The following is a 52,959-nucleotide window of genomic DNA, read 5'->3' as shown; positions in this document are numbered from 1 at the left end:
CGTCGTCGGCACCTCGCTCGGCGTGCTCATGGCGTGGAAGCGCGGCACCTGGCTGGACGGGGTGCTGCCGGCCGCGACCTTCCTGCACGCGGTGCCGTACTTCTGGGTCGCGCTCGTGCTGGTCTTCGTCTTCGGCTCGACGCTGCAGTGGTTCCCCGGCTCGCGCGCCTACGGGCTTGAGGTGACGCCCGGCTTCACCGGCGACTTCCTGGCCAGCGTGGCCTATCACGCGACACTGCCGGCGGTCACGATCGTCGTGGCCTCGATGGCCGACCGCATCCTGGGCATGCGCAACGTCATGGTCACCACGCTCGGCGAGGACTACGTCGTGATGGCCGAGGCCAAGGGCCTGACCAGCCGCCGCGTCATGTGGGCCTACGCCGCGCGCAACGCGATCCTGCCCAACATCACCAGCTTCGCCCTCTCGCTCGGCTTCGTGGTGGGCGGATCCGTCCTGACGGAGATCGTCTTCTCCTATCCGGGCATCGGCTCCATGCTGCTCAAGGGCGTCGAGAACGAGGACTTCCCGCTCATGCAGGGCATCTTCCTGGTGATCTCGCTGGCCGTACTGGTCGCGAACCTCCTGGCCGACCTGGCCTACGTCCTCCTCGACCCAAGGACGCGCCAATGAAGATCCGCATAGGCGCCGGCATCCTCGCCTTCTTCGCGCTGATGGCGCTCGTGGGGCCGCTGCTGATCTCGGCCGACCCGGCCGCGACCAGCGACGCGGGTCTGCAGGGTCCTTCGGGCGCGCACTGGCTCGGGACGACCCAGACCGGCCAGGACATCCTCACGCAGATCGTGTACGGCTCGCGCGTCTCGCTCGGCGTCGGCGTGCTGTCGGCGGTCATCGCCACCGTCTTCGCCATCGCCGTGGGCCTGGTCGGCGGCTACTTCGGCGGCGCCGTCGACGAGGTGCTGTCGGTGCTGACCAACATCTTCCTCGTGCTCCCGGCGCTGCCGCTGATCATCGTGCTCGCCGGGTACCTGCCCCAGCGCGGGGTCACCTCGGTCGCGGTGGTGATCGCCGTGACCGGATGGGCCTGGGGCGCGCGGGTCCTGCGCGCCCAGACCCTGTCGGTACGGCGGCGCGACTTCGTCGAGGCGGCACGGGCCGGCGGCGAGGGCCCGATCCGGGTCATCTTCTTCGAGATCCTGCCGGTGCTGCTGCCGGTGATCGCCACGAGCTTCCTGGCGACGGTCGTGGGCGCGATCCTGGCCGAGGCCGGGCTGTCGTTCCTCGGCCTGGCGGACCTGTCCACGGTCAGCTGGGGCAGCATGCTCTACTTCGCGCAGAACGGGCAGGCGCTGCTCATCGGGGCGTGGTGGTGGTTCGTGCCGCCGGGGCTCTGCATCGCGCTCATCGGCACGGGGCTCGCGCTGGTCAACTTCGGCCTGGACGAGATAGCCAACCCCCGGCTGCGTACGATCAAGGTTCGGAAGGCACGCGCATGAACGTCCTGGAGATCCGCGACCTGGGCGTCGACTACCAGTCGAACAGCGGCGCCGTGCACGCCGTCGACGGCGTCTCGCTCGACCTGCGGCGGGGCGAGATCCTCGGGCTGGCGGGGGAGAGCGGCAGCGGCAAGTCCACGCTCGCCCACGCGATCAGCCGCCTGCTGCGCCCGCCCGCGGCGATCACCGGCGGCACGGTGACCTACCACCGCGCGGACGGCAGCGTCGTGGACGTGCTGGGCCTGCGCGGTGAGGCACTGCGTGCCTTCCGCTGGGCGGAGCTGGCCGTCGTCTTCCAGTCGGCCATGAACTCGCTCAACCCGGTCAGCACCGTGGGCGCGCAGATCGAGGACGTGCTCCGCATCCACCGACCCACCATGACCCGAAAAATGCGCATAGAACGGTCGGTGGAGCTGCTCCAGCGGGTCGGGATCAGCGCCGACCGGCGGCGCGGCTACCCGCACGAGCTGTCCGGCGGCATGCGCCAGCGCGCCGCGATCGCCATCGCGCTCGCGCTCAACCCCGAGATCGTCATCATGGACGAGCCGACCACCGCCCTCGACGTGGTGGTGCAGCGCGACATCCTCCACGAGATCAGCGCCCTGCGGGAGGAGTACGGCTTCGCCGTCGTCTTCATCACCCACGACCTGTCGCTGCTCATGGAGATCTCCGACCGGATCGCCATCATGTACGCCGGCCGGGTCGTCGAGACCGGCACCGCCCGCGCCCTGCACGACACGCCCCGCCACCCGTACACGCTGGGCCTGCTGAGCTCCTTCCCCCGCCTGCACGGTCCGCGCGAGGAACTGCTCGGCATCCCCGGCACCCCGCCCGACCTGCGGGCGCTGCCGCCCGGCTGCGCCTTCCACCCGCGCTGCCGCCACGCCCTGCCGGACTGCGGGGAGATCACCCCGTCCCTGCGCGACGGGGTCTCCTGCCTGCTCAACGAGGGAAGGGGGGTCCGATGAGCGAGATCGTGCTCGAAGGCCGCAACCTCACCAAGCACTTCAAGGCCGCCCGCGGCCGCGGCACCGTGCACGCCGTGGACGACGTCTCAATCGCCCTCCGATCCGGTACGGCCACCGCGCTCGTCGGCGAGAGCGGCTGCGGCAAGAGCACCGTGGCCCGCCTGCTGGCCCAGGTGTACCCGCCGACGTCGGGCGAGGTGCTGCTGCACGGGCGGAAGGTGACCGGCTTCCGCGAGTACCGGCGGCAGGTGCAGCTCATCTTCCAGGACCCCTTCGCCTCCCTCAATCCCTTCCACCGGGTCCGCTACCACCTGGCCAGGCCGCTGCGCCTGCACGGCCACGCGCGCTCGGCGGCACACGAGAAGGAGCTCGTCGCCGAACTGCTGGAACGGGTCAGCCTGACACCGGTCGAGCAGTTCATGGACAAGCTGCCGCACGAACTGTCCGGCGGCCAGCGCCAGCGCGTCGCCATCGCCCGCGCGCTGGCCGTGCGGCCGATGGCGCTGATCGCCGACGAGCCGGTGTCCATGCTGGACGTCTCGATCAGGCTCGGGGTGCTGCGGCTGCTGGAGACGCTGGCGGCCGACAGCGGGCTGGCACTGCTGTACATCACGCACGACATCGCCAGCGCGAGGTACTTCGCCGAGGACATCACCGTCATGTACGCGGGCCGGCTGATCGAGAGCGGCCCCGGCGAAGCCCTGACCCAGTCGCCCCGCCACCCCTACACCCAGCTCCTCCTCGACTCCGCCCCCGACCCCGCCCGCCACTCGGCGCCCGTCCCGAAGCTCGCCGCGCGCGGGGAGCCGCCGAGCCTCATCGCGCCGCCGGACGGGTGCCGCTTCCATCCGCGGTGCCCGGTGGCGCTGCCGGTGTGCGCGAGCGAGGTGCCCGGCCGTACGGTGCTGGGCGAGGAGCGGTGGACGCACTGCTGGCAGGCTGAAGCTCGGCCCACCAGCGTTCCCGGTGGCTAGAGCGGAGCATGCGGGCGTGCAGCCGGTGCAGCACGGTGACGTTGTGGGTGTTGACCTCCAGCTCCCCGGCCCCGGCCAGGTGCCGCAACGGACGGCCGTGACAGACCGAGCAGCCGCACACGCCCTCGGGCAGCCGCTCCACCGGCACGTACTCCAGCAGCTCCGGCACCAGCGCACTCCTGGCCCCGCCCTTCCGCCAGCCGCCGCAGGCCTGATGCGGCTCGGGGTACAGATGCCGCAACACCTCCCGGACCCCCACGGCCGCCCACGGCGCGCCGTGAGCCAGCGCGCCCAGCGCCGCGACGCCCGCCGACAACAACGGCAATCCCGGGGTCCGCGCGGGCGGAGGGACCGTGTCCTCGACGACCAGGGCGACGGGCAGGCCGTAGGCGGCGATGGCGGCGGTGAGGGCGGGCAGGCCGGGGCCCAGCCAGTCGGCGTGGACGGGCAGAACCGCCACGACCTCGCCCCACTGGCTCGCCTGGTCCAGGATGGTGTGCAGCGCCTCGGTGTCGCCCCGCCCGATGTAGCCGGAGTCGGTCAGCGGTACCGTCACCCGGGCCTCGACCTGGTCGGCGATCCAGTGCGCCGACAGGCCCGCCGTACCCCTGACCCGTCCCGAGCCCGCGTACCTGCGGCGGTCGGCGAGGACCGGAGCCGTGTAGCCGCGCCTGCGCACCATTCGCACCGCCTCGTGCGCCGCCTGCCCGGTGAAGACCAGCCCCGAATGTGGCCGGCCGCCGAGGATCAGGGCGTCGTACACGTCCCGGGTGGAGAGCTGGATGAGCAGGTGGTCGCGGAGGTCCATGGACGGCTCCTCAAGGGCTATAACACCCCATACCCCCAGTTAAGTCTCGCGATAGCGGGCGGTCAGGTCGTCCAGGGTGGCGACGATGCGTTCGCGGAGCTCTGCCGGGGTGCGGACCTCGACGTCGGCGCCCAGGCGCAGAAACTCGCTCAGCGCGTGCTCCACCGACTCGATCGGCAGCGTCACCTCGGTCCTGCCGTCGGGCAGCGGCCGTGCGCTCGCCTCCGCCGCGCCCACCACGCCCGGCGTCATCATCTCCCGCAACCGGTCCATGCCGCGTGGCGTCAGCCGGGCCACGGCCTCGCCCCGGCGCAGGCGGGCCTGGAACTCGGTCAGATACTCCTGCCAGTGCGCGGCCAGGTCGAAACCGTCCGGGCGGGTGAACGCCTCCTCGCGGACGACCAGGTCGAGGATCTGCCACACCCGGTAGGTGCGTACGTGCTCGCCGCCGCGGGCGACCAGATACCAGCGGCCCGCCTTCACCACCAGCCCGTACGGCTCCAGCCGCCTGGTCACCTCGCCCTTCCAGCTCTTGTACCGCACGTCGAGCACCCGCTCCCGCCACACCGCGTCGGCCACGGCGGGCAGGAACGGCAGCGGGTCGCGCTCCCGGTACCAGGCGGGCGCGTCGAGGTGGAAGCGCTCGCGGACCCGCCCGGCCCGGTCGCGCAGTTCGACCGGCAGCGCCGCCATGAGCTTGAGCTGGGCCGCCGTGACCACCGCGCCCAGCCCCAGCTCGGCGGCCGGACCCGGCAGCCCGGCGAGGAAAAGCGACTCGGCCTCGTCGCTGGTCAGGCCGGTCAGCCGGGTGCGGTAGCCGTCGAGCAGCTGGTAGCCGCCGTTGGTTCCGGCGTCGCCGTACAGGGGGACTCCGGCGGTGTGGAGGGACTCCACGTCGCGATAGATCGTGCGGACCGAGACCTCCAGGCGCTCGGCCAGCTCCCGCGCGGTCATGCGGCCGCGCGTCTGCAGCAGCAGGAGGATCGACACCAGGCGGGAAGCGCGCATGCCACTGACAATAGATGTCAGTGAGCCGGTCGTAGCGTCCGGGCCATGAACGGATTCGAGTTCTTCACCGGCACCTGGAACATCCACAACAAGCGGCTCGCCAAGTGGCTGGCGGGCAGCGACGAGTGGGAGGAGTTCCCCGGCCGGTCGGTCGCGAGCAGCCACTTCGCCGGTGGCGCGCACTTCGACGAGGTGGAGTTCCCCACGAAGGGGTTCAGCGGGCTGACGATCCGGCTGTTCGACGTGGACGAGCAGCGCTGGACCATCCACTGGGCGAGCACCCGTACCGGCCGCTTCGACCCGCCCATGAGCGGTACCTGGCAGGGGGACCGGGGCGAGTTCTACGGCGACGACCAGCACCAGGGCACCCCGGTGCGCGCCCGCTTCATCTGGACCCGGATCAGCGAGGCCGAGGCGAGGTGGGAGCAGGCGTTCTCGGTGGACGGGGAGAAGACCTGGGAGACCAACTGGATCATGGAGCTGACCCGGGCGGACTAGAGGCCGCTGCTCCTGACCCAGAAGATGACGACGACCGCCACCACGGCCACCAGCAGCAGCAGACCGCCGACCACGATCACCCACCACCAGCCCGACTTCGGGGTCGCGGTCTCGTACTGCTCGACGTCGGGAAGCATGTCGGGCGTGTACGGCAGGCGCACCGTGCCCTCGCCGAGCCCGTCCTGACCCTGGTCCCGGGCCTGCTGCGGCGGAACCCCTTGCGGCGGCCAGGTCTGCGGGCCGGACTGCTGGGGCGGAACCCCCTGAGGCGGCCAGGTCTGATGCTGGCCGGGCGGCTGCTGCGGGCCGGGCTGGTGGGGCGGCTGCCCCGGCATCCCGGGGTGCTGCTGTGGTGGCCAGGTCTGATGCTGGCCGGGCGGCTGCCGCGGAGGTTGTTGCGGGCCGGTCTGCGGGCCGGTCTGCGGGTACTGCGGGCCGGGTTGGTGGTGCGGGCCGTTCGGGGGCGGGGGTTGCTGGGGGCCGGAGTATCGCTGGGGCCATGTCGGGTTCGGGCCGGGCTGTTGCGGGGGCCAGACCTGTTGCGGGGGCGGCGGTGGCCCCTGGTTGTGGGGATCTGACTGGTCCGGGGGCTGCTGGCCGGAGTGGGGCCAGCGATGGCGTACCGTCTCCTCGGGATCGGGATACTGCGGGCCCTGCTGCGGTGGAGTCATGATTCCCCCGGAAATCGCACCGATGATTTCCAGACATTGTCACATCTGTGCGGGGTGGCTCGTCTGGATGTCATGACGCGAATTCTGGTTACGGGCGCCGGTGGCCGTCTCGGCACGGCCGTACTCGGGAGGCTGGGCGGCGAGGCGGAGCTGCGGGCGGTCAGCCGGAGCGCCCGGACGGGTGACAAGGTCGAGTGGGTGGTCGCGGACCTCACCACGGGCCAGGGCATCGCGGCGGCCGTCGACGGGGTGGACGTGATCCTGCACCTGGCCGCGGCGCCCTACAAGGGCCGCTACACCCGCCGGGTCGAACTGGACGGCACCACCGCGCTGCTCGCCGCCGCCAGGCAGGCGGGTGTCGGGCACCTCGTCTACATCTCGATCGTCGGCGTGGACCGGGTGCCGTGGGGCTACTTCAGGACCAAGCTGGCCGCCGAGAACCTCGTCAGGACCGGCGGGGTGCCGTGGACGATCCTGCGGGTGACACAGTTCTACGAGTTCGTGGACCAGGCGCTGACGGGAATGGCCCGCCTCGGGCTCCTGGCCGCCGAGCCGGGCAGCGGCGTCCAGCCGGTCGACGTGCGTGACGTGGCGGGAGAACTGGCCGCGCGGGTCGCGGCCGGGCCGGCGCAGACCATTCTCGAGTACGGCGGGCCCGAGGTTCTCGACTTCGCCGAGGCGGTCAAGACCTGGCGGCGAGCCAGGAAGCACCGGCCGATCCTGCGCATGCGGCTGCCGGGCGGGTTCGGCCGCGCCGTCCGGGCCGGCCACCTGACCACGACCGCCCGGCCCAGCGGGACGATCACCTGGTCGGAGTACCTGTCCGGTTAGTTCTGCCGGCCGGGGTCGGACCACGGCTGGGCGCCGGCGGGCGGAGGGGGCGGCTGCTCGCCGGGCGCGGCCCCCGGCTGCGGGGCGGGCGCGCCACCGGGCTGCGGGGCTGTGCCGGGCTGGGGGAAGCCGGGTTGCGGGACGGCGCCGGGCTGGGGGAAGCCGGGTTGCGGGGCGGCGCCGGGCTGGCCGTAGCCCTGGGGCTGGCCGTATCCCTGCTGGCCGTACCCGGGCTGGGGGTAGGGGGAGGGCTGGTTCCACGCGGCCGCCTGCGGTTGCGGGCGGGGCCCGCGGTGGGCGACCACGCCCGCCACCAGCAGGCCGAAGCCCGCCAATGTCAGCGCCATGTTCACCAGCCCGAGAAGCCCGAAGATCGTGGACGCCGTTGAGAATCCGAGGTCCCGGGCGATCGTCGGGGCGAAGACGGACGTCACGACCGTCGGCAGCACGCCGATCATCAGCACGATGCAGCCGAACATGCCCAGCAACGCGCCCTTGCCATGCCGTTGCCTGGCCAGTCCCGTGATCACCGCCCCCGCTCCGAAGGCGATGAACATCACGACATGGATCAAGAGGTTGATCATGCTCACTTCCGCGCCCCATATCTATCGGTTAGGAGATCTTCTCGACCTTATGGGGATTTTCGGGCTTCCTCCACCGCGCGAATGATCGACTCCGCGTCCAGCGCACCCTGGTGGCGGACCCCGTTGAAGAACAGCGTGGGCGTGCTCCGCACCCCGCCGTCCCGCCCCGACCGCTCGTCTCCGGCGAGCCGCCGGGAGTGCCGCGGCACGTCCTGCCACGGCTCCACACCCAGCTCGGCGGCATAGTGCCCGAGATCCTCGTCGGTCAGGAACCGCTGGTTGGCGTACAGGATGTCGTGCATCTCCCAGAACCGGCCCTCGTCGGCCGCCGCCTCCGCGACCAGGGCCGCCGCGACCGCGCGCGGGTGCATGTTCCGCAGCGGGAAGTGCCGGAACACCAGCCGCACGTCCGGATCCCGCTCCATCAGCTCCTGCAGCACTCCGTGCAGCCGCCCGCAGAAGGGGCATTCGAAGTCGCCGTACTCCACGATCGTGACCGTCGCGTCCGCGGGCCCGCGCACGTGGTCACCCGGCCCCACCGGTACGGCCAGCAGCACCGGAAGCTCCTCCTCCGGCTCCGCGTCGGGCGGTGCGCACACGCCGCCCCGGTCCCAGGCGAGCTTGAAGGCGATCCAGCCCGCCAGCGCCGACAGCAGCGAGCCCGCCAGGATGCCGATCTTGGCCTGGGCGGCGATCGCCGCGTCCTCGAAGGCCAGGTCCACGATGAACAGCGCCACCGTGAACCCGATCCCCGACACCGCGGCGCCGCCCAGCAACTGGCCCCACACAAGGTTGCCTGGCAACACGCCCCAGTTGAAGCGCAGCGGGATCCAGGTGCCGATCGAGATGCCGGCGAACTTGCCGAGCACCAGGCCCAGCGCGATGCCGAGGGACACCGGCGAGGTGAGCGCCTGCCGCAGCGTCTCCCCGTCCAGCCGGACACCTGCGTTGGCCAGCGCGAACACCGGCACGATCACGTAACTGCTCCACGGGTGCAGCCGCAGCTGGAGCCGTTCGTTCACCGACACCGCCCGCTGCACCGACCTGGCCGCCTCGCGGGCCGCGCCGGCCGACGGCTCGCTGGTGAGCTGCTGCACCGCCTCGCCCGCGCGCAGCAGCTTGTGGTCGCTCGGCGCGTACACGAACACCAGCACCCCGAGCGCGATCCCGACCAGCGTCGGGTGCACGCCACTCTCCAGCGTCGCCACCCACAGCGCGAACCCCAGCAGGATGTACGCCGGCGCCCGCCAGATCTTCAGCCACCGGAGCGTCACGATCGCGGCCAGCAGGAGCGCGGCGGCGATCAGCGCCGGCACCGACAGGGAGGCCGTGTAGAAGATCGCGATGATCATCATGGCCAGGACGTCGTCCACGATGGCCAGCGTCAGCAGGAACGCCCGCAGCGGCTCCGGGCACCGGGCGCCGACCACGGCCAGCAGGCCCAGCACGAACGCGGTGTCGGTGGCGATCGGCACGCCCCACCCGCCCGCGGCCGGGCCGCCGGCGTTGAAGGCCAGGTAGACGGCGGCGGGGACGATCATCCCGCCCAGGGCGGCGAACGCGGGGACGGCGACCAGGCGCCGGTCGCGCAACTGGCCGAGCCGTACCTCGTAGGAGATCTCCAGGCCGATGACGAAGAAGAAGATCGTCATGAGCCCGTCGTTGACCCAGTGCCGCAGGTCGAGCGAGAACTCGGTGGACCCGAAGGCGAGCCCGGCCTCGGTGTGCCAGAAGGTCTCGTAGCTGTCGCCCCAGGGGGAGTTGGCCCACAGCAGCGCCGCCAGCGTGGCCGCCAGCAGCACGACGGTGCTTCCCGCCTCGGTCTTCAGAAACGCGCGCATCATCCCGGATCCCCCCGGGATGATCTTAAACCCCCAGCTCACGGCCTTCCCGGGCGGCCCGGGAAGGCCGTGGAGGCCGGACTACAGACCGCGCAGGAACGCCAGCGACGGCATGAAGAAGTACTCGCCGCCGCGCATCGTCACCGTCTGGGCGACCTGCGGCTGCGGCAAGGACTGCTCCGGCCGCCCCCACACCTTCGGGAAGGTGACCTTGATGTCGCGGCCGCCCTGCCCGATCACCGGGTCGTGGCCGGTGCCCGGGTTCTGGAAGTCCGGGTTGTTGGCCCACGACTGCTGCGTGAACTCGAACTGCTCGACCAGGCTGGAGTTGAACGCCATGAACAGCAGGCCCACGTCACCGCTGGGCCTGGTCTCCGGCGGCGCCTCGTCCCAGGGCTGGTCGGTGCGCTCGCCGTACGTCTGGCCGCGGCGCGCCATCAGCACGTTGCGGCCGAACGAGCGCGGGTTCGTCTTGCGGACGTGCCCGCTGAACGGGCACTTGGAGCCGTCGGCGTCCGCGTCGAAGGTGAAGTCGTTCGTCACCGGGCCGCCGGCGGCCTTGGGCTTGCTGGTCACCGGCGTCCCGTCCTTGAACCGGCCCACCAGCATCGCGCCGGCCCGCGGCCGGTCGGCGCCGGTGAGACCCAGGCCGTCGGCCAGGTCCCGCTCGATGTCCTTGAACGCGCGGACGTTCTGCTCCAGCTTCCTGAAGACGAAGTAGCTGCCGAAGTGCCGGGCCGGGTTCGGCGCGAACGGGTCGGCCACCAGGATGTTGCTGAGCGGGAACGCCGGGTTCCAGTGCTCCTTCGGCTCCTGGTCGATCTCGTCCTTCAGGAACAGCGGCTGGCTGCGCCCGTCCACGTACCCGAAGTGCTCGATTCCGTCACCGGCCGGGTTGCGCATGCCCTGGCCGGTCTCCTCGCCGAGCAGCCGTGCGCTCTGCGGCAGTTCGCCGAGGATCTCCTCACGCAGCCGCTCGACCGGCTCCGGCTTGGCGTCCCCGATCAGGATGACCGCGTGGATCTCCCGCTGGTAGGTGTTCTCCCACTGCTCCACGGGCGGGTCGTCGACCAGGGCGATCCGCCGCTTCATGCCGTCGCGGAAGACCTTGTCGCCGAACCGGCGTACGTCCTCGACGGAGTGCCCGAGGTCGCGGTAGCCCGCCTTGCTGATCCCGATCCCCACGTACGCGCTGCCCGGCCGCCGTTCCCGGCTGAAGGTCCGGATTTCCTCAAGGTGCTTGCGCGCGGACTTCATGTGGGTGGTGGCGACATGGCGCAGGAATCGCTTGCCTTCTGCCACGTCGTTGAAGCGCACGAACAACACGGTCAGGTACTCGCGCACGTGCGCCCGCAGGATGTTCGGCTGCAGGTTGTCGAGCATCGCCTTGGTGTCGGCGTTGAGCGAGGCCGAATCCCAGGCCAGAGGTTGTGCGTTGTTCAGGTCGACAGGCATTGCCCATCCTTTCCCCGTCGTGATGAAGGGGCCCCCAATTAACGCGTCAGCCAGGACATTGCACCCACAGTGCGGCAGTCTGTGCGCCAGTCCAATTCCCCTCGTTCACTAACGCGCCCCACTTAATACGACTCCCGAGTCCCTCAAGAAGTTGCGGAAAAGCCAAATTTCCCGAAAAAGATTCCGGCCGCCCCGTTGAATTGGTCGAAACAGGACGGCCGGCGGGGCGGTTCGTGTTTACGGGGTGACGGTGAGTTTCGTGCGGGCGGTGTCGCCGTTCTTGCAATAAGCGATCACCGGGAAGGTGCCGGTCCTGGCCGCCTTGAGAGCCGGGGCCCAGGCGGTCGTGGGCGCGGTGGCGTTGGCGCGCACGGGGGTGAACGCCTTGGACGCGACGGCCCTGACACCGGATCCGCCGCAGACCGCCGTCACCGTCACCTGGGCGCCCACCTTGACCGTGGCGGGAGAGACGCCGACACCGGCGTTGACGGCCGACAGGGAGATGCCGCCGCCGGGCGTGGGCGTGGGCGTCGGGGTGGGCTTCGGCGTGGCGGTGGGGGTGCCGCTCGGGGTGGGCGCCGGGTTGTCGTTGCCGCCGCCGAAGACGACGTCGGAGCAGGAGTAGAATGCCTCGGGGCTGTCGCTGCGCTGCCAGACGGCATAGATCAGGTGGCGGCCCTTCTTCGCCGGGAGCTGGGCGTCCATGACGTACGCGCCGCCGGACAGCGCCGGGTCCTTCTGCGTGTGGAACGGCTTCGCCTCCAGGTCGCTCCACTTCAGCGGCTGGGCGGGGTTGTAGCCGTCCTTGGTCAGGTACAGCTCGAAGCTGCCCCGGTGGGGCGCCGTGGCGCGGAACTTGAACGAGTACTTGGCGCCGCCGGTCATCGTGGTCGCCGGCCAGTCGGCGCGCGCCTGGTCGAAGCCACGATACTTGTCGCGGCCCGCGCTGCACAGCTTGCCGTCGGGGATGAGCTCGCGGTGGCGGCCGGCGGCGGCGGCGAGATTGACCTCGTTCCAGTCGTAGAGCGGCTGCGTGCCGCCGAGCTGGACGGCCTTCTTGCAGGCGTCGGTCCTGGGGCTCTCGGGGCCCTCCGCGTAGCAGACCATGGCCCTGCTGGGCGGGTTGTTCATGGTGCCGTGCGCGCCGGCCGTACCGGGGAAAAGGGAGAGCACGAGCAGGGTGGGGGCGGCCAGGGAGGTGGCGGCGATCGCCGTGCGGTTGATCTGCATGCAGCCCACCATGGACCACGCGATAGGCCGAAATTTATCGCTTATGCCGTCGTTAAGGTCGGCTTAGGCCCGATTTAGCGGTGTCCAAAGCGAGCATACGCCAGGAGTCGTGCGTCCTCTGTGCAGACGAATTCACGCCTGCTCAACGGATCTTCGAGGGGTCAGTCGTCGTCGGGTTCGGGCCCAACGAAGGACCCCCCGCTCCCACCGCGGTGTCGGCATCTTTGGACGCGGACGGCGCGGACCCGATCCGGCTGCGCTCCTGCTTCCTCGACGATGACGGGCTCATCACCGTCACGGCGACCGCGTACGCGCTGCGCGAGGCGGCCGGCGTCCTGCCCGAGCACGAGCGGCGACCGCCGTCGATCCGATCGAGGAGATCCTGGCCGCGATGGGGGAAGCCGATCGGATGCACACCGCGGACCTCCTGGAGGCGCTCGGCCCGGGGTGGACTTCTGGCCGGGTCGCCCAGGTGCTCAAGCCGTACGGCGTCACTCCGGGCCAGGAAGTGATCGGCGGCGTCAACCGGAATGGCTACCGGCGAGCCGACCTCGAAGCGCTCTTCGCCTCTGCCTGAACCGGGTCTACCTGGGCTCTACCGCCTCGGGAGGGTCTACGCCGCCTCTACCACCGCTGGCCTGCGCGGTAGGGGCGGCAGACCCTCCCGGGCGCATCCCTCTTTCGCATCCCCACAGCCGGCCCTGCCCGGCAGAACGGGAAGGAAACGCCATACTGCTCGCCCTGCTCATTCTGTTCATGATCTGGTTGTGGTGGGACCGGCCGGAAGCCGTCCGGCTGGAACCGGCGCGCGTACGGCGAGTGCCGGCAGTGCCGCGGCAGAGGCGACCTGCCCCGATAGCGGGGGGCATCAGAGTGGCCCCGTCTCCTGCGGCCCTCCTGAGCGGAGGGGAGACGGGGCCCACCCTGCCCCACACCCGCACCTGGCCCTCCAGCCAGCGGTGTGAGGTAACCCGGCCGCACGGCGAGTACGTGGGAAGCCGGGGGTTGATCACCCGCCCCCTGCACGGGTGCGGTCCGGCAGAGGGCGGGTCGTCTACGGGTTCTTCTTCGGGGTGTCGCGGCTGCTGAGGATCTCGCCTGCCACGATCGGGTACTGCTGAATCAGGTCGCGGAGTATCTCGTGCTGCTCCTCTGGAGAGCGAAGGCTGAGCCACGTCTTGCCGTGGAGCTCGTGTGCGAAGGCGCGCTGCCAGTTATCGGTCGTCCACGCCCTGGCCAGGCCTTCCCAGCTGCCTCCGTAGCTGGCGAGGATGTTGCGGGTCGCGGTCTTGAGCTCTTCCTGGTCTTCCGTGTTCGTGCGCTTGGCGAGGGCCTCCTCGTAGGCGGCCTTGATCTGGGCGGCGGTGACGTCGCCGTGCATGAGTTCCCAGTTCGCCATGTCCTCGGAATCCGTCATGCCGCGCGCTCCTCGTGTAGGACCGTCTCGGCTCGGCGGCTCCAGTAGGCGGTGCAGGCGTCGAGCTTCAAGCGGCTGCTCGCGGTGAAGGTGAACGTCCACGACCGGCCCGCGGAATCCGGCTGGCCGGTGTCCCAGAACGTTAGGTGGTAACCCTGCGGGGGACGGCGCAACCGGGCGCGCTCGACCTCGGCCGAGGTGAGCCGGCCGTGCCAGATGGCGCAGTACTCGGCGCCGATCTGAAAGCCGGTCATGCCGCCCGCCCGAGGATATGGGCCACGCGCAAGATGGCGGCCTTGATGTGCGCCTGCTCTCCGTTGACACCGGTCGCCTGGTCGCCGGAGGTCTTGTGCTGGAGGTGGATGACGCCATCGACAGTCCGGGCGTCGCAGGTGGGGATGCGGAGGGCCATAACTCGACGATGACGTCCAAGTCGGGACGCAGGCCAGGAGTTTGCTTCGGTTTGCTTCAAACCAGACGTTCGAGTGCATCGCTGATCAACTGGCGTGCCGATTCGCCGTAGACCGCCGAGCGCTGGAGCACGGCGAACGCCTTACCGTACATGGTCACCTCCTGCGGCTCGGTGACCGTCAGTTCCGCCGAGTACGTCTCCAGCATCACCATGCGGTCATCCAGCATCAGAAACATGTTGCCCGGCCAGATCCCGTACGCGGCGCCGCGAGGGATGATGCCGAGGCTGAGCCTGGGAAGCGACATGACGGCCAGGAGTCGGTCGAGCTGGCCTCGCATCACGCTCGCCCCGCCGATGTTGGTGTACAACGCCTGCTCGCCGAGGATCACGTTGAAGCGGCGATCACCGCGGTAGAGGTACTGCTGCCGCTCCAGCCGGGCGGCCACGCCGGCATCAACGTCATCCGGAACGCCGCCAACGAAGTGGACGACCTGGCGCAAGATCACCTCGGCATACTCGGCTGTCTGCAGAGTGCCCCAGATCATGTCCGGGTTGTAGACGCGGAAGACGTGCGTCTTCTCGTAGATGTCCAGCGAGCGGCGTTGGCGTAGACGGGTGCCGGCCTGGAGCGCGCGGCGCCACTCCATCCACAGCGTCTCGATATTCTGCACAGCCGCGACGAGATCGGCGACGTGCTGCTCGGCGCGCGTATGCAGGCACCAGGCCTGGACGTCAGCGACGGTCGCGTTCTGCTTACCGTGCTCGATCTTGCTGACCTTGGACAACTGCCAGTCGGCCAGGGCAGCGAGCGCCCGCCCGGTGAGCCCGGCTTCCTTGCGGAGCTCACGCAGGCGGACGCCGAGCGCCTCTCGGGCCCGCTGGGCTTCGATCGACACTGGTCAGATCAACTTGAACTCGCGGTGAGGGGTGGCGAGGGGCCAGAGCCGATCGCGCAACGCCACGCACGCGGCAGCGATCTCAGGAACGGTGACGAGTTCTGAGCCAAGCACGCGGCCATCATCGTCGAACGCGCCGACCGCGAGCAAATGATCGTCGAACAGCCACCAGTCCCGGCCGTCGAGCGGCCACACGACGCCATCAGGCAATGCGCGGCGCGGCAGCCAGCGGATGTCTTCGCCAGCTGCCAAGGTCGGCTCCGTGGCGATCTCGTGCTCCCACCGGATGTAAGCCGATACGGGCTCGGATATCACCCGCACGCGCCGGACCGTTCGTCCGGCCGCCGTGACGCGGCGGATTCGTTCCAGCCAAGGCTCGAACCAGGCGAGATCGTCCGGCTCCCCACGCTGCCACCGCGTGATTGGGTCCGTCTCGCTGGGCACGCCGTACTCGTCGCGAAGTTCCAGGTGGAAAGCGTCGCGCGTGAAATTGTCGAACAGGGCGTCGCGCTGCTCAGGCGTGATCATCTGCCTCTTCTCGGAGCCTGGCCGCGATCGTCGCCTTGGTGATCTCGACGCAGCTTTCGTGAGCGGGGATGCGCATCTGGGCGAGCACCTCCACGTCGGTGACGGGCTTGCCCTCGACGATGCACGTCTCGTCGCCTCCGACGGTGAAGGGCCCCCCGATGTGCGGCGTAACTCCGTACAAGCCGGCCTTATCGAAGTGCTCGAACAGATTGAAAGGGATCGTGACCTGCGCTTCCTGTCCGGGGACTTTCCATCCCTGAACGATCAGGGAGTCCTGGTCCGTGGCGTAGAGGGTAGGGGAGTCGCCACCCGCGGACGCCTTGTCCTTGCCGAGGAATCGTAGGTGCATCGGAGCCCTCCAACCGTTGTTTGCCGAAGTTTTCTAGCAATAGCGATCGTGGGTCGGGCCGGGCCATGCGTCAAGGTGTCAGAGTCCTTCCGGTACCGGTACGCGAGTTGGCCACATCCGGCCATACCAGTCACGAATACAACGCCAACCTCAGCACTCCGAGGTGCGTCACCACGTGACTCTCCCCGCGTCCCAGGAGCGCCCTCATGACCCAGCCCTATGGCCAGCCATACCAAGCCCCCGGTCCTCAGGCCGCATACCCGACAGGCCCTCCACAGCCCTTCCAGCCGCCTCCGATGAACGGCTACGGCTATCCGCTCCCGCAGCCTCCCAAGAAGAGTCGTGCCCCGTTGTACGCGCTCCTCTTCGTGGTGGTACTCGTTATTGGCGTGGTAGGCACGGTGAGCGTCATCGCCATGAACCGTGCTGCCAAGAACGCGGCTTACGAGGAGACCACCCGCAACGGCACGATCGGCACAGCGGTACGGGATGGCGACCTCTCCTTCACCGTCACCACGGTCGAACGCAAGGACCGCGTTGGCGACACCTACATCGGCAAGGACGCGCAAGGCGAGTTCCTAATCGTGCACCTGCGAGTCCTCAACCTTGGCAAGCGGTCCGGGTCCTTCGCGGCGTCATCACAGAAGCTCGTGGTCGGTGGCCGGGAGTACAGGCCGTCCACCTCGGCAGCCATCTACCTCAAGGACTCCGGAGCGAAGCTCCTGTTCGAGCGGATCGGCGCCGGCCACTTCGTCGAAGGCGTCCTCGTCTTCGACGTGCCCAAGAGTGCGACGGATCTGACGCTTGAACTGCGCGACTCGGCGATCAACAAGGGCGCCAAGGTGACGCTGTCATGACGAATGAGCCCCTCGCCCCTCCCGAAGGAGGAGCGAGGGGCTACGCCGCTCGACGACCTATCGCTGTGACGCGGGCAGATCGCTGGCCCTGCGCCGCTCCCAGTACGGCAAGTGCAAGGCGGGCGAGCGCAAAGTGTACGTACTCACCAAGCACGCCATCCCGGTCGTGCCGCCCGTCCCCGCGGCTGTCGTGCATGTCTTGACCGCGGTACCGCGGTCAAGACATGCACGAGGGCTACGGACGCGGCCCGAGCGTCTTGACGTCTCACTTGAGCGGATCGTTGTCCTGCCTGCCGTCGCCGATCTTCAGGTGCGCGAGCTTGCGCACGATCGCCTCCAGCGGGTCCGGGTTCGGCTTGGCGGGCTTGGGTTTGGAGGGAAGGGCAGGGTGGGCGGGGCGGCCGTATCCGTAGATACGGTCTCTGCCGCGTTGCACGGTCTTGCGGTAGACGCCGTCGCGGTTGTAGTACCGGCCGTCCAACGAGCCTGAGGTGATGCCGCCAACGGTGACGATCGAGGATCGGGTCACTTCCACGACAAGTTCTACGTGGGTGCCGCCGTGAGGCCCGTAGTAGACGAAATCGCCGACCTTGGGCGTGCTGTGGAAGCGGCTCCGGGCCTTGAACCGCAGCACCCCAGCCTCGCGTCCGGCGGTGCGCGGTCCTGCCTCGGAGTTGTCCGACTGGGCCAGGCACCAGGACAGGAAGGAATGGCACCATGGGTAGCCGTACCCGTCGTGCGGGTAGCCGGAGATCTTGCCCAGCCAGCGGTTGAACTTGGTCTGGTTCGTTCCGGACTCGCGGTAGCCGATCTCCGCCTTGGCGCTGCGGATCATCGCCGACACACCGGGCATAGTCAGCCTCCTCGGATGAGGGCGATGAGGGTGAGCACCAGCGAGGCGAGCGCGTTGAGGGCGGCCAGCGAGGGGAGCGGCCAGCGTCCGCGCTCCAGCGCGCGAATGCGTGCTTGGTGGTCGGCTACCTCGGAGACGACACCGTCGACCTTGCGGTCGGTCTGGAGGCGCTGGTCGTAGATCTATCTGGACGGGGCCGAGGCCGAAGGGGTCGAGCTGCGTCACAGAGCGCTCCGAAGGGGGACTGGCGGAGGAGCGGGCGTAGGCTTTGGGGTGTCGCGGGCAAAGGCGAATGGGAAAGATCGTTACCAGCGTTGACGCTGACGCCCTGGACGGGGATGAGCCGGTTCGAGTCCGGTAGCCTGCGGCATCTACAACGGGGGCGGTCGTCCGCGGGCCCTTACCCACGCACCGCTGGACGAGGAGAGTGAGCTGGCCTGTGATCGCCGTTCGAGTCGTGCTGGCAGTGCTGATCTGCGTGGTCGTGTGCGCGGTGTGTGGTCTCGCGGCTGGCGGGGTGGCGTTCCTGGTCACGTGGGAGCCGGAGTCCGCGGTCAAGGTCGCGGTGCGCGGCGCGCTGGTTGCTGCGGCGGCCGTGGCTTTGGCGGCGGGCCGGGAGCTGTGGGCCGCCCGGCGGAAGCGTCAGGTAGGTGCGACTGACGTCTAAGCACCCGCCGAGCGGCCTCCTCAGACGGCCATCAGCCCGCTGTTACGCAGGGCTGTCTGGATCTCGAAGACCTTCGCCCGGGTCGTTACGAGGTCGGTACGGACTCGCTGCCCCCACGTGGGCGAGTAGCTGCCGGGCGCGGAGACGTCGGTTTCCAGAGAGTCCTGGTTCGCGACGGCAGCCGCCTGGGGGACGACGGTGATGGGGGGCTGATGATGCCGCCGGAGTCGACGACGTGGGGGTCGCCATCAGAGGCCACGAACAGGTGCAGGCCGACGGCGGGCGGGTCGGGGGCGGACATCGGTGGCAGGATCCATCCCTTGGACGCGGTGGTGAGCGCCTCCCTGCGACTCACCCGATGCCGGGCGTACAACCCGGCGCCGAGACCCACTACCGTGACCTGCGGTTTTCCGCGCCCCATTGAATAGAGATCTGGTTAAGGTCGGCTTAGGGGCTTTTTCAAGGCGCGAGTTCTGAGCCATACCTGAATCTGCGCGCCGCCCAGCGACGAGTGGTCCAGGCGCAGCGTGCCGCCGGTCGACTCGGCCAGGCGGCGGGCGATGTCCAGGCCCAGCCCGGTCGAACCGGCGCCGCTCGCGCCGCGCTCGATCGCGGTCTCCGGGTCCCTGATGCCGGGTCCCGCGTCGGCGATGAGGATGCCGACCGTGTCCTTGCCCTCGTGCAGGGTCACGCTGAACGCGGTGCCCTCACCGGTGTGCCGGAAGACGTTGCCCAGCAGGGCGTCCACGACGGCGCCGAGCTCGGCCGCCGGCACCGGGACGCGGACCGGCAGCGTGGCGCCGATGAGCTGCCACGGCCGCTGCTGGTCCTCCGCCAGCGCCGACCAGAACGTCAGCCGCTCCCGCAGGACCTCGGCCGCGTCGCAGAACGTGGCGGTGCGCTGCGGCCGGCGCGCCGCCGCGATGATCGCGTCCACCTCGACCTCCAGCCGGGTCAGCGCCTGCCTGCTCGCCTCGGCCTGCGGCCCGAGGTGGTCGAGGCTGAGGCGCAGGCCCGCCAGCGGGGTACGCAACCGGTGGGACAGGTCGGCGGCCATCTCCCGCTCGGCCGCCAGCAGCTGGGCGACCCGGTTGGCCATCGAGTTGAACGCCGTGGCCGCGGCCACCAGCTCCGGCGGGCCGTCGGGGTGGATGCGCTCGGCCAGGTCGCCCTCGCCGAGCGCGGTGGCCGCGCCGCCCAGCCGCCGGGCCGCGCGTACGACGCGGGCGCCCAGCCGGTCGCCGACCAGCACCGAGCCGAGCACCAGCACCACGGCCACCCCGGTCAGTACCGCCCAGGAGGAGAAGACGCCCCGGTTGAGGTCGGCGGCGGGCACGAACACCTCGATGACCGCGCTCCTGGTGCCGTCGAGGGCGACCGGGCGCAGCAGCACGTACCCGGAGGGCAGCGCGATCGTGCCGGCCTTGGTCTGCGAGGCGGCCTTGGCCACCTCGGCGGCGGGCGCGCGGGTGCTGCCGGAGGCCGGGCCGCCGCTGACGTGGATGGCCAGGTGGCCGCGGCGGCCGGCCACGGTGCGGGCCATGGCCAGGTCGAGGTCGCCGGTCCTGGTGGTCAGCGCCAGCACCGGCACCAGCGAGGAGGCCTGCCGTTCCGCGTCGGCGACCGCCCTGCTCTGCGCGGTCTCCTTGACGATCAGGGCGAGCGGCACGAGGAAGGCGAGCGCCACCATCGAGGTGACCGCCACCATGAGGACGGCCAGCGTCCGCCTCATCGCGGGGCGGAGAGCATCACGCCCACGCCGCGGACGGTGTGCAGGTACCGGGGCTTGGAGGCGCTCTCGCCGAGCTTGCGCCGCAACCAGGACAGATGCACGTCGATCGTCTGGTCGTCGCCGTAGGACTGCTGCCACACCTCGGTCAGCAGTTCCTTGCGGCCCACGACCCGGTCGGCGCGGGCGGCCAGGTAGGCGAGCAGATCGAACTCGCGGCGGGTGAGCGACAGCGGGAGGCCGTCCAGCGCCGCCTCGCGCCGGTTGACGTCGATGACCAGCCCGCCGACGCGCAGCACCTGCGGCGGCGGCGCGGACCTGGCCCGGCGCAGCACGGCCTCCAGCCGCGCGCCCAGATGGTCACCGGAGAACGGCTTGACCAGGTAGTCGTCGGCGCCGGCCTCCAGGAGCCTGACGATCTCCGCCTCGTCGTCGCGCGCGGTGGCCACGATCACGGGGACGTCGGAGATGCCGCGCACCATCCGCAGCGCCTCGGAGCCGTCGAGGTCGGGCAGCCCGAGATCCAGGATGACGGCGTCCGGCGGCCGCTGGGAGATCTCCCTGAGCGCGTCGAGCGCGCATCCGGCACTGCGCACGGCGTGGTTGCGCCGGTCGAGCTCGCGGATCATCGCCGACCGGACGAAGTCATCGTCTTCGACTACGAGTACCGTCGCCATGGCGCCTAACCGTACATAATGCAACCCATGCGGCGAACCCTTCGATATGTTGCCATGTGGTGCGGTGCGACCGCTGTGGCCATATCGGTCTCGTGGTTCGGTGTGCGGGGCGTGTTACGCGAGGAGTTCGTGGACGACGTGCGGGTCCAGCCGATGGCGGCGAACACGCTCGCCGACGGCAACGACGCGCTCCGGCCGGGGGACAGCCCGGCGCCTTCGGCGAGCAGCGCTCCTGAGACGACGCCGACGCCCACGCCCCGCCGTACCGTGAAGAAGACGCCCAAGCCACGCGGGGACGTCAGGGTGGTCACGGTGAAGGGCGGCGAGGTGGCCTTCACGATCGGCGCGGCCGGGTGCGGCCTCGTCTCGGCGACGCCCAACAGCGGATACACCGCCAAGGTGAGCAAGAACGACGGCTGGATCCGGGTAGACCTCGTGCAGGCCGAGCATGGCTCGGCGGTGTTCTGCATCGGGGCGGAGCGGCGTACCGACACCTGGGAGTACTGATGAGCAGGCAGTGGAGCCGGTCGAGCGGCACCCGGGAGGCGCTGCTGGGCACGGCCAGGAAGGTCTTCATGGCCAAGGGGTACGGCGAGGCCACCGTGGCCGACATCGTCGAGGACTCCGGGATCAGCGTGGGCAGCCTGTACCACCACTTCGGCGGCAAGCCGGGGCTGTTCCTGGCGCTGTGGGAGCAGTTCATGCGCAACCAGGAGGAACGCACCGCCAAGGCGGCCAAGGCGGTCGGCGGCACCACGGAACGTTTCCTCGCCGGCGCCCGCGCCTACCTGGAGGGCTCGTGGGAGCAGCGTGACGTGGCCCGGCTGTTCCTGGAGAGCGACGGACCGGCGGAGTTCACGACGCTGCGCAGGCAGCGTGGCTGGGACTGGATCGGCGGCAACAAGAAACTGCTCGGCCTCGCCGACAACCGGCAGAGCCACATGCTGGTCGTGCTGCTGACGACCGTGATGGGCGAGTCGGGGCGGGAGGTGGCGGCCTGCGAGTCGGAGGAGGAGGCGCGGGTGACCATCGACGCGGTGATCGCGGTGGTCCGGCGGATGCTGTCTACGGCCCCGGATGTAGCACCGGCATCATCCGAGGGATGATTCGCCCCGCGGGCCCGAGTGGCAGCGTGGGAGTCATGGGGAAGGCGCTGGGTGTGTTGGCCGTGATACTCGCGGCCGTTCTGTACGGCTTCGCGGCCCTGCACAGCGGGGTCTGGTTCGAGCAGAGGATCGTGCCCGCCGTGGTGGTCGAGACCATCTGCGGCACGGGCCTGCTGATCGGCGGCTACGGCGCGATCAGGCACCGGAGATGGGACTGGCTGGTCTACGCCTACTCCGCCGCGCTCGGAGGCGTGCTGCTGGGCGTGCTGGCCATGGCCCTCGGTCCCGGCGACGGCACCCCGCTGACCACCTGGTACCACCGGGTCATGGCGCTCGTCCTGGTCCTGGGCCTGGGCGGCGCGCTCTACGTCTCCAGGACGCGCAGGTAGCCGGCCGCCTCGGAGATGTGCTCCTCGGAGAACACCCTGATGTCGTGCAGCGCGAACAGCGCCGCCGTGACGCCGTGGCCCGGGGTGCGCCGGCCGCGGAAGGTGCCGTCGTAGATGGACAGCGATCCGCACGACGGGCTGCCCTCCTTGAGGACGGCCAGCCGTACCCCGAAGTGCTGGGCGAAGGCGAGCGCGGCCTGCGCGCCCGCGAGGAACTGCGCGGTCACGTCGTCGCCCTCGGTGGTCAGCACGCGCGCCGCGCCCGACAGCACCGCCTCGCCGCCGGCGCCGCCCTCGATCTCGGCGGCCGGACGCGGCGTGGGCAGCCCGCCCTCGACCTCGGGGCAGAAGACGACCAGCCGGCCCTCTTCGCGCCAGGCGGCCAGGTGCGCGTCGGTGCTGGTCTTGGCGCCGCCGTCGTAGCGCACCTTCCTGCCCATGAGGCACGCGCTGACCAGGATCCTCTCCACGCGGTCGATCCTATGCGGCCTGTCGCCGGGGGCGGCGGGGTGCGGCGGTAGCCTTTTGCGCGATGAACACCATCGTCGCGACCGTCGTCATCGCCCTCTCGGTCCTGCTCATGCTGGCGAGCCTGATCAGCGCGATCCGCAACCGGGCCATGGGCATGGTCCTGCTCGTCGGCTTCTGCCTGCTTGAGGTGGCCGTGCTGGTGCAGGCCGGGTTCGTGATCGCCGCGGTCGCCGGCGGCGAGGGGGAGCACGTCTCCAAGGGCACCCTCTACGGCTACCTCGGCGGCGCCGCCCTGATCCCGCCCGCCGGGGTGTTCCTGGCGCTGGCCGAGCGCAGCCGGTGGGGCTCGGGGATCCTGGCCGTGGCCGGGTTCGCGATCGCGGTGATGACCGCGCGGCTGCAGCAGATCTGGCAGGGGCAGTGAGCACGCCGCTCGGCACCGGCCCCGGGCGGGTGCTGATCGCCGTCTACGGGCTGTTCGCGCTGGCCGCGGGCGCGCGGGCGGCGGTCCAGATCATCGGGCGCTTCTCCGAGGCACCGCTGGCGTACTCGCTGTCGGCGTTCGCGGCCGCGGTCTACATCCTGCTCACGGTGGCGTTGTGGCGGGGCGCGCGGCGGCTGGCTCTGGTGTCGCTGCTGATCGAGCTCGTGGGCGTCCTGGTCGTGGGTACGGCCAGCCTGCTCGACCCGGCGGCGTTCCCGCACGACACCGTGTGGTCGGCCTATGGGCGCGGATACCTGTTCATCCCGCTCGTCCTTCCTCTGATCGGGCTCTTCTGGCTGCGCCGCCGCCCGGTGTGATCTGCGTAACGGTCAGGAATAAAGAGGTGTTTTGGGCCTGTTAGGCTGCGTGTTGATTCGTCCCATGATTGGAGGACTCTCCCCGCATGAGTGTGGCAGCCCAAGAGACCAGAGGTAGAACCGCTCCCCTCGCCTGGCTGCTCGTGCTGGGAATCGTCCTCGCGGCGCTGAATCTGCGCACCGCCGTCACCAGCGTGGGACCGCTGCTCGACCAGCTGGCGGGAAGCCTCGGCATGACGAGCGTGGGCACGGGGTTGCTCACGACCCTGCCCGTGCTCGCCTTCGCGACCGTGGGCGCCGTCACCCCGGCCATGGCCAGGAAGCTCGGTGAGCACCGCCTGCTCCTCGCCGCGCTCGTCACGCTGGGCCTCGGCCTGCTCGTGCGCAGCCTGGTCGACTCCGCACCCGTCTTCCTGCTGACCAGCGCCGTGGCGCTGTCCGGCGGCGCGGTCGGCAACGTGCTGATCCCGACACTGATCAAGCGCCACTTCCCGGCCAAGACCGGCATCATGACCACCGTCTACACCACCTCCCTGGCCGCCGGCACCATGCTGGCCGCCGCGGCCACCGTTCCGATCGAGCGGGCCGCGGGTGGCGACTGGCACGTGGCGCTGGGCGTCTGGGCGGCGCTGGCCGCCATCGCCGTCGTCCCGTGGCTGGCGCTGCTGCGCAGCGAGCCGGAAAGGACCGCGGGCACCGCGGACGCCGGGCCGAAGCGCCTGCTCAGGAGCAGGCTGGCGTGGATGGTCGCCATCTATTTCGGCACGCAGTCGATGATCGCGTACATCATGTTCGGCTGGCTCGCCACGATCCTCACCGACAGCGGCTACTCGACCTCGCAGGCCGGCGTGATCCTCGGCATCTTCACCGCCCTGAACATCCCGGTCTCCATGCTCGTGCCCGCCGTCGCCTCCCGCTTCCGCGACCAGCGGCCCGTCGTGGTCGGCCTGGTCGTCGCCTACGTCATTGGGTTCGCCGGGCTCTGGTTCGCGCCGCCCTCGACCGCGCTGGTCTGGGTGGTCTTCGTGGCCGTCGGCATGGGCTCCTTCCCGCTGGCCCTGATGATGCTGGCCCTGCGTACCCGCACGCCGGAGGCGACCGCCGCGCTGTCGGCGTTCGGCCAGAGCGCCGGGTACCTCATCGCCGGCGCCGGTCCGCTCGTCGTCGGAGTGCTGCACCAGGCGACCGGCGGGTGGGCGCTGCCGTACGCGCTGATCTTCGGGGTGCTGGTCGTGCAGCTCTTCACGGGCCTGTACGCCGGGCGCAACCGCTACCTGGAGGACGAACGGCTGCCCAAGGCGGTCGCGCGGAGCCTGCCTGAGACAATCAAGATGTGAAATCCACGCTCGTCACCTTCCCCGACGGCCAGGTCAGCGGCCGTTCAGAGATCGTCGGGACCGTGCCGGCGGGGGACCGGCACGGCCTCGTCGTCGCCGAGACGCCCTTCCATCCGCTCGACCACACCTGGCCCGACCAGCCCGCCGACCGCGGCCTGATCGGCGGCCTGCCGGTCGCCGACTGCGTGACCGCCGCGCGCTCTCCCTCCGGTGAGGTCTTCGCGGCCGCCGGCATTCCGGTACGGCGGAGCGAGGACGGATGGCAGTGGCTGGTCGTCCACGTCACCGACACGCCCCTGCCCGTCGGCGCGCAGGTGGAGCTAGAGGTGGACGCCGGGTACCGGGCGGCGCTGTCGGCCGGGCACACGGCGTGTCATCTGGCGGCGCTCGCGCTCAACGCGGCCGTAGCCGGCCTGTGGCGCAAGGCTCCCCGGCTGGACGCGCTGGGCAATCCCGACTTCGACCAGAGCGCGATCACGTCCTCGCGGATCTCCTCGTACGCGAGCGTCGATGATTACCGGCTGGGCAAGTCGTTGCGGAAGAAGGGGTTCGCCGCTGACGCGCTGGAACCCGCCGCCGTCGCCGCGTTCGTGAACGAGCGGCTCAAGGAGTGGGTGGCGGCCGATGTGCCGGTCTGGGTGGACGTGCCGGGGCCTGGGCTGACGGCTCGGCGTACCTGGCACTGCGCGCTGCCCGAAGGGGAGGCCTCGATCCCGTGCGGCGGCACGCACGTGCGGCGGACCTCGGAGCTCGGAGACGTCACGGTGGCGCTGGAACTGGGGGAGCAGTCGCTCACCATGAAAACTCGCGTCAGCATTAGCTGACAGATCCTCCTTTGTCAGCTTATGCTGACAGACATGAACGTCACCGAGCTGGCTCAGGCCGCCGCCGACCGCGACCCCGGAACCGGCCTGCAGGCCGTCGCGGCGCTGCGGACCCTGCTGGAAGAGCTCGAAGCCGTGCACGTCACCAATGCCAGGGCGCAGGGCTGGTCATGGGAGCAGGTCGCCGACGCGCTGGGCGTGCGGCGGCAGACTGCCCATCGCAAGCACGCGCGGCGGATCGGGAGGTAACCATGTTCTCGAGATTTACCGACACTGCTCGTCACGCCTTTGTCACCGCTGGAGTGCTCGCGCTGGAGGCGGGGCATGGGCGGCTGGGCACCGACATGTTGTTGCTGGCGCTGGCTGAGACCCGGCCGTTCGAGCTGGAGTCGTTCACCGCAACGGCCGCTTCTCTGCGGGAGCGGCTGGACCTGCGGGACACGCGGGCGTTGCTGGCGGGGCTGGGGATCTCTCTCGACGAGGTACGCGGGCGGACGCTGGCCGGGGTGGGGGAGTGGCGGCTGACCCGCCACCGGCTGCGGCCCCTGCATGTCGCGCTCTACGGGCCTCGCGGGGAGATCGCGTTGACCGGAGGAGCCCGGAAGGTGGTCGAGGTGGCGTTGTGGCGGCCTGGGGCCGTCACTGGGGAGAGTTTGTTGTGGGGGTTGCTGGCGGATGGGCACAACGGGGCGGCTCGGCATCTGCAGGGGGCGGGGGTGAACGTGCGGGCGTTGGCGACGGAGGTAGGCATGCCCACCCGGTCCTAACCCCTCCCACCACCGCGTGACCTGCCCACCGCGTGACCTGCCTACCGCCGCCCCTTCACAGCCCGACCCCAGTCGCTCGCTTTACACCCCTTAGCCCGACTCCGCCGTGACTCGTCCGCCTCTTCATGGCTTCGCCCGGTTCCGCCTTGGCTTATCCGCCTCGTCACGCATTGCTCGGCCCGGCCCTGACTCGTCCGCCTCTTCACGGCGCCTGGCCGCGCCTGACCCGCATGGGGCCGCCACCTCCTTTGTGGCCCCACGCGGTCACCGATCGGTCTTCGCCGACTCACCCCGACCACCACCGCACAGGCCCTTGGTGAGACCCGGGGCGGTGCGGCCCTTTGTGAGGCTGGGGGCGCGGGCCCTTCGTGAGGCCGGGGGCGCGGCCCTTGGAGTGGTCGGGACGGTGCGGTTGCCTCGCGAGGTCGTGGCGTCTGTCTGGTGCGTCAGGTGAGCCGCTGGAGCTTGTCCGGGTTGGCCATCAGGTAGATCGTCTCGATCCGCCCATCCACGACCAGCAGCGACAACACCGTGACCACGCGACCCCCCACGACCAGCACCACGGCCGGAGCGGCATTGACCTCCTCGATCCGGAGCTCCACCGCCGTATCCCCCGGCATCCCGATGGAAGCCATGAACTTCGCGATGCCGTCCGGGCTGGTGATCGACATGAGGAAGCGCGTGACGTTCTCCACGCCGAGCAGCGCACGCAGCGGCGCCCGAGCCTTCCCGCCGCCGTCGCTGACCATCGTCACGTCCTGCGACAACATGGCGATCAGATCGTCGAGATCACCGTTCATGGAGGCGTTGATGAACCGCTCGGTCATCTCCCGCCGCTCACCCCGATCCGTGGCGAACCGAGGCCGCTTCTCCTGGACATGTTCACGAGCCCGGCGAGCCAACTGCCGAGTCGCCGGCTCAGCCCGTCCGATGATCTCGGCGATCTCCGCGAACGGCATGTCGAAGGCCTCCCGCAACACGAACACGGCCCGCTCAAGCGGAGACAACGTCTCCAGCACGACCAGCATGGCCAGCTCAACGGATTCGGCCAGCTCAACATGCTCAGCCACATCCGGCGCAGTGCTGATCGGCTCAGGCAGCCAAGGCCCCACATAGGCCTCCCGCCGAGACTTGGCCCACCGCAACCGATCGATCGCCAGCCGCGAGGTAACCCGGATCAAATAGGCCTTGGGATCCTCCACAGCCGCCTGATCCACCCCGGACCAGCGCAACCACGCCTCCTGCACGACATCTTCGGCATCGGCCATGGTGCCAAGGATCCGGTAGGCGACCCCGGTCAGCAGATGGCGGTACTCCTCGAACATAGAAGGTAGACGTATCACACGGGGTTTGGCGTGACATGAGCCCCTCCAAGTTCCGATACACTTGTGCCGTACCGCAAGGGGCTATAGCGCAGCTGGTAGCGCACCTCCATGGCATGGAGGGGGTCTGGGGTTCGAGTCCCCATAGCTCCACAGGCAAGGTCTTTCACATTGGCGCGCTTCGCGCGGCGGTGGCCAGCAGCGGCGGTGTCAGTGATGACATCGCCGCTCTTGCGTTCTCCGGCGCTGGTGGCGTGTGCGTCGAGGTAGAGCCGGTGGAAGAACTCTTGGTTGAGAAGATGGCGGGTGGTGCCGTGCAGGTCGCGTGGGTCTGCAGCCATTATGCCTTGGCTATTGGTCGCATTTATGTGACCGAATAGGTGAGTCTGTAATGGCAGCCGTTGCCTTCGAAAATCGCTTGCATCACTCCCAAGCCTTTCTGGGATTCTCGGGCTGTGTGCGTTCCGAGGCTATCGTCCGGATCAATGGGTTCGGTATCTTCGTCGACCAATTCGATGCTCATGGAGTCGTGGTCAAAAGAGAAGGTCCTGGTGATGGGAACCATCTGATGTGGTCCAATCGGGGCTGCGCCCGAGTCCGGCCATGCGCGCCAGCCGTTTATCTTGATGTAAACTTCGTCTTCGCCGCTGTCCTCCGTGCGTGTGCACGCGAGTTGGATCAGATTAAGCTGGGTCATGACCGAGATCCCTTCTTGAGATGCTTGTTTCGGATCAGCTGAACGACGGTTCGGCACGCTTGCGATATAAGGGTCCAGGTAATGGTGTAGGAACGCGCGTCCCGGACCGCTCGCCCACGCGACCAGTGGTTCGATCTCTCTGGCGAAGTGCCCGACATGCATTATGATCATGCTCTGCGAGACATGACTATCGGACGGACTCGAGTAAGAAGTAATCGCCGCTTGGCCATCGCAGCCATGTGCAGGCACTCCTTTGACCAGAAGAAGGATCGACGCCGACGGCTTTATGGCGAATTCAGACCATGGTGCCGTCGGGCTTTCCACCCTCAGTCCGAGTGATCCAAGCGCGCGAACTGCCGAGCACTGACCTTGTGTAGAGACGAAGGTCCTTTGGAGTGCAAGGCCTGGGCGCCACCTCCGTGGCCAGGCCACCGACCCGCTCGGTTATCCGCAGTCGACGTGCGATCGCCGTGTTCTTCTCGCCTTGCGCGGACATCCCGGCCGCTTCGGGCCATGTCCGTTCCCGGCAATGCTGTTCCTGGGGGCTGAAGCCACGGTCCGCGCGTATCGCCGACAAAACTCATTTACGTTGGATAGAGCTCTCTAGGTGGGCGATTCAGGGGTTGGGCAACTGGAGCCCGCTCCTGGTCAGCGGTGATCCGCTTCGCTCCGCGCGTGCTTCCAGGCGGGCCGTGGCCCCACCCCTGTAGGTCCTCGCTGGTCGCGTGGCGCGCGGAGTTCACCGGATTTCGCTTCTTGGCTGCACGCGGGAGGTACGGCTCCGCCGTACTGCCCAGGCGGGTTGTCTGCTCGCTTCGCGTCCGGCTGCAGATGGCCGGACGCGAAGCCGGGGAGACCTCAGGAGATGGTGAGCGTGCCGTTCGGGTTGCGGGCGCACCCTACGACCGCGCGGGGCGCCGCGGCCGAGGCGCCGGTCAGGCACTGGCCGAGGACGGCGTGGCCGGCGGCGTTGGGGTGCCACGACTCCTGGCAGGTCTGGAAGTGGGTGACGCACGTGTTCGCCGCCCGCTGGATGCCGATCTTGTCCCAGCCGGACAGGCTGGTGATGAACGTGCCGGACGGTCCGTCCTGTACCCGGACCGGGGTCGCGAGCGCGCTCGCCGGGCTGTCGGGGTTCTCGCAGAGCCTGGCTCCGTCAAAAGCCCGCTGGACGTCCAGTACGCGCAGGTCGGCCGCCGGGCGTTCGGCTGCCAGCGTGCTGTGCGCGTTCCTGACCAGGGAGCCGAGGTTCTGGGAGAACACGTGCCCGGGGGCGAGGCTCGCGCGGTGGATCGGGCATCCGGCGGCGTACCGCTCGGCGCCGAGGGCGCGGAACTTGTCGCGGGTGTCGGAGCGGTTGTCCTCTTCGTGGTAGCGCGAGGCGACGTCGGGGGGCAGCGGGTTGGTGTACGTCTGCAGAATCACCTGGTGGGTGCCGTCGGCGTCGATCTGGGCGAGGGTGTCGAGGATCTGACGCAGGGCCGCGGTGGTCTCGGCGGTGGCGGCGGCGACCTCGGTGTCGGTGGCCAGGTCTGAGGCGCTGCAGGGCTTCTGCGGCACCGGGCCCTTCAGATAGGCCCAGAACTCCCACCAGCCGGTCCAGGCGTCGGCGATGAAGCGGTTGGCGCACAGCGTGGCCACGTCGCCGAAGGTGAACTGGGTGTTGTTGGAGCCGAGGCCGATGAGGACGACGTCGATGTCGTGCGTCTGGGCGACGGCGCGAAGCTGGTCGAGTTGCGAGGCGACGGCGCGGCCCTCGGCCCGTGCGCTTGAGGGGGCGGCGATGTCGGCGGGCTGGCCGCCGGAGCACGCGAGGTTGAAGCGTTGCTGGATGCCCGGGAGCGTCGCCGCGAACACCGAGGCGTTCGCCGACCGGTGACAGAAGTAGGCGTTGCTGTTGGCCGCCGACCAGCCGGGGAAGGTCTGTGCCGTACCGGAGGCGTCGACGACGGGCTGGTAGTTCCCCGCGCCCTCCCCGCTGACGAAGCTGTCGCCGAGCGCGACGGCGGCGGTGGGCAGAGCCGCCTGCGCCGGTCCGCCCTGTACGACCTGGATGCCCGCCGCGCTCACCAGGAGCATGACCACCGCGGCGGCACGCCGGAGTAACCTCACAACCGCCTCATTTCCTACTAAATCAGTGCTAAATAGCGCATGTGTGGATCACAACATGCCGCACCAACGGCGTCAAGATCTCCGAGGGGCCACGCTGTTTTCGCCACTGAGTTGCGGGATCACGTCGAAAGGGATCTTTCTGGCGGTGCGAGTACGGCGACGCCCGCCCGCTCGCCGTCGCCGGTTACGGCGAGCACGCCGACCGAGCCGGTGTGGTGGATCCGTTCGACGTCATGGGGAGAGGCGAGGCCGTGGCGATCATGAGCGGCCCCCGCACAGGGCGCGGTCCACCAGCGGGTGCAGCTTCTGGTGGAAGCGGGCCTGGAGGGCGTCGCCGTTGGTGTTCGTGTGCACGATCACCACTCGCCGGCCGTCGGGGGTGACGCCGCCTCGGGTGGAGTAGCCGAGCGCGTCGCCCCAGTGGGTCCAGTAGCCGTTGCCGCAGGTCAGCGGGAACCACATGAGGCCCAGGCCGTACCTCATCCCGGGTAGGAGCTTTTGGTAGAGAGGGCTGACCGGCACTGTTTTCCGCATCTCGGCCAGTTGCGCCGGTCGCAGCAACCTCCCGCCGACCAGGGCGGTGAAGAAGCGGGCCAGGTCGGCGGGCGTGCTGATGAGGTCGCCGGCGGCGCGGTCGGCGCTCTGGTTGGCCACGGTCGTGTCGACGAGGCGGCCGCCCTCGGCGAACTGGCGGTAGCCGGTCAGGTGGGGGCCGGCGAGGTAGGGGCCGGGGCCGGGCGCGTACGTCGACGTGAGGCCGAGCGGGACGATGACGCGGTCGGTGACCTGCCGCTCCCAGCTCTGCCCGGTGACCTTCTCGATGATCATCCCGGCGATGACCGAGTTGACGTTGGCGTAGTTCCAGCCCGTGCCCGGGGCGAAGAGCGGCGGCCGCCTCAGCGCGCGTTCGACGACCTGGTGCGGCGTGACGGTGTCCAGGCGGTGGCGCAGGAAGCCCTCTTCGGTGGCCGAGCCTGGATTGTCGGCGTCGGAGGGGTTGGCGAGGCCGCTGGTCTGCTGGAGCAGGTGGCGGACGGTGATCCTGGCGTCGAGCCTGGGTAGCCATCGGGAGACGGAGTCGTCCAGGGCGAGCCTGCCTTCGCCGCAAAGCCGCAGGATCACGGTGGCGGTGAAGGCCTTGGTGGCGCTGGCGACGCGGATCTGCGGCCGGCGGGGGACCGGGCGCCGGGTGGCGCGGTCGGCCACGCCGGTGCGCGCGCTCAGGCGCCGCGCGCCGTCGCGGACCTCGGCGACCGCGCCGATCACGCCCAGATCCCGTACGGCATCCAGGTCGCGCCGCAACCAGGCGTCCTCGGGCGGCGGCGCGAGCAGCGCGAAGGTGAGGAGCAGGGGAGTCAACATGCCGCCGACGCTAGGAACCCGGCGCCGCGCGGGCGATCGTGCCGCCCGGCCGCCGATGGTTCGGTTTACCCGATGGACACGGGCGTGATCCTTGGCAGGCTGGGAACGTGCGACGCATCTGGGCCGAGTTCCGCTATGCGGTCACCGCGCTGCCGGTCGCGCTGGCCGGGCTGGTGGGGGTGGGCGTGCTGCTCATCCCCGGCCTGACGCTGGCGGTCGTCCTCGCCGGACTGCCGTTGCTGGCCGCCGCGGCCGATCTGGCGGGATGGTTCGCCGCGGTCGAACGGCGGCGCCAGGCGAGCCTGCTCGGCACCCGGATCGAGACCCCGCCGGGACCGGGCCCCGGAGGATGGCTGACCGCCCGGCTCAAACACGGGGCCGGCTGGCGGGCGGTGGCGTTCGCCCTGCTCAAACCCCTCACCGCGCTGCTGTCCTTCTCCGCCGCCCTGCTCTTCTGGGCCGTCGGCGTGGCCGAGCTCGCGTACCCCATCTGGCGGCACATCGGCGGCGTCACCCAGGTGTGGGCCGGATTCCAGCTCAGCGACTGGCCCCGATCGCTGCTCGCCGCGGGCGCGGGCGTGCTCCTGCTGGCCTGCGCCCCCTGGGCGGTCCGCGGCACGATCGCGCTCGAAGGTCTCCTGGCCAGAGCCCTGCTGACCCCGACGGGCGCGGACCGCCTGCGCCACCTCGAACGCACCCGCACCCAGGCCGTCGACGACGCCGCCGCCACTCTGCGCCGGATCGAACGCGACCTGCACGACGGCGCGCAAGCCCGTATGGTCGCCGTCACCATGGACCTGATCACCGCCGGACAGCTCCTGCGGGACGCCACCCAGCTCGACCAGGCCCGCGAACTCCTCGACCTGGCCCGGCAGAACGCCGGCGCCGCCGTGGCCGAGCTGCGCGACCTGGCCAAGGGCATCCACCCGCCCGCGCTCGACCACGGCCTCGACACCGCGCTGACCACGCTGGCCACGTCCCGGGGCGGCATCCCGGTCGAGGTCAGCGTGACCATGCCGCGGCGCGCCGACCGCGCCGCCGAGAGCATCCTGTACTTCTGCGCCGCCGAACTGCTGGCCAACGTCTTCAAGCACAGCCACGCCACCCGCGCCGCGATCGAGGTGCGCCGCGAGCCGTCCGTTCTGGTGCTGCGCGTCCATGACAACGGGTGCGGCGGCGCCGCCACCACACCCGGCGGCGGGCTGGACGGACTGGCCAATCGCCTGCGCCCGGTCGACGGCCGGTTGATCATCACCAGCCCTCCGGGCGGGCCCACCACGGCGGTGGTCGAGCTGCCGCACCGGCGGTGACCGGGGTGCGCATCGTGATCGCCGAGGACTCGGCCATCATCAGGGCCGGGCTGGCCAGGCTGCTGACGCACCACGGGCACACGGTGGTGGCCGAGACGGGCCGGGCCGAGGAACTGTGGGCGGCCGTGGCCGAGCACCTGCCCGACCTGGCCGTGGTCGACATCCGGATGCCGCCCGGCTACACCGACGAGGGCCTGCGGGCGGCCATCGCGCTCCGCAGAACCCACCCGGGTGTCGGCATCCTGCTGTTCTCGCAGTACGTCGAGACCCGCTACGCCACCGAACTGCTGACCGGCAACCCGGGCGGCGTCGGCTACCTGCTGAAGGACCGGGTCTCGGCGGTCGAGGACTTCCTGGCCGCCCTCGACCGCGTGGCCGCCGGAGGCACCGCACTCGACCCCGAGGTCGTGGCCCAGTTGCTGCGTGCCGGGCGGCGCAGGGATCCGCTGGCCGTACTGACCGGGCGCGAACGTGACGTGCTCGCGCTGATGGCGGAAGGCCGCTCGAACACGGCCATCGCGCGGCTGCTGCTGGTGGGCGAGCGGGCCGTGGAGAAGCACGTGAGCAACATCTTCACCAAGCTGACCCTGCCACCGGCCCGCGACGACCACCGCCGCGTGCTGGCCGTCCTCGCCTTTCTTCAGCAGAACTAGCGGTCGCCGGCACACATCTGTCGTCATACCCGATGGTCAGGCCGGGGTGTCGTCCAGGTGGATCAGGCCGGGCGGCAGTTCCGGCAGGGGTACGCCACGCAACCGCATGCCGTCGCGCAGGAAGCCGAGCCGGTCGGCGGCGTGGCGCGCCTGGTCGGCGTGCTGGTGGGCCGCCTCTCTCCACTCCCGCCGGTTGGGGTCCTGGTCGTCGGCGGCGCGCGTACCCGCCGTGCGTGCGGCCCGCGAGCGCGACGTCCACTCCTCGACGGCGCGGTGATGGTCGCGCAGCAGCCGTAGCGCGTCGCGCCGCTCCTCGCCCGCCTCGGTGTCGTCGGCATCGGGGGCCGGAGCGGTACCGTCCAGCCACGCGGCCGCTTCCGCGGCGGGCGCCTCGACACCGGGCAGGATCTCCACCGGCTCGTCGTGCAGGGGGACGAGGAGCAGCATGGGCGGGGTATCGAGCGCGCGGGCCAGCACCAGCAGCTCCGCCACGGACATGGACGCGCGGCCGCCGGACTCCAGCTTGTTCAGGTTCGTACGTTCAAGCGGATAGCCCAGGGCGGTACAACGATCGGCGAGCGCCTGCACGGACATGCGACGGCGCTCGCGGTGGGCACGGATGTTGCCGGCGACGGTCCGGGTGTAGGCGACCGACCAGTCGTCGGGTGACGCCGGGTGACGCTTCGGCACGCAGCAGCCCCCTGCCTCCGGTGGAAGCGCCCACCTTAGGCGATCTTGGACACCCCGCACAACACGGGTTTACCCAGAGAAGTCATCCCAGGAAGCCGGTTCCGCTACTCGATGCGCAGGAAGCCGTGGGTGCGGCCCAGTGGCTCGAAGCCCAGGCGGGTGTAGAAGTCGCGGGCCCAGTTGTCGGTTCCGGTGTAGAGGAAGATCAATGCGGCGCCGGCGGCCTCGGCCAGCATCGACTCCATGAGCGTGCGGGCATGGCCTTTGCCTCGGTGCCGCTCGGCGGTGTACACGCTCTCGATCTGGGCGATGTCGTCGTGCACGTACAGGTCGGCACGGGCGGCGACCTCCCCGTCCGGTGCCCGTACGCCGCGGAAGGCCACCGTCGCGGCGCCACGCACGCGGTCCTCGACGCGCAGGGCCAGCGCCTCGACCTCCTCGTCGCGGGCGCCGGGCAGCGTCTCACGCCAGTTCGCCCGCAACACCGAGATCATCTCGTCGAGGCCGAGCTTGTCCGCGGTGGGTACGCCGGCCGGGGCCCGGCCGCGGAACACCATCGTCAGGTAGGGCGAGTGCTCGTAGCCGGCGGCGGTGAAGACGGGTGCGAAGGCGGCGCCGAGTTCGTCGTCGAGCACGTGGACGTAGCGGTGGCCCAGCCCGGCCAGCGCCTCGTCGGCCGCCAGGACGGCGGGGGCCGGGTCGTCACCCGCCCAGATGATCAGCTTGTTGTCGTCGTGCGAGGAGGGGAAGCGGTCGTTCAGGACGGCCACGCCACCGGGCACCTCGATCGTCCGCCGCGCCTTGCGGAGGTTGAAGTCGCGCTGGAACCGGTGGACGCGGGCGAGTTCCTCAGACATGACACAGCAGCCTACGGGCCCAGAGGGGGTCTGGAGGAAAGCTGAAGTCCCGCCCGCCATGCTGCCCGTATGAGTGACTTGGTGATCACGACAGTGGGCCGCAAGACCGGCCGTCTGCGAACGACGACACACGCTTACAGCTCCGACGACGGCCACTTGGTCCTGATAGGCCCAGGTTCGGAAACGGGACCGTACCTGCCCGGCTGGTACCAGGACCTGGTCGCGCACCCCGAGGCCGAGGTCCAGCTGGGTGACAAGAGGCTGCACGTCCGCGCGCACACCGCGCACGGCGCCGAGCGGCGCAGGTTGTGGAACAAGCTGGTGGCCCGCCAACCGGTCTACCAGCGTTACGCGAACGCGGCCAGGGGCGAGATCCCCGTCGTGGTGCTGGAGGAGACGGCATGACGAAGTTCAGCGAGATCCAGGACGCCTTCGAGGCCTACATCGGCGACATCGTCTACGCCACCATGACGACAGTGGACAAGCGGAACCGGCCCAGGGCCCGGGTGCTGATCCCGATCTGGGAGATGGTGGACGGCGAGCCGCTGGGCTGGCTGGCCACGTACAGGACTCCGGTGAAGGCGGCGCATCTGGCGAACAACCCGCACACCACGTTCTCCTACTGGACCCCGCGCCAGAACGCGGTGAACGTCGACACGGTCGCGGAATGGGTGACGGACGTCGAGGTCAAGCGCCGCGTGTGGGACCTGTACCGCAAGACCAGCCCGCGCGGCGCCGGCTACAACCTGGGCAACTTCTGGACCAGTCCCACCGACCCGAAGCTGCACGTGCTGCGGTTGGAGCCGTGGCGGGTGCAGGTGATCCGCGGTACCGACCTGCGCAGCCAGATCTGGAAGAAGGACGCGTAGGTCAGCGCAGGCGGGCGACGATCCTGGTCAGGACCTCGGCGAGCTGGGCCAGGTCCTCGCCCGCCTCCTGCTCCAGCCGGGCGCGTTCGCCCTCGACGGCCGTGTCCCACCGCCGCAGGGCCGCCTTGCCACGGGCCGAGGCGTAGATGAGCACCCGCCGGCGGTCGGCGTCGTCGACCCGCCGGTACACCAGCCCCTGGGACACCAGCTTGTCCACGATCTTGGTGACGGTCGGCGCGGCGAGGATGACGTGCTCGGCCACCTGCGTCATCGGGTGTCCCCGGCCGTCGGCGAGCAGGCCCAGCACGCGCCAATGATCGACCGTGCCGCCGACCGAGGTGAGCGCGGTCGAGATCCGCTGCGTGAACTGGCGTTCGGCGAGCGTGAGCAGGCGTGCTGTCTCCATGTTCACTCCAGATTAACAGTTCACGCGCAAATACTTCGCGGATAAAGTGACCGCGAAAGGGGCGCGCCATGGACACTCTCGCGGTAGCCCTGGTGATCCCGTTGCGGGGGCCGGCCGGCATCTTCGGTCCCTCCTGCGAGCTGTGCGCCAGGCTGGCCGCCGACGAGATCAACGCCAGGAGCGGGTTGCTCGGCCGCGAGCTGGTCTTCCGCGTGGTCGACGGCGGCCGCCCGCCGCGCGAGGTCGCCGACGAGGTCGACCGGCTGATCACCGCGGGCGAGGTGCAGGCCGTCACGGGCTGGCACATCTCCGCGGTACGGCAGGCCGTGGCCCCCCGGATAGCCGGGCGCGTGCCGTACCTCTACACCCCGCTCTACGAGGGCGGCGAGCACACCCCGTGGGTCTTCCTGACGGGCGAGACGCCGGGGCGGCAGCTGCGCCCGGCGCTGCGCTGGATGGCCGAGGAGCTCGGCGTCCGGCGCTGGACGGTGGTCGGCGACGACTACGTGTGGCCGAGGGAGTCGGCCAGGGCGGCCCGCCGCTACGTCAGGCAGGCGCGTGGCCAGATCGTGGACGAGGTCTACGTGCGCCTGGGCACCGAGGACTTCGGCGGCGCGCTCGGCCGGATCGCCCAGGGACGCGGCGAGGGTGTGCTCATGCTGCTCGTCGGCCAGGACGCGGTGGCCTTCAACCGGGCCTTCGCCGCGGCCGGACTGGACCGCGACCACGTGCGCTTCAGCCCGCTGATGGACGAGAACATGCTGATGGCGACCGGCGCGGCCAGCACGCGCGGGCTCTACTCGGCGGCGGGATTCTTCGAGGGCCTGGGGACCGCGGGCAGCCTCGACCTCGGCGGGCGCTACCACGCCAGGTTCGGGCCCGACGCGCCGGTGCTCAACAGCATGGGGGAGTCCTGCTTCGAGGGCGTGCTGCTGCTGGGTGAACTGCTCAACCGGGCGGGGGAGCTGGACCTGCGCAGTATCGGGCGGATCGCCGAGGGCCTGGTGTACGAGGGCCCGCGGGGCACGATGCGGATGCGCGGGCGCCATCTGGAGCAGGCGGTGTTCCTCGCGGAGGCCGAAGGCATGGACTTCCGCGTGCTGCAGCAACTCTGAGGTCTTGACAATACTTCCCATGATAATAGTTTCTGTGTGAAGTATCTGGGCGGAGGAGTGGCCATGGCTGTCTACGAGTACACGTGCCGGACCTGCGGGCCCTTCGACGCCCGGCACCCGATCGGGCAGGCGCCCGAGCAGGCCGCCTGCGAAGGATGCGGCGCCGCCGCGGCCCGGCGGTTCTCGCCGCCGGCCGTACGCCAGATCACGCCGGGGCTGCGGCGGGCCCTGGACGCGCAGGAGGCCAGCGCGCACGAGCCCCGAGTCGTCAGGAGGTGACGGCGATGGCCAGCGTGGGCCTGCTGTACGTCGGCGCGGTGCTGTTCGTCAACGCGATGATGCTGCTCGGCAAGGTCGAGGAGAAGGCCGCGGCGATCCTCAACCTGTTCGTCGGAGCGCTGCAGGTCGTGACGCCCACGGTGATCATCATGACCGCGGGCGGGGACCTCCCCACGATCATGGGCGCCTCCGGCATCTACCTGTTCGGATTCACCTACCTCTACGTGGGCATCGGCCTGCTGGCCGGGCTCTCCGGCACGGGCGTGGGGTGGTTCTCCCTGTTCGTGGCGATCTGCGCGCTCGTCTACGCCGCCCACAACGCCCTGGTCGTGCGCGACTACCCCTTCGCGGTCATCTGGGTGCTGTGGTCGTTCCTGTGGCTGCTCTTCTTCCTCGTGCTCGGCCTCGGGCGCGCGGAGCTCACCCGCTACACCGGCTGGGTGACGCTCGTCGAGGCCTGGCTGACCGCGGCCATCCCCGCCTTCCTGCTGCTCACCGGCCGCTACACCCCCTCGGCCACCCTCGCGCTCATCCTGGCGGGCGTCTGCGTCGTCGCCTTCGGCGGCCTGTGGATGTACGCCCGCCTCCCCAAAGAACGGGAGCCGTCCCATGCCTGACGTCGTCTTCTCCGTCGACCAGTCCCGATCCATGCGCGACCAGGCCGCGCCGGGACACAACCGCTGGCACCCCGACATCCCCGCCGTCGCCACCGTCCCGCCCGACACCTCGATCCGCATCGAATGCCGCGAATGGACCGACGGCCAGATCCTCAACAGCGACACCGCCAAGGACGTACGCGACGTCGACCTGTCGGTGGCGCACATGCTCAGCGGACCCGTGGCGGTCGAGGGCGCCGAACCCGGCGACCTGCTCGTGGTCGACATCCTCGACCTCGGACCCGTCCCCCAGACCCGCGGCGAGGCGCCCGGCGAAGGCTGGGGCTACACGGGCATCTTCGCCAAGGAGAACGGCGGCGGCTTCCTGACCGAGGAGTATCCCCAGGCCTGCAAGGCCGTCTGGGACTTCCGCGGCCAGGTCGCCACCTCCCGCCACCTGCCCGGCGTGCGCTTCACCGGCATCACCCACCCCGGCCTGTTCGGCACCGCGCCCTCACACGACCTGCTCGCCAAGTGGAACGAGCGCGAGCGCGCCCTCATCGCCACCGACCCCGGCCGGGTGCCCCCGCTCGCGCTGCCCCCGCTGGAACAGGGCGTCCTGGCCGGCACCCTCGACGGCGCCGACCTCGAGCGCGTCGGCAGGGAGGGCGCCCGCACCGTCCCCGCGCGCGAGAACGGCGGCAACCACGACATCAAGAACTTCTCCCGCGGCTCGCGCGTCCTGTATCCCGTCCACGTGCCCGGCGCCAACCTCTCCGGCGGCGACCTGCACTTCAGCCAGGGCGACGGCGAGATCACCTTCTGCGGCGCCATCGAGATGGGCGGCTTCATCGACATGCACGTCGATCTCATCAAGGACGGCATGAGCAAGTACGCCGTCTCCACCAACCCCATCTTCATGCCGGGCAACGTCGAGCCGCGTTACACCGAGTTTCTGTCGTTCATCGGCATCTCCGTCGACCACAAGACCAACGAGAACCACTACAACGACGCCACCCTGGCCTACCGCAACGCCTGCCTGAACGCCGTGGAGTACCTCAAGCAGTTCGGCTACAGCGGCGAGCAGGCCTACCTGATCCTCGGCTCGGCGCCCATCGAGGGACGGGTGAGCGGCGTGGTCGACATCCCCAACGCGTGCTGCTCGCTCTACCTGCCGACCGCCATCTTCGACTTCGACATCAAACCCACCGCCGAGGGCCCCCGCAGGGCCGACCGCGGCCGCTGCGCGGTGGCCCAGTAGATCCCGGCTACTCCTTGTCGTCCGGCTTGTCCTTCGGGGCGTTCCTGCGCTGCTCCTCGGCGCGCTCGCGCAGGCGGCGCAGGAACTCCTCGTCGTCGTCCGGGCTGGTCGCCTTCGCATGGCCCGCCATGCGCGGCGGCGCCTGACCTTGTGGACGGCCCGCCACCAGCCAGAAGAGCGAGCCGACCAGCGGGAACAGCAGGACGATGATCACCCAGAGGATCTTGGGAAGGTTGCGCGCGGCCTCGTCGGGCGTGGTGATCGCGTCGAAGAGGCAGTAGATCCACAGCACCAGCGTGGCCAGCCCCATGGCTTGGTAGAGGTACAGCACGGGCGGAAGGTAACAGACGCACCGACCCCTGTACAGCCACGGGAGTACGGCGCCGGCCGCCCGCTGCGTCCGGCGCGGTAGGAGATCACCGGTCCTGTGGACGATGTCCACGCGGCCGTCCGGAGAGAAGGTGGGAGGCATGACTTCTCACGCGTTCAGATTCGGAACCGTCGGGGGCTTCGCGGCGACGGGCGAGGCGTGGACCGGGCTGGCCCGGCGCGCCGAGGAGCTCGGATACTCCACGTTGCTGATCCCGGACACGCTCAACACGCTCTCCCCGTTCACGGCCGCCGCCGCTGCCGCCGCCGTGACCAGCAGGCTGCGGGTCGGCACCTACGTGGCGGCGGCGCCGTACCGGACTCCGGCGGTGGTGGCGCGCGAGGTGAGCACGCTGCAGGCGCTGAGCGGCGGGCGCTTCGAGCTCGGCATCGGCGCCGGGCGGCCCGGCGCCGAGCAGGAGGCGGCGGCGCTCGGCGTGCGGTTCGGCACGCCGTCCGAGCGGGTGGAACGGGTCGAGGAGACTCTCGACGCGGTGAAGGACGTCCCGGTGCTGATCGCGGCGGCGAGCACCCGGCTGCTGCGCCTGGCCGCCGAGCGGGCCGACACGGTGGCGCTCGGGCTGCCCGCGACCGCCACCGAGGACGACCTGGCCGCCAAACTGGACGAGCTCTACGAGCTGGCCGGCGACCGCTTCAACCGGCTGGAGATCAACACCAACCTGGCCGCCGTCGGCGACGAACTGCCGGGCTGGCTGTCGCAGCAGCTCGGCGCGGACCCGCGCGAGATCGTGGCCAGGGGCGGCTACGGCATCATGACCGGCTCCGCCGACCAGATCGCCGACACGCTGCGCGGCCGCCGCGACCGCCTCGGCATCTCCTACGTCTCGATCAGCGCCCAGTTCATGGAGAAGTTCGCCCCGGTCGTGGAACGGCTCGCCGGTACCTGACACAAGATGACAGGCATCTCTGCCACGCTGGGCTTCATGACAGCGAAAGGCACCTTCGACCTCGCGGACTGGACCCCTCAGCCGCCCTACGACGACCGCGACGGAGTCTCGCTCGGCGTCGTCACCCTGACCAAGACCTTCCACGGCGACCTGACCGGCACCAGCCTGGTCACGATGCTGGTGGTGAGCACTCCGGTGGAGGAGTCGAAGGCGTACGTGGCGCTGGAGCGCATCGACGCCACCCTGGAGGGCCGCACCGGCGCCTTCACCGTCGCGCACTCGGCCGTCAGCGAGCCGACCGGCCAGTCGCTGCGCGTCACGATCGTGCCCGACTCCGGCGTCGGCGGCCTGGCCGGAATCAGGGGCGAGATGGACATCCTCATCGCGCCCGACGGCTCGCACTCCTACGTCCTCGACTACACCCTCTGAGCCAGCGCCACCACGGCGGCGATGAGCTCCGGGCCGTCGAGCAGGGTGCGGTCGTTGTGGTCGGCGTCCCGGACCTCGACCAGGGTCGCTCCCGGCGGGGCGGCGTCCCTGCTCAGGGCGGGCGGGATGATCGTGTCGCGGGAGCCGTACACGATGGTGATGGGGGCCCGCACCGTGGCGAGCTGATCCTTCAGGGGGAAGCGGTCGCGCAGGAGCAGGCGTACCGGCAGGAAAGGGTAGGCGTGCCGACCGGCGTCGGCCAGGGTGGTGAAGGGGGAGCGCAGCAGCAGGCCGTCCGGCGGGACCTCGGTCGCCAGGCGCGTGGCGACGGCGGCGCCCAAACTCTCGCCGTAGTAGACGACCTTCCCGGACAACGTCGCGCGGGCCGCCTTCGCGTCGAGCGCCAGCCCGTCCTCCGTGGGCGAGCCGGCGTTGCCGCCGTAGCCCCGATAGTCCATCAGGAGTACGGCGAAGCCCTCACGCGCCAGCGCGGCGGCCAGCGGCGCGCGATGCAGGCGGTTGCCCGCGTTACCGCCCATCACCAGGACGGTGACGCCCCGGCCGCCGGGCAGGTACCAGGCGCCGAGCTTCAGGCCGTCATCGGTGGTGAAGGTGACCTCGCGGGCACCGGGCAGGACCGTGGCCGCCGGTGGCACGGGAGCGGCGTCGGGCAGGTAGATGAGCCGCCGCTGGAACACCCAGAGCAACCCCAGCAGTAGCACGACCACGGCCAGCAGGGCCGGCACGGCCTTGATCACGCCAGTACCGTTCGAGCCATGGCTCCGATGATGTCCAAGCCGCCGATGATGTAGCAAGGACCCATGAGCCATTGGGCGTGGGGCGCCGAGCCGGATCTGGACGAGCTGCGGGGCATCGCCCGCATGATCAGCGGAAGCGATGACTTCGAGGAACCCGTCCCCTTCGACCGGGTACGGCTGCCGCCGCCACGGCTGGCCGTACCGGAGGCGTGGAAGGAGTTCGCCACCGCCGAGGCGCGCGCCCGCGCGGACCGCACCTACGGTCAGGCCTACCGCGACCTCATCCGCGCCTACCGGGGCGACTTCTCCTGCCCGCCCGACCTGGTGGCGCTGCCCCGCACCGAGACCGAGGTAGAGCAGGTGCTGGAGTGGGCCACCGCGCGGCAGGTGGCGGTGGTGCCACGCGGCGGCGGCACGAGCGTGGTCGGCGGCGTCGAGGCACGCTTCGACGGGCCGGCGATCTGTCTCGACCTGAGCCGGATGGACCGGGTCGTGCGGGTGGACCAGGTCTCGCGCGCGGCGCTCGTGCAGGCCGGGGCGAGCGGGCCGTCGCTCAACGCCCAGCTGCCCGACGGCCTGCAACTGCGCTTCTTCCCGCAGTCGTACGAGTTCTCGACGCTGGGCGGCTGGATCGCGACGCGGGCCGGCGGCCACTACGCGAGCCTGCACACCCACATCGACGACCTGGTCGAGTCGGTGCGCGCGATCACCCCGGCCGGAGTGTGGGAGTCGCGCAGGCTTCCCGGCTCGGGCGCGGGACCCTCGCCCGACCGGATGCTGCTGGGATCCGAGGGCGCGCTCGGCGTCATCACCCGGGCGTGGGTGCGGCTGCAGCGGCGGCCCGCGTACAAACTGTCGGCGTCGGTCCGGTTCGCCTCGTGGGAGCGGGCGGTCGAGGCGGTGCGCGAGCTGTCGCAGTCGGGGCTGCACCCGTCGAACTGCCGCCTGCTCGACGCCGCCGAGGCGCGGCTCGCGGCGGGCGGCGACGGCGAGCACGCCGTGCTCATCCTCGGCTTCGAGTCGGCCGACCACCCCGTGGACGCGGCCATGGCCAGGGCGCTGGAGATCGCCGGCGGCGAGGCCGGCGGGATACGCCAGGACAAGGAGTGGAAGGGCACGTTCACCCGGATGCCCTACTTCCGCAATGCCTTTCCGGGAATGGGCAGAGTGGTGGAGACGTTCGAGACCGCGGTCACCTGGGACCGGTTCCCGGCCCTGCACGAGGCGGTCATGGGCGCGGTGGAGGCCACCTGCCGGTTCGCGTTCGTCTATCCGGACGGGCCGGCGCCCTACTACACGGTCTCCCTGCCCGCCGAGCGCGGCGCGGAGGTCGCGCAGTGGGACGCGCTCAAGGCCCGGGTCTCGCGCATCCTGCTCGACCACGGCGCCACCATCACCCACCACCACGCGGTCGGCCGCGACCATCGTCCCTTCTACGACGAGCAGCGTCCCGAGCCGTTCGCGCTGGCGCTGCGCGCGGCCAAGGACGCGCTGGACCCGGCGGGCGTGCTCAATCCCGGTGTGCTGGTCTGAGGGTCCTTTTGGCTGATCGAAGGCCTTAAACCGGTTGCCCGTGGCCAGGTGGCGTGACACCGTCGAAAGACGATGATCTCCTGGAACGAGGCGGGACACGAGCGGCGGGCAGCCTGGCGTTCGGCGGCGGGAGCACCCGAGCCCGCACGCGTCGAGCTCGCCGACGACACCACCAAGGCCGACACCGCGCACCGCCTGGCCGCCGATGGCACCGCGCTGCTGTGGACGGGCGACTACCACAACGCCCGGCAACTGCTCAGGGCGATGGACCGGCGCTGTCCCCGGCCCAGGCCGGGCAGCGGGTTCCACCGGCAGCGCCAGGCCCAGTCGCAGCGGGCCAGGATTCTGGGGATGCTGCTGGTGCCGTACACGGGAGGGCATGAGATCGCGCTGCGCCGAGCGCCCGACGTGCGCGAGGCCTGCGCCGAGGTCTACGGCCCGGCCGCCGGTGAGGCGGTCGGGTCGCTGCGCGAGCTGCTGGGCGTGATCGGGGCGCACGAATGGCGGGCCAAGGGCGTCGAGGTCCCGGCGCTGGGCGAGCGCATCCACCCGCACTACGGAGTGTTCTCCCCGGTCAGAGGCGAATACGTCGACCTGGTCGCGCAGGCGCGGCTGCCCGACGCCGAGGTGGCCTTCGACGTCGGCACCGGCACCGGCGTGCTGGCGGCGGTGCTGGCCAGACGGGGCGTACGCCGCGTGATCGCCACCGACTTCGATCCCGCCGCCCTGGAGTGCGCCCGCGACAACATGGAACGGCTGGGCCTGTCCGGCCGGGTCCTGGTCGAACAGGCCGACCTGTTCCCGGCGGGGCGGGCGCCGCTGGTGGTGTGCAACCCGCCGTGGATCCCGGCCACGCCCATGTCCCCGCTCGACCATGCCGTCTACGACCCGGACAGCCGCATGCTGCGCGGCTTCCTGAACGGGCTGCGCGATCACCTGTCACCCGGCGGTGAGGCCTGGCTGATCCTGTCCGACCTGGCCGAACATCTTGAGCTGCGCTCCCGGCAGGAGTTGCTCGACTGGTTCGAGGAAGCCGGGCTGGCGGTCGCCGGTCAGCTCCAGACCACGCCGAGGCACGGACGGGCCGCCAAGAGCGACGACCCGCTGCACCGGGCGCGCGCCGCCGAGGTCACCTCGCTGTGGCGGCTGACCCTCACGGGCTGAACGCGCGCCGGTAGGCCGACGGCGAGGTACGCATCGCGCGGGTGAAGTGGTGGCGGAAGGTGACCGGGCTCTCGAACCCGACGGCGGCGCCGATCGCCTCCACCGGCGCGGTCGTGGACTCCAGCATGCTGAGGCTGGCCGCCACCCGCTGGGAGATCACCCAGCGCAGCGGGCTGGTGCCGGTCTGCCGCTTGAAGTGACGGATGAACGAGCGCTGCGACATGTGCGCCCGCATCGCCAGCTCCCGTACCGTGATCTGCTCGGCGAGATGGTCAAGCGCCCAGGCCATCGCCCTGGCCACGCCGTCGTCCTCGCCGACGGGTGTCACCGCGGCCTCGATGAACTGTGCCTGCCCGCCCTCCCGGTGCGGCGGCACCACGAGGCGGCGGGCCACGGTGTTGGCGGTGCTCGCGCCGTGGTCCCTGCGGACGAGATGGATGAGCAGGTCCAGCCCGGCGGCACTCCCGGCGCTGGTCAGCACGTCGCCGTCGTCGACGTACAGCACCCCGGGGTTGACCCGGACCTCGGGATGGCGCTGCTGGAGCAGATCGGCGTACTTCCAGTGGGTGGCCGCGTCCCGGCCGTCGAGCAGGCCGGCGGCGGCCAGGGTGAAGGCGCCGGAGCAGATGGAGACCACGCGGGCGCCGCGGCCGTGCGCCTCGCGGACCGCCCCGACGAGCGCGGGGGAGACCGGCCTGGTGAGGTCGGTGCCGGGGATGATGACCGTGCCGGCCGAGGTGAGCACGTCGAGGCCGTGCTCGGCACGCATGGTGAACCCGCCGACCACGCGCAGCGGGCCGTTGCTCTCGGCGCAGACCTTCAGGTCGTACCAGGGGACGTCAAGCTCGGGGCGGGGCAGGCCGAAGATCTCGACCACGCAGCCGAGCTCGAAGGGCGCCATCCCGTCGTAGGCGAGCACGGCGACGGTGTGCGGCCTGAACGGCGTCATAGCCGGATAGTACCTATGGCCGGTACACCGTGACGCGTTCGAGCGCCTCGGGACGTTTGCCCGGGTAGAGGCCGGTCAGCAGCGTGCTGACCGTGTAGAGGTTCCAGGCGGTGGCCGGCTTCGTCACCACCGGGTCGGCGAACATCGCGCGTACCTCGTCCGGATTCACGATCGTCTCCAGCGCGTCGAGGCTGCCCAGCACCTGCTCGCGCAGCACACCGGTGAGCGCAGGCCCCGGGCTGGTACGCCAGCTCCACCCCCCGCCCGTCCTGGCCGTCGGCAGGTGCGGCGGCGGCACGTGCGACCACGGCCATCGCCCGGCCTGCCCATCGACGAACCGCCACGGCTTCCCCTCGATCGGGATCTTCCGCAGCTTCGGGGCGAAGCGCAGGATGAGCGAGTAGATCGGCTCCTCCGACAGGCTCCAGCGCCGGTCCAGGCTCAGCGCGGCGCGTACCACCCGGTTGTCCAGGTAGGGCCGCACCGAATCGCCGCGCCGCAGCGCGCCCGCGCGGGCGCCGGCCTGCCAGCGGCCCACCCGGTACGACAGGTAGATGTGGTGCAGCGCCTCCAGCTTGTCCGGACGCTCCTGCCACGGCCTGGCCTGTTCGCGCGCGTGCTCGTTGGCCGCCGCGGTGAACAGCTTCTCGTCCTTGAGGAAGGTGGCGCCGATCCGCCTGAGCAGCGCTCTGTCGCTCAGATCCGTCTGCAGCAGGTTGAGGCTCCCGCCGCGCAGCGTCTCGCCGCCCTGCCCGGACATGGTCGGCGTGGTCGAGTACGGCAGGTAGCCCACGATCGACTCGTAGGCCGAGGTCATGCCCTCGCAGGTGCGCAGCGTCTCCCAGGCGCGCGCCAGCGGGTGCTCCACCAGCATCGCGTCGCGGTCCTCGGTCTGCGGCGGCGCGATGACCGTGTGCTCCAGCTTCAGCTCGGCCGCGATCCGCCGGGCGAGGATCACGTCCGGATGGGTGTCCAGCCCGTTCGTCGTCACCCGGAACGGCACCTTGGCCGCGTGCAGCAGCGCCGCCAGGATGCGGGTGTCGCGCCCGCCGGTCAGCGCCAGGTTCACCGGCTCGGCCGCCGACCGCAGCGGCGCCACCGTCGCCAGCAGCGCCGCCGCCAGCTCGTCGAGCGCCGCGCTCTTCTCCCGCCGCGTCGTGGGCGCGGGCGCCGCCCGTGGCAGCTCTTCCCCGGTGACGGTACGGCTGCCGCCGCGCACGTCGAGCCGGGAGTTCGCCGGCAGCGCCGCCACGCCCAGATACGGGGTCTCGTCCGACAGGAAGTAGCCCGATCGGACCATCGTCTGCAGCGCCATCACGTCGAACGCGAGGCGCTCGTCCCGCTGGGCGATCAGGTGGGCGAGGAGGGCGCGGCTGGCGACGATGTGCAGGCCGGCGGTCTCGGCGTAGAAGACGGGGCAGATCCGGTTGGCGGCGGTGGTGGCGGTCAGCGTCCGGTCACCCGCGGTCCAGGTGGAGTAGCAGCCGCCGACGGACGGGTCGGGCAGGCGGGTGACGTCCTCCGGGTCGGCCAGGTGGCCGTTGACTCCCGTGACGTTTCCTGAGGTTTCGTGGAAAAGGGGTGGGCGGCGGGTGTCGTCGGGTTCGTTGGACCAGGCGAACAGGGAGACGCCGGCGCCGTGCCATTCCCGGCCGCGGATGACGTCGGGGGGCACGGGGAAGGCCGTTTCGATAACGGACCTGGCCCGGTCGAGGATACGGGGATCTATCGCCTGGCCCTTCGCGGCCAGTCCCAAATAGACGCGCACGGCATCCATGCCTACCGGATGGCCCTGGCCTGGCACAACGGGTCACGGTTCGAAAACAACGATCACGTGGTGAACACGGTTTGTGCTCGCTTGCGTCACCGGCCCGGCCAGCGGTTATGCGGGTCCGTCATAGGGCGTGGAGGTGGTTATCCATGAAATTTCGTCCTTTAGCGGTAGGTGTCGGGTTGGTGGGGGTGCTTCTGCTGGCCGCGTGCGGCGGGCCCGGCGGCGGCTCCTCCGGATCCGAGGCCAAGGCGCCCGCTCACGTCGCGCCCTCCCAGGCCGCGCCCAGGAAGAGCTCGTCTTCCGAGCAGCCCCAGCCCGCGGCCACCCGGACCGACTCGGACACGACCACGGCCCAGGTCTCCACGTTCGCGCTGGATGTGGACACCGCTTCCTACGGGTACGCCCGCCGTACCCTCGCGGAAGGACGCTGGCCCGAGGCGGGCCAGATCCGCCCCGAGGAGTTCGTGAACTCCTTCCGCCAGGACTACGCCCAGCCCGCCGACAACGGCTTCACCGTGCACGTCGACGGCGCCCGCATGGGCGAGGGCGACAACGCGGTCGTCCGCGTCGGGCTGCAGACGCGCGCCTCGGAGGCGGCCGCCCGCCGTCCCGCCAACCTCACCTTCGTCGTGGACGTCTCCGGCTCCATGGCCGAGCCCGGCCGGCTCGACCTCGTGCGCAAGTCGCTGCACACGCTGCTCGACCAGCTCGCGCCCGGCGACCAGGTGTCCATCGTGGCCTTCAGCGACCAGGGCACGTTGCTGGCGTCCATGACCCCGCTCGTCTCCCGCGACGAACTGCACACGGCCGTCGACTCCCTGGCCATCGGCGGCGGCACCAACCTGGAGTCCGGCCTGCGCCTCGGCTACGACGAAGCCGCCAAGGCGTTCCGCTCCGCCGCCACGAACCGGGTCATCCTGCTGTCCGACGGCCTGGCCAACCAGGGCGACACCCAGTGGCGGTCGCTGCTGGACAAGGTCAAGGAGCAGGCGGGCAAGCAGATCACGCTGCTGACCGTCGGCGTCGGGCGGGAGTACGGCGACGAGCTCATGGAGCAGCTCGCCGACAACGCCGACGGCGCGGCCGTCTACATGAGCACCGAGGAGGACGCCGCCAAGATCTTCGGCAACCAGCTCACCACCACCATCGAACTGCGCGCCCGCGACGCCAAGGCCCAGGTCGCCTTCAACCCGCGCGCGGTGGAGTCCTACCAGCTCATCGGGTACGACAACCGGGCGCTGGCGGCCGAGGAGTTCCGGGATGACACCAAGGACGGCGGCGAGATCGGGCCGGGGCACTCGGTGACCGCCTTGTACTCGGTCAAGCTCAAGCCGGGGGCCACCGGTCAGCTCGCCGCGGCGACGGTGCGCTGGCAGGACCCCGACACGCGCAATCCGGCCGAGGCCGGGAAGACCGTGGACGTCGGTGACCTGAGTGGCGAGCTTTGGAGCAAGGCGCCGGTGCGGCTTCAGGTGGACGTGGTGGCGGCGGCCTTCGCGATGTACATGCGGGACCGGGAGGCTTTCGGCCTGGACCTCAGGACGCTGGGGCAGCACGCGGGGCGGTTGTCGGCGGCGGCGGAGGACCCGATGGTCACCGAGCTGTCATCCCTGATCGGCAAGGCCGCGGAGGTGGCCTGAGCGTTCGTCCGGGGGCGTCTTGCCGGGGGCGTCTTCATCCGGAGGGGGCTTCATCCGGAGGCGTCTTCAGCCGGGGCGGCCGAAGATCGGGATCTCTGGGTCGCGGCCGTAGTAGAAGTTGTACAGGGCCTGCGCGAACTCGTCCTTCGACAGCCGGCCGTCGCGGTTGCCGTCCAGCCGCTCGAAGGCCTCTCTGGCGGTACGGCCGGCCACGTCGTAGGCCGCGAACAGACGGAGATACTCGGCCCGGGTCAGCTGCTCGTCGCCGTCGGTGTCCAGGGCGTCCCACAGGGCGTCGCCGATGGGCCAGACGATCCGGGCCACGAAGGTCATGCGGCCGGAGGTGGGGCGCATCGCGTGCCGTACGTAGGAAGCGCGGCTGATGCGCCCTTGGTCGTCGGTACCGATGAGGTCGACGGCGTGCTGCCAGGCCTGACGGTAGGCGGAGACGACGGCGTCGCGTTGCTCGGACGGCTCGGGAACGCTGAGCCGATCACAGACCGCGACGCCGACGAGCATCATGTCGTGCTCGTCGAGGAACCCGTCATGGCCCATATCACTACTGTCGAATGCATACCCCGCGTTACGCGCGTGAGGATCCATGGCCGCCCCGCCCCACCCCGGTAAATGACTCAGGACTAATGGTTCTCACCTGCATCAATACCTGTCAACCGAGTCGTCAACATTCCCTGGCCAACGCTGGGATATACCGGCATCATTCCGGCATAAAGCCACTTCGCTACCGGGAGCATTCGCGGATAGCAGAACAACGACGACTCCGTCTCCAAAATCGCCGGAGTATTCAGCATGAGCGGCAATTCCGACAAAAGGAACGGAATGGCCTCGCGGACCTGGTCGGGAGTGGGCCGCGAGGTGCCCAGTACGGGCTCCAGCGCGGCGTCGCAGAGCTCGCGGAAGGCGGAGTCACACAGGTAGAGCTCGTCCAGGCGGCTCCGGAGCCCGGTGTAGGCGGGCCGGTCGTGGAGATCGGTCCAGGAATAGACGCCGACGTCGGGCGCTTGGAGGGCGGAAAGCGCGTGAAGCACGCGGTTGCGCGTGTTGTTGATCGCCGCACGGGCCTTCTTGTTGGCCTTCCGCGGCGGCAGATCCCCCCGGGCCGCGAGCGTCCCGGCCAGCTCGATCCCCGGCACAAGCACGTCGACCCGCTTGAAGTACCCCCGAGCCCAGTGAAGTAGCCCCGTAATAGCCCCAAGACTGAAATATCCATTCATAGCGCTAATGCCGAGCAGCGCATGCTCCCGCCCGGCGAAGATACGCGCACACCGCGCCGTCAAAGGCACAGCCTCCACAGTCGTCACGTTACGCACGGTAGCAAGACGGTGACGCAGGCTAATCCCGAACTCGGGGAGTCTGGGAGTCGGATACACTGATGCGGTGCCGTGATGCGGCATGGGGCTATAGCGCAGCTGGTAGCGCACCTCCATGGCATGGAGGGGGTCAGGGGTTCGAATCCCCTTAGCTCCACAGGCAAGGTCTTTCACATTGGCGCGCTTCGCGCTTTTGGGTTCCAGGCGTTTCTCCAGTCGAGCTGAAGCTCGACCCCTGAAGGTCCTCCCTCCGGTCGGGCGCTCTTTCTGGCCAAAGGCATGGTGCTTCGCGCGTTCTTTCTGGGTCCCGCCCGTTGCCCGGCTAGGTGGTTGGGCCGTTGGAGCCCGCCCTGGTCGTTGGTCCTCGCTTCGCTCGGGCGTCCTTGATCGGGCGCGCCGTCGGCGCGCGGCTTGCGCGTGGGGTGAGGGGCTGAGTCGGCTGGAGCGCGTCTTGGCAGGTATGCAGTCGCCGGATGAGGCGGAATACAGCGGACGCCTGTCCTTCCCAGCCGCCTGGGTGACGACTCTGGACAAGCGAGCCCCTTGACGTGGTGATCGTGTGGTGATGCTCTGTAGGTCGTGTACACGATCACCGCGTCGAGGCCGCGGAGTCGATGACACGGTCTTGGACCAGCGGTGGAGTGCTTTGATCTTCACGCTGGTTCAGGCGGGCATAGGCGCACGGCTGTGCGATCAACGCCGCAATCTGGGGCGTCACTCGGTCCTAAATCACGAATCCGGCGCCGAAGTCGTTGACGTCCGCTCGCAGGTACGGCATGGCGTCAGGCGAACCGATGGAGGTAAGAGCAGTCTTGACCCGGCCACGGAACGCTGTGCTCGCGCCGGCATCGGTCACCCGCACGCCGTAGCGGTCGGCATAGCCGTGTACGAGTCGCATGCCGTACCCGAACGTGGCCAGTTCCTCGAGCGCGCGCAGGAACCGGAAGGTTGCGCGCGTCGGGATCGCGTACCTCGATGCGCAGGGTACGCGCCGCGTAGATGGCCAGGAGCCGTGCCGGTAGTGCTTCGTCGCTCCGTCCGATGACGTGGCGGACCGCGTTACCGACCAGTTCGGCAGTGGTCAATGCCGCGGGTTCAACAGGGTCTGGAAGGCGCCATAGGGCGAGGAGAGGTTGCGTCCGCGGGAGTGGTGTATGAGTTTGACCTAGTCACAAGCGTGGCAGCCGTGAAATGAGAACGGCCATCGCGTGATCCTTCAAGTGCGAACCAGAAGGAGATCGAAACGATGGCCGTGCACGACAGTGTGGACCCAGCAGCGTGGCTGGCACAGCAGATCGAAACTCAGGATCCGGATCTGTTGCGATCCATGGTGAAGACCATGGCCGAAGCGTTGATGTCAGCCGAGGCCGACGCCCGCTGCGGCGCCGAGTACGGGCAGCGCAGCGATGAGCGCACCAATTCCCGCAACGGCTACCGGGCCCGGGATTGGGACACCCGGGCCGGGACGGTCGAGCTGGCGATCCCGAAACTGCGCCAAGGCTCCTACTTCCCCGACTGGCTGCTGGAACGCCGCCGCCGCGCTGAGCAGGCCCTGATCAGCGTGGTGGCCACCAGCTACCTGCTGGGCGTCTCCACCCGGCGGGTCGACCGGCTGGTGGAGCAGCTCGGCATCACCGGCATCTCCAAGAGTCAGGTCAGCCAGATGGCCAAGACATTGGGTGCGCAGGTGGAGGCCTTCCGGACCCGCGGCCTGGACGGCGGGCCCTACACCTTCGTCTGGCTGGACGCCCTGACCCAGAAGGTGCGCGAGGGCGGCCGGATCATCAACGTGCACGCCCTGGTGGCCACCGCGGTCAACGCCAACGGCCAGCGCGAGATCCTCGGCCTGGAGGTCACCTCGCGCGAGGACGGCGCCGGCTGGCTGGCGTTCCTGCGCAGCCTGGTGGCCCGCGGCCTGTCCGGCGTTCAGCTGGTCATCTCCGATGCCCACGCCGGCCTGGTGGACGCCATCGGCGCCTGCCTGCCCGGCGCGTCCTGGCAGCGCTGCCGCACCCACTACCTGCGCAATCTGCTGACCTGCGTGCCCAAGTCCGCCCAGCCGTGGGTGGCCACCCTGGTGCGCACCGTCTTCGACCAAGACACCCCTGAGGCGGTGCTGGCCCAGCACCAGTGGGTCATCGACGCGTTGCAGGCCAAGCACCCAGCTGCTGCCGA

63 protein-coding genes and 2 tRNA genes (1 of these 65 only partly in view) are annotated in these 52,959 nt (G+C 70.2%); 35 read left to right on the top strand and 30 right to left on the bottom strand.

Annotated elements, in window-relative coordinates; all coding sequences use genetic code 11:
- The 4 genes in view from ACIBKY_RS53305 to ACIBKY_RS53290 are tightly spaced (each overlapping or abutting the next) and all read left to right on the top strand, a layout consistent with a single transcriptional unit that may run on beyond the window.
- Positions 1-631, top strand: partial view of an ABC transporter permease gene (locus ACIBKY_RS53305; protein WP_379619245.1) — the 3' portion only. It extends 341 nt beyond the left edge of the window; 631 of the gene's 972 nt are visible here — the last part of the coding sequence; its start codon lies beyond the left edge, outside the window; the stop codon is at positions 629-631.
- Positions 628-1,455 (top strand): ABC transporter permease, encoded by an 828-nt coding sequence (locus tag ACIBKY_RS53300; protein WP_397110072.1) that lies wholly within the window; start codon positions 628-630, stop codon positions 1,453-1,455. The genes ACIBKY_RS53305 and ACIBKY_RS53300 overlap by 4 nt, the downstream gene beginning before the upstream one ends.
- Positions 1,452-2,423: an ABC transporter ATP-binding protein gene (locus ACIBKY_RS53295; RefSeq protein WP_397110070.1), complete on the top strand. Its 972-nt coding sequence runs from the start codon at positions 1,452-1,454 to the stop codon at positions 2,421-2,423. Before ACIBKY_RS53300 ends, ACIBKY_RS53295 begins: the two co-directional genes overlap by 4 nt.
- Positions 2,420-3,397, top strand: a complete 978-nt coding sequence (locus ACIBKY_RS53290; RefSeq protein ID WP_397110068.1) for an ABC transporter ATP-binding protein — start codon at positions 2,420-2,422, stop codon at positions 3,395-3,397. The genes ACIBKY_RS53295 and ACIBKY_RS53290 overlap by 4 nt, the downstream gene beginning before the upstream one ends.
- A gap of 847 nt (positions 3,398-4,244) precedes the next feature.
- Here ACIBKY_RS53290 and ACIBKY_RS53285 read toward each other — a convergent pair.
- Complete coding sequence (locus tag ACIBKY_RS53285; RefSeq protein WP_397110066.1) at positions 4,245-5,213, bottom strand: helix-turn-helix transcriptional regulator; 969 nt, start codon at positions 5,211-5,213, stop codon at positions 4,245-4,247.
- A gap of 45 nt (positions 5,214-5,258) precedes the next feature.
- Between ACIBKY_RS53285 and ACIBKY_RS53280 the strand changes: the two genes are divergently transcribed.
- Positions 5,259-5,711, top strand: a complete 453-nt coding sequence (locus ACIBKY_RS53280) for a hypothetical protein (protein WP_397110065.1) — start codon at positions 5,259-5,261, stop codon at positions 5,709-5,711.
- On the opposite strand, the gene ACIBKY_RS53275 is transcribed toward ACIBKY_RS53280, so the two are convergent.
- Entirely contained in the window at positions 5,708-6,046 is a 339-nt protein-coding gene (locus ACIBKY_RS53275) for a hypothetical protein (protein ID WP_397110063.1), read from the bottom strand. The genes ACIBKY_RS53280 and ACIBKY_RS53275 overlap by 4 nt on opposite strands.
- A gap of 408 nt (positions 6,047-6,454) precedes the next feature.
- Here ACIBKY_RS53275 and ACIBKY_RS53270 point away from each other — a divergent pair, with 408 nt between their 5' ends.
- Positions 6,455-7,213, top strand: a complete 759-nt coding sequence (locus ACIBKY_RS53270) for an SDR family oxidoreductase (protein ID WP_397110061.1) — start codon at positions 6,455-6,457, stop codon at positions 7,211-7,213.
- Here the strand turns inward: ACIBKY_RS53270 and ACIBKY_RS53265 are convergent.
- The 4 genes from ACIBKY_RS53265 to ACIBKY_RS53250 form a co-directional block, all read right to left on the bottom strand.
- Positions 7,210-7,797: a hypothetical protein gene (locus ACIBKY_RS53265; RefSeq protein WP_397110059.1), complete on the bottom strand. Its 588-nt coding sequence runs from the start codon at positions 7,795-7,797 to the stop codon at positions 7,210-7,212. The genes ACIBKY_RS53270 and ACIBKY_RS53265 overlap by 4 nt on opposite strands.
- Before the next feature lie 47 nt (positions 7,798-7,844).
- Positions 7,845-9,641, bottom strand: coding sequence for a Na+/H+ antiporter NhaA (gene nhaA / locus ACIBKY_RS53260; protein WP_397110058.1), 1,797 nt, complete (start codon positions 9,639-9,641; stop codon positions 7,845-7,847).
- 78 nt (positions 9,642-9,719) lie between these two features.
- Complete coding sequence (locus ACIBKY_RS53255) at positions 9,720-11,093, bottom strand: Dyp-type peroxidase (protein ID WP_397110056.1); 1,374 nt, start codon at positions 11,091-11,093, stop codon at positions 9,720-9,722.
- Between the two features lie 237 nt (positions 11,094-11,330).
- Positions 11,331-12,323 carry a lytic polysaccharide monooxygenase gene (locus ACIBKY_RS53250; RefSeq protein WP_397110054.1) on the bottom strand — a complete coding sequence of 331 codons (993 nt, stop codon included), beginning with the start codon at positions 12,321-12,323 and terminating at the stop codon, positions 11,331-11,333.
- A 391-nt stretch (positions 12,324-12,714) separates the two neighbouring features.
- Here ACIBKY_RS53250 and ACIBKY_RS53245 point away from each other — a divergent pair, with 391 nt between their 5' ends.
- The gene (locus ACIBKY_RS53245) at positions 12,715-12,900 is read left to right on the top strand and encodes a hypothetical protein (protein ID WP_397110052.1); all 186 of its coding nucleotides are present in this window, start codon (positions 12,715-12,717) and stop codon (positions 12,898-12,900) included.
- Between the two features lie 477 nt (positions 12,901-13,377).
- Here the strand turns inward: ACIBKY_RS53245 and ACIBKY_RS53240 are convergent, their stop codons facing one another.
- From ACIBKY_RS53240 to ACIBKY_RS53215, 6 genes are read right to left on the bottom strand one after another with little or no spacing between them, the layout of a single operon-like run.
- Complete coding sequence (locus tag ACIBKY_RS53240) at positions 13,378-13,740, bottom strand: hypothetical protein (RefSeq protein WP_397110050.1); 363 nt, start codon at positions 13,738-13,740, stop codon at positions 13,378-13,380.
- Positions 13,737-13,994, bottom strand: a complete 258-nt coding sequence (locus tag ACIBKY_RS53235; RefSeq protein ID WP_397110049.1) for a hypothetical protein — start codon at positions 13,992-13,994, stop codon at positions 13,737-13,739. The genes ACIBKY_RS53240 and ACIBKY_RS53235 overlap by 4 nt, the downstream gene beginning before the upstream one ends.
- Entirely contained in the window at positions 13,991-14,152 is a 162-nt protein-coding gene (locus ACIBKY_RS53230; RefSeq protein WP_397110047.1) for a hypothetical protein, read from the bottom strand. The genes ACIBKY_RS53235 and ACIBKY_RS53230 overlap by 4 nt, the downstream gene beginning before the upstream one ends.
- Positions 14,153-14,208: 56 nt before the next feature.
- Complete coding sequence (locus tag ACIBKY_RS53225) at positions 14,209-15,048, bottom strand: helix-turn-helix domain-containing protein (protein ID WP_397110045.1); 840 nt, start codon at positions 15,046-15,048, stop codon at positions 14,209-14,211.
- 3 nt (positions 15,049-15,051) lie between these two features.
- A complete protein-coding gene (locus ACIBKY_RS53220) occupies positions 15,052-15,576 on the bottom strand; it encodes a DUF6879 family protein (protein ID WP_397110044.1) in 525 nt (174 codons plus the stop codon).
- A complete protein-coding gene (locus tag ACIBKY_RS53215; RefSeq protein ID WP_397110042.1) occupies positions 15,563-15,925 on the bottom strand; it encodes a hypothetical protein in 363 nt (120 codons plus the stop codon). Before ACIBKY_RS53215 ends, ACIBKY_RS53220 begins: the two co-directional genes overlap by 14 nt.
- 296 nt (positions 15,926-16,221) lie before the next feature.
- On the opposite strand from ACIBKY_RS53215, the gene ACIBKY_RS53210 reads away from it, so the two are divergent.
- Positions 16,222-16,782: a DUF4352 domain-containing protein gene (locus ACIBKY_RS53210; protein WP_397110040.1), complete on the top strand. Its 561-nt coding sequence runs from the start codon at positions 16,222-16,224 to the stop codon at positions 16,780-16,782.
- 265 nt (positions 16,783-17,047) lie between these two features.
- Here the strand turns inward: ACIBKY_RS53210 and ACIBKY_RS53205 are convergent, their stop codons facing one another.
- Positions 17,048-17,635: a CHAP domain-containing protein gene (locus tag ACIBKY_RS53205; protein WP_397110039.1), complete on the bottom strand. Its 588-nt coding sequence runs from the start codon at positions 17,633-17,635 to the stop codon at positions 17,048-17,050.
- 439 nt (positions 17,636-18,074) lie between these two features.
- On the opposite strand from ACIBKY_RS53205, the gene ACIBKY_RS53200 reads away from it, so the two are divergent.
- The gene (locus ACIBKY_RS53200) at positions 18,075-18,302 is read left to right on the top strand and encodes a hypothetical protein (RefSeq protein WP_397110037.1); all 228 of its coding nucleotides are present in this window, start codon (positions 18,075-18,077) and stop codon (positions 18,300-18,302) included.
- A gap of 436 nt (positions 18,303-18,738) precedes the next feature.
- Here the strand turns inward: ACIBKY_RS53200 and ACIBKY_RS53195 are convergent, their stop codons facing one another.
- Together ACIBKY_RS53195 and ACIBKY_RS53190 are read right to left on the bottom strand one after the other, a co-directional pair.
- Positions 18,739-20,034: an ATP-binding protein gene (locus ACIBKY_RS53195; RefSeq protein ID WP_397110036.1), complete on the bottom strand. Its 1,296-nt coding sequence runs from the start codon at positions 20,032-20,034 to the stop codon at positions 18,739-18,741.
- Positions 20,031-20,708 (bottom strand): response regulator transcription factor, encoded by a 678-nt coding sequence (locus ACIBKY_RS53190; protein WP_397110034.1) that lies wholly within the window; start codon positions 20,706-20,708, stop codon positions 20,031-20,033. The genes ACIBKY_RS53195 and ACIBKY_RS53190 overlap by 4 nt, the downstream gene beginning before the upstream one ends.
- Positions 20,709-20,810: 102 nt before the next feature.
- Between ACIBKY_RS53190 and ACIBKY_RS53185 the strand changes: the two genes are divergently transcribed.
- From ACIBKY_RS53185 to ACIBKY_RS53175, 3 genes are read left to right on the top strand one after another with little or no spacing between them, the layout of a single operon-like run.
- Complete coding sequence (locus ACIBKY_RS53185; protein ID WP_397110032.1) at positions 20,811-21,215, top strand: hypothetical protein; 405 nt, start codon at positions 20,811-20,813, stop codon at positions 21,213-21,215.
- Positions 21,215-21,814: a TetR/AcrR family transcriptional regulator gene (locus ACIBKY_RS53180; protein ID WP_379619275.1), complete on the top strand. Its 600-nt coding sequence runs from the start codon at positions 21,215-21,217 to the stop codon at positions 21,812-21,814. The genes ACIBKY_RS53185 and ACIBKY_RS53180 overlap by 1 nt, the downstream gene beginning before the upstream one ends.
- Positions 21,815-21,849: 35 nt before the next feature.
- A complete protein-coding gene (locus tag ACIBKY_RS53175; protein ID WP_397110030.1) occupies positions 21,850-22,203 on the top strand; it encodes a hypothetical protein in 354 nt (117 codons plus the stop codon).
- Here the strand turns inward: ACIBKY_RS53175 and ACIBKY_RS53170 are convergent.
- Positions 22,179-22,673 (bottom strand): DUF523 domain-containing protein, encoded by a 495-nt coding sequence (locus ACIBKY_RS53170; RefSeq protein WP_397110028.1) that lies wholly within the window; start codon positions 22,671-22,673, stop codon positions 22,179-22,181. The two genes, ACIBKY_RS53175 and ACIBKY_RS53170, sit on opposite strands and share 25 nt — an antisense overlap.
- Before the next feature lie 62 nt (positions 22,674-22,735).
- On the opposite strand from ACIBKY_RS53170, the gene ACIBKY_RS53165 reads away from it, so the two are divergent.
- The 6 genes from ACIBKY_RS53165 to ACIBKY_RS53140 all read left to right on the top strand — a co-directional run bounded on the left by ACIBKY_RS53165 (position 22,736) and on the right by ACIBKY_RS53140 (position 26,403).
- The gene (locus ACIBKY_RS53165) at positions 22,736-23,098 is read left to right on the top strand and encodes a hypothetical protein (RefSeq protein WP_379619281.1); all 363 of its coding nucleotides are present in this window, start codon (positions 22,736-22,738) and stop codon (positions 23,096-23,098) included.
- Positions 23,095-23,475, top strand: coding sequence for a hypothetical protein (locus ACIBKY_RS53160; RefSeq protein ID WP_397110026.1), 381 nt, complete (start codon positions 23,095-23,097; stop codon positions 23,473-23,475). The genes ACIBKY_RS53165 and ACIBKY_RS53160 overlap by 4 nt, the downstream gene beginning before the upstream one ends.
- A gap of 86 nt (positions 23,476-23,561) precedes the next feature.
- Positions 23,562-24,812: a CynX/NimT family MFS transporter gene (locus tag ACIBKY_RS53155; protein ID WP_397110025.1), complete on the top strand. Its 1,251-nt coding sequence runs from the start codon at positions 23,562-23,564 to the stop codon at positions 24,810-24,812.
- Positions 24,809-25,636, top strand: a complete 828-nt coding sequence (locus ACIBKY_RS53150; protein ID WP_397110023.1) for a metal-dependent hydrolase — start codon at positions 24,809-24,811, stop codon at positions 25,634-25,636. Before ACIBKY_RS53155 ends, ACIBKY_RS53150 begins: the two co-directional genes overlap by 4 nt.
- A gap of 33 nt (positions 25,637-25,669) precedes the next feature.
- Positions 25,670-25,885: a helix-turn-helix domain-containing protein gene (locus ACIBKY_RS53145; RefSeq protein WP_379619285.1), complete on the top strand. Its 216-nt coding sequence runs from the start codon at positions 25,670-25,672 to the stop codon at positions 25,883-25,885.
- 2 nt (positions 25,886-25,887) lie between these two features.
- Entirely contained in the window at positions 25,888-26,403 is a 516-nt protein-coding gene (locus ACIBKY_RS53140) for a Clp protease N-terminal domain-containing protein (protein WP_397110021.1), read from the top strand.
- Between the two features lie 446 nt (positions 26,404-26,849).
- Here ACIBKY_RS53140 and ACIBKY_RS53135 read toward each other — a convergent pair whose 3' ends face one another.
- Complete coding sequence (locus ACIBKY_RS53135) at positions 26,850-27,728, bottom strand: RNA polymerase sigma-70 factor (RefSeq protein ID WP_397110019.1); 879 nt, start codon at positions 27,726-27,728, stop codon at positions 26,850-26,852.
- 77 nt (positions 27,729-27,805) lie between these two features.
- Between ACIBKY_RS53135 and ACIBKY_RS53130 the strand changes: the two genes are divergently transcribed.
- A tRNA-Ala gene (locus ACIBKY_RS53130) sits at positions 27,806-27,878 on the top strand.
- A 38-nt stretch (positions 27,879-27,916) separates the two neighbouring features.
- Positions 27,917-28,105 carry a hypothetical protein gene (locus ACIBKY_RS53125; RefSeq protein ID WP_397110017.1) on the top strand — a complete coding sequence of 63 codons (189 nt, stop codon included), beginning with the start codon at positions 27,917-27,919 and terminating at the stop codon, positions 28,103-28,105.
- On the opposite strand, the gene ACIBKY_RS53120 is transcribed toward ACIBKY_RS53125, so the two are convergent.
- The 3 genes from ACIBKY_RS53120 to ACIBKY_RS53110 all read right to left on the bottom strand — a co-directional run bounded on the left by ACIBKY_RS53120 (position 28,090) and on the right by ACIBKY_RS53110 (position 31,896).
- Complete coding sequence (locus tag ACIBKY_RS53120) at positions 28,090-28,746, bottom strand: hypothetical protein (protein WP_397110015.1); 657 nt, start codon at positions 28,744-28,746, stop codon at positions 28,090-28,092. The genes ACIBKY_RS53125 and ACIBKY_RS53120 overlap by 16 nt on opposite strands.
- A gap of 534 nt (positions 28,747-29,280) precedes the next feature.
- The gene (locus ACIBKY_RS53115) at positions 29,281-30,534 is read right to left on the bottom strand and encodes a hypothetical protein (protein WP_397110013.1); all 1,254 of its coding nucleotides are present in this window, start codon (positions 30,532-30,534) and stop codon (positions 29,281-29,283) included.
- Between the two features lie 258 nt (positions 30,535-30,792).
- Positions 30,793-31,896 carry a serine hydrolase domain-containing protein gene (locus tag ACIBKY_RS53110; RefSeq protein WP_397110011.1) on the bottom strand — a complete coding sequence of 368 codons (1,104 nt, stop codon included), beginning with the start codon at positions 31,894-31,896 and terminating at the stop codon, positions 30,793-30,795.
- 107 nt (positions 31,897-32,003) lie between these two features.
- Between ACIBKY_RS53110 and ACIBKY_RS53105 the strand changes: the two genes are divergently transcribed.
- Both ACIBKY_RS53105 and ACIBKY_RS53100 read left to right on the top strand, forming a co-directional pair.
- Positions 32,004-33,206: a sensor histidine kinase gene (locus tag ACIBKY_RS53105; RefSeq protein WP_397110009.1), complete on the top strand. Its 1,203-nt coding sequence runs from the start codon at positions 32,004-32,006 to the stop codon at positions 33,204-33,206.
- A 5-nt stretch (positions 33,207-33,211) separates the two neighbouring features.
- A complete protein-coding gene (locus tag ACIBKY_RS53100; protein ID WP_397110007.1) occupies positions 33,212-33,859 on the top strand; it encodes a response regulator in 648 nt (215 codons plus the stop codon).
- Between the two features lie 36 nt (positions 33,860-33,895).
- Here ACIBKY_RS53100 and ACIBKY_RS53095 read toward each other — a convergent pair whose 3' ends face one another.
- Positions 33,896-34,549 carry a helix-turn-helix domain-containing protein gene (locus ACIBKY_RS53095; protein ID WP_397110005.1) on the bottom strand — a complete coding sequence of 218 codons (654 nt, stop codon included), beginning with the start codon at positions 34,547-34,549 and terminating at the stop codon, positions 33,896-33,898.
- Positions 34,550-34,653: 104 nt separating this feature from the next.
- Complete coding sequence (locus ACIBKY_RS53090) at positions 34,654-35,406, bottom strand: GNAT family N-acetyltransferase (RefSeq protein WP_397110003.1); 753 nt, start codon at positions 35,404-35,406, stop codon at positions 34,654-34,656.
- 69 nt (positions 35,407-35,475) lie between these two features.
- Here ACIBKY_RS53090 and ACIBKY_RS53085 point away from each other — a divergent pair, with 69 nt between their 5' ends.
- Both ACIBKY_RS53085 and ACIBKY_RS53080 read left to right on the top strand, forming a co-directional pair.
- Complete coding sequence (locus ACIBKY_RS53085; RefSeq protein WP_397110001.1) at positions 35,476-35,811, top strand: nitroreductase/quinone reductase family protein; 336 nt, start codon at positions 35,476-35,478, stop codon at positions 35,809-35,811.
- Positions 35,808-36,275, top strand: a complete 468-nt coding sequence (locus ACIBKY_RS53080) for a pyridoxamine 5'-phosphate oxidase family protein (RefSeq protein WP_397109999.1) — start codon at positions 35,808-35,810, stop codon at positions 36,273-36,275. Before ACIBKY_RS53085 ends, ACIBKY_RS53080 begins: the two co-directional genes overlap by 4 nt.
- 1 nt (position 36,276) lies before the next feature.
- Here the strand turns inward: ACIBKY_RS53080 and ACIBKY_RS53075 are convergent, their stop codons facing one another.
- Entirely contained in the window at positions 36,277-36,681 is a 405-nt protein-coding gene (locus tag ACIBKY_RS53075; RefSeq protein WP_397109997.1) for a MarR family winged helix-turn-helix transcriptional regulator, read from the bottom strand.
- 68 nt (positions 36,682-36,749) lie between these two features.
- Here ACIBKY_RS53075 and ACIBKY_RS53070 point away from each other — a divergent pair, with 68 nt between their 5' ends.
- The 4 genes from ACIBKY_RS53070 to fmdA all read left to right on the top strand — a co-directional run bounded on the left by ACIBKY_RS53070 (position 36,750) and on the right by fmdA (position 39,932).
- The gene (locus ACIBKY_RS53070; RefSeq protein WP_397109995.1) at positions 36,750-37,796 is read left to right on the top strand and encodes a substrate-binding domain-containing protein; all 1,047 of its coding nucleotides are present in this window, start codon (positions 36,750-36,752) and stop codon (positions 37,794-37,796) included.
- Between the two features lie 63 nt (positions 37,797-37,859).
- On the top strand, positions 37,860-38,075 hold the full coding sequence (locus tag ACIBKY_RS53065; RefSeq protein ID WP_379619323.1) for an FmdB family zinc ribbon protein: 216 nt from the start codon (positions 37,860-37,862) through the stop codon (positions 38,073-38,075).
- A gap of 5 nt (positions 38,076-38,080) precedes the next feature.
- Complete coding sequence (locus ACIBKY_RS53060; RefSeq protein WP_397109993.1) at positions 38,081-38,692, top strand: AmiS/UreI family transporter; 612 nt, start codon at positions 38,081-38,083, stop codon at positions 38,690-38,692.
- Positions 38,685-39,932: a formamidase gene (gene fmdA, locus ACIBKY_RS53055; protein WP_397109991.1), complete on the top strand. Its 1,248-nt coding sequence runs from the start codon at positions 38,685-38,687 to the stop codon at positions 39,930-39,932. Before ACIBKY_RS53060 ends, fmdA begins: the two co-directional genes overlap by 8 nt.
- Positions 39,933-39,939: 7 nt before the next feature.
- Here fmdA and ACIBKY_RS53050 read toward each other — a convergent pair whose 3' ends face one another.
- A complete protein-coding gene (locus tag ACIBKY_RS53050; protein WP_397109989.1) occupies positions 39,940-40,263 on the bottom strand; it encodes a PLD nuclease N-terminal domain-containing protein in 324 nt (107 codons plus the stop codon).
- Positions 40,264-40,402: 139 nt separating this feature from the next.
- On the opposite strand from ACIBKY_RS53050, the gene ACIBKY_RS53045 reads away from it, so the two are divergent.
- Entirely contained in the window at positions 40,403-41,209 is an 807-nt protein-coding gene (locus tag ACIBKY_RS53045; protein ID WP_397109987.1) for an LLM class flavin-dependent oxidoreductase, read from the top strand.
- 36 nt (positions 41,210-41,245) lie between these two features.
- A complete protein-coding gene (locus tag ACIBKY_RS53040; RefSeq protein ID WP_397109986.1) occupies positions 41,246-41,638 on the top strand; it encodes a DUF3224 domain-containing protein in 393 nt (130 codons plus the stop codon).
- On the opposite strand, the gene ACIBKY_RS53035 is transcribed toward ACIBKY_RS53040, so the two are convergent.
- Entirely contained in the window at positions 41,626-42,396 is a 771-nt protein-coding gene (locus ACIBKY_RS53035) for an alpha/beta hydrolase (RefSeq protein WP_397109984.1), read from the bottom strand. The two genes, ACIBKY_RS53040 and ACIBKY_RS53035, sit on opposite strands and share 13 nt — an antisense overlap.
- 63 nt (positions 42,397-42,459) lie before the next feature.
- Here ACIBKY_RS53035 and ACIBKY_RS53030 point away from each other — a divergent pair, with 63 nt between their 5' ends.
- The gene (locus ACIBKY_RS53030) at positions 42,460-43,929 is read left to right on the top strand and encodes an FAD-binding oxidoreductase (RefSeq protein WP_397109982.1); all 1,470 of its coding nucleotides are present in this window, start codon (positions 42,460-42,462) and stop codon (positions 43,927-43,929) included.
- A 72-nt stretch (positions 43,930-44,001) separates the two neighbouring features.
- Positions 44,002-45,093, top strand: coding sequence for a methyltransferase (locus tag ACIBKY_RS53025; RefSeq protein WP_397109980.1), 1,092 nt, complete (start codon positions 44,002-44,004; stop codon positions 45,091-45,093).
- On the opposite strand, the gene ACIBKY_RS53020 is transcribed toward ACIBKY_RS53025, so the two are convergent.
- Both ACIBKY_RS53020 and ACIBKY_RS53015 read right to left on the bottom strand, forming a co-directional pair.
- On the bottom strand, positions 45,083-46,042 hold the full coding sequence (locus tag ACIBKY_RS53020) for a helix-turn-helix domain-containing protein (RefSeq protein WP_397109979.1): 960 nt from the start codon (positions 46,040-46,042) through the stop codon (positions 45,083-45,085). The genes ACIBKY_RS53025 and ACIBKY_RS53020 overlap by 11 nt on opposite strands.
- A gap of 13 nt (positions 46,043-46,055) precedes the next feature.
- Positions 46,056-47,819 carry an asparagine synthase-related protein gene (locus tag ACIBKY_RS53015; RefSeq protein WP_397109977.1) on the bottom strand — a complete coding sequence of 588 codons (1,764 nt, stop codon included), beginning with the start codon at positions 47,817-47,819 and terminating at the stop codon, positions 46,056-46,058.
- A 179-nt stretch (positions 47,820-47,998) separates the two neighbouring features.
- Here ACIBKY_RS53015 and ACIBKY_RS53010 point away from each other — a divergent pair, with 179 nt between their 5' ends.
- Entirely contained in the window at positions 47,999-49,456 is a 1,458-nt protein-coding gene (locus tag ACIBKY_RS53010; RefSeq protein WP_397109975.1) for a von Willebrand factor type A domain-containing protein, read from the top strand.
- Positions 49,457-49,522: 66 nt separating this feature from the next.
- On the opposite strand, the gene ACIBKY_RS53005 is transcribed toward ACIBKY_RS53010, so the two are convergent.
- Both ACIBKY_RS53005 and ACIBKY_RS53000 read right to left on the bottom strand, forming a co-directional pair.
- A complete protein-coding gene (locus tag ACIBKY_RS53005; protein WP_397109973.1) occupies positions 49,523-50,011 on the bottom strand; it encodes an EF-hand domain-containing protein in 489 nt (162 codons plus the stop codon).
- 83 nt (positions 50,012-50,094) lie between these two features.
- Positions 50,095-50,775, bottom strand: a complete 681-nt coding sequence (locus ACIBKY_RS53000) for a tRNA-dependent cyclodipeptide synthase (protein WP_397109971.1) — start codon at positions 50,773-50,775, stop codon at positions 50,095-50,097.
- Positions 50,776-50,868: 93 nt separating this feature from the next.
- On the opposite strand from ACIBKY_RS53000, the gene ACIBKY_RS52995 reads away from it, so the two are divergent.
- Positions 50,869-50,941: transfer RNA gene (locus ACIBKY_RS52995), tRNA-Ala, on the top strand.
- 567 nt (positions 50,942-51,508) lie between these two features.
- Here the strand turns inward: ACIBKY_RS52995 and ACIBKY_RS52990 are convergent.
- The gene (locus tag ACIBKY_RS52990) at positions 51,509-51,682 is read right to left on the bottom strand and encodes a hypothetical protein (RefSeq protein WP_397109969.1); all 174 of its coding nucleotides are present in this window, start codon (positions 51,680-51,682) and stop codon (positions 51,509-51,511) included.
- A 348-nt stretch (positions 51,683-52,030) separates the two neighbouring features.
- Here ACIBKY_RS52990 and ACIBKY_RS52985 point away from each other — a divergent pair.
- Positions 52,031-52,959, top strand: a 929-nt coding sequence (locus ACIBKY_RS52985) for an IS256 family transposase (protein ID WP_397109967.1), incomplete at its 3' end; no start/stop codon positions are given.

The sequence above is a fragment of the Nonomuraea sp. NPDC050394 genome (assembly GCF_044459065.1).
Taxonomy (GTDB): domain Bacteria; phylum Actinomycetota; class Actinomycetes; order Streptosporangiales; family Streptosporangiaceae; genus Nonomuraea.
The sequence above is the reverse complement of the archived record's forward strand: the minus strand, read 5'-3'. Positions and strand labels throughout refer to the sequence as shown.

Coding starts and splice junctions, on each gene's coding strand:
- ACIBKY_RS53300 (WP_397110072.1), top strand. CDS start 628: ATGAAGATCCGCATAGGCGCCGGCATCCTCGCCTTCTTCGCGCTGATG.
- ACIBKY_RS53295 (WP_397110070.1), top strand. CDS start 1,452: ATGAACGTCCTGGAGATCCGCGACCTGGGCGTCGACTACCAGTCGAAC.
- ACIBKY_RS53290 (WP_397110068.1), top strand. CDS start 2,420: ATGAGCGAGATCGTGCTCGAAGGCCGCAACCTCACCAAGCACTTCAAG.
- ACIBKY_RS53285 (WP_397110066.1), bottom strand. CDS start 5,213: ATGCGCGCTTCCCGCCTGGTGTCGATCCTCCTGCTGCTGCAGACGCGC.
- ACIBKY_RS53280 (WP_397110065.1), top strand. CDS start 5,259: ATGAACGGATTCGAGTTCTTCACCGGCACCTGGAACATCCACAACAAG.
- ACIBKY_RS53275 (WP_397110063.1), bottom strand. CDS start 6,046: ATGCCGGGGCAGCCGCCCCACCAGCCCGGCCCGCAGCAGCCGCCCGGC.
- ACIBKY_RS53270 (WP_397110061.1), top strand. CDS start 6,455: ATGACGCGAATTCTGGTTACGGGCGCCGGTGGCCGTCTCGGCACGGCC.
- ACIBKY_RS53265 (WP_397110059.1), bottom strand. CDS start 7,797: ATGATCAACCTCTTGATCCATGTCGTGATGTTCATCGCCTTCGGAGCG.
- nhaA (WP_397110058.1), bottom strand. CDS start 9,641: ATGATGCGCGCGTTTCTGAAGACCGAGGCGGGAAGCACCGTCGTGCTG.
- ACIBKY_RS53255 (WP_397110056.1), bottom strand. CDS start 11,093: ATGCCTGTCGACCTGAACAACGCACAACCTCTGGCCTGGGATTCGGCC.
- ACIBKY_RS53250 (WP_397110054.1), bottom strand. CDS start 12,323: ATGCAGATCAACCGCACGGCGATCGCCGCCACCTCCCTGGCCGCCCCC.
- ACIBKY_RS53245 (WP_397110052.1), top strand. CDS start 12,715: ATGGGGGAAGCCGATCGGATGCACACCGCGGACCTCCTGGAGGCGCTC.
- ACIBKY_RS53240 (WP_397110050.1), bottom strand. CDS start 13,740: ATGACGGATTCCGAGGACATGGCGAACTGGGAACTCATGCACGGCGAC.
- ACIBKY_RS53235 (WP_397110049.1), bottom strand. CDS start 13,994: ATGACCGGCTTTCAGATCGGCGCCGAGTACTGCGCCATCTGGCACGGC.
- ACIBKY_RS53230 (WP_397110047.1), bottom strand. CDS start 14,152: ATGGCCCTCCGCATCCCCACCTGCGACGCCCGGACTGTCGATGGCGTC.
- ACIBKY_RS53220 (WP_397110044.1), bottom strand. CDS start 15,576: ATGATCACGCCTGAGCAGCGCGACGCCCTGTTCGACAATTTCACGCGC.
- ACIBKY_RS53215 (WP_397110042.1), bottom strand. CDS start 15,925: ATGCACCTACGATTCCTCGGCAAGGACAAGGCGTCCGCGGGTGGCGAC.
- ACIBKY_RS53210 (WP_397110040.1), top strand. CDS start 16,222: ATGAACGGCTACGGCTATCCGCTCCCGCAGCCTCCCAAGAAGAGTCGT.
- ACIBKY_RS53205 (WP_397110039.1), bottom strand. CDS start 17,635: ATGCCCGGTGTGTCGGCGATGATCCGCAGCGCCAAGGCGGAGATCGGC.
- ACIBKY_RS53195 (WP_397110036.1), bottom strand. CDS start 20,034: ATGAGGCGGACGCTGGCCGTCCTCATGGTGGCGGTCACCTCGATGGTG.
- ACIBKY_RS53190 (WP_397110034.1), bottom strand. CDS start 20,708: ATGGCGACGGTACTCGTAGTCGAAGACGATGACTTCGTCCGGTCGGCG.
- ACIBKY_RS53180 (WP_379619275.1), top strand. CDS start 21,215: ATGAGCAGGCAGTGGAGCCGGTCGAGCGGCACCCGGGAGGCGCTGCTG.
- ACIBKY_RS53175 (WP_397110030.1), top strand. CDS start 21,850: ATGGGGAAGGCGCTGGGTGTGTTGGCCGTGATACTCGCGGCCGTTCTG.
- ACIBKY_RS53165 (WP_379619281.1), top strand. CDS start 22,736: ATGAACACCATCGTCGCGACCGTCGTCATCGCCCTCTCGGTCCTGCTC.
- ACIBKY_RS53155 (WP_397110025.1), top strand. CDS start 23,562: ATGAGTGTGGCAGCCCAAGAGACCAGAGGTAGAACCGCTCCCCTCGCC.
- ACIBKY_RS53145 (WP_379619285.1), top strand. CDS start 25,670: ATGAACGTCACCGAGCTGGCTCAGGCCGCCGCCGACCGCGACCCCGGA.
- ACIBKY_RS53140 (WP_397110021.1), top strand. CDS start 25,888: ATGTTCTCGAGATTTACCGACACTGCTCGTCACGCCTTTGTCACCGCT.
- ACIBKY_RS53135 (WP_397110019.1), bottom strand. CDS start 27,728: ATGTTCGAGGAGTACCGCCATCTGCTGACCGGGGTCGCCTACCGGATC.
- ACIBKY_RS53110 (WP_397110011.1), bottom strand. CDS start 31,896: ATGTTGACTCCCCTGCTCCTCACCTTCGCGCTGCTCGCGCCGCCGCCC.
- ACIBKY_RS53090 (WP_397110003.1), bottom strand. CDS start 35,406: ATGTCTGAGGAACTCGCCCGCGTCCACCGGTTCCAGCGCGACTTCAAC.
- ACIBKY_RS53085 (WP_397110001.1), top strand. CDS start 35,476: ATGAGTGACTTGGTGATCACGACAGTGGGCCGCAAGACCGGCCGTCTG.
- ACIBKY_RS53080 (WP_397109999.1), top strand. CDS start 35,808: ATGACGAAGTTCAGCGAGATCCAGGACGCCTTCGAGGCCTACATCGGC.
- ACIBKY_RS53075 (WP_397109997.1), bottom strand. CDS start 36,681: ATGGAGACAGCACGCCTGCTCACGCTCGCCGAACGCCAGTTCACGCAG.
- ACIBKY_RS53070 (WP_397109995.1), top strand. CDS start 36,750: ATGGACACTCTCGCGGTAGCCCTGGTGATCCCGTTGCGGGGGCCGGCC.
- ACIBKY_RS53065 (WP_379619323.1), top strand. CDS start 37,860: ATGGCTGTCTACGAGTACACGTGCCGGACCTGCGGGCCCTTCGACGCC.
- ACIBKY_RS53060 (WP_397109993.1), top strand. CDS start 38,081: ATGGCCAGCGTGGGCCTGCTGTACGTCGGCGCGGTGCTGTTCGTCAAC.
- fmdA (WP_397109991.1), top strand. CDS start 38,685: ATGCCTGACGTCGTCTTCTCCGTCGACCAGTCCCGATCCATGCGCGAC.
- ACIBKY_RS53045 (WP_397109987.1), top strand. CDS start 40,403: ATGACTTCTCACGCGTTCAGATTCGGAACCGTCGGGGGCTTCGCGGCG.
- ACIBKY_RS53040 (WP_397109986.1), top strand. CDS start 41,246: ATGACAGCGAAAGGCACCTTCGACCTCGCGGACTGGACCCCTCAGCCG.
- ACIBKY_RS53030 (WP_397109982.1), top strand. CDS start 42,460: ATGAGCCATTGGGCGTGGGGCGCCGAGCCGGATCTGGACGAGCTGCGG.
- ACIBKY_RS53025 (WP_397109980.1), top strand. CDS start 44,002: ATGATCTCCTGGAACGAGGCGGGACACGAGCGGCGGGCAGCCTGGCGT.
- ACIBKY_RS53020 (WP_397109979.1), bottom strand. CDS start 46,042: ATGACGCCGTTCAGGCCGCACACCGTCGCCGTGCTCGCCTACGACGGG.
- ACIBKY_RS53015 (WP_397109977.1), bottom strand. CDS start 47,819: ATGGATGCCGTGCGCGTCTATTTGGGACTGGCCGCGAAGGGCCAGGCG.
- ACIBKY_RS53005 (WP_397109973.1), bottom strand. CDS start 50,011: ATGGGCCATGACGGGTTCCTCGACGAGCACGACATGATGCTCGTCGGC.
- ACIBKY_RS52990 (WP_397109969.1), bottom strand. CDS start 51,682: ATGCGACTCGTACACGGCTATGCCGACCGCTACGGCGTGCGGGTGACC.